This window comes from Nocardia sp. NPDC056541, from assembly GCF_042794235.1.
Taxonomy (GTDB): domain Bacteria; phylum Actinomycetota; class Actinomycetes; order Mycobacteriales; family Mycobacteriaceae; genus Nocardia.
Map to the genome: position 1 here is coordinate 57,104 of NZ_JBHTUD010000020.1, position 55,928 is coordinate 113,031.

Consider the following 55,928-nt stretch of genomic DNA (forward strand, 5'->3'; position numbering starts at 1 on the left):
GGCGGACTCCTGCCGGGGTGTGGGCCGAGCGTGCCGGCGCCGGGGGCGCACCGGCGACGGTGACCAATGAGACCGCGTTCCTCGTCGACTTCCTGCCCGTCATCCGGCGGAGCCTGTCGCGCAGCGGGTTCACCGTCGACCACGTGCAGTACTACGCCGATGTGCTGCGCCCGTTGATCGCCCGCCGCGAGCAGCTGGGCCGGTTCGTGCTGCGCCGCGATCCACGCGACATCTCCCGGATCTGGGCGCTGCACCCCGAGACCGGCGAGTACCTGGAGGTCCCGTACCGGACGTGGTCGCGCCCGGCGATCAGCGTGTGGGAACACAGCGCCGCGGTGGCCCGCCTGCGCGAGCAGGGACGTGCCGAGATCGACGAGAACGCACTGTTCTCCATGGTGGAGCAGATGCGGGAGATCACCGACACCGCCGCCGCGGCCAGCCGCAAGGCACGGCGAACCACCGCCCGCCACACCGAGGTCCGGGCCCGCCGACCCGCCCGACCGGAACCGCCACCGACCCCACACGTAGCCGTCGTACCGGCGCCGGTCGCGCCGTTCGAGGTGATCGAGCAATGGTGATCGGCGAACCGGTCGACCTGTCGCACCTGCATCCCTTGGCGCACCGGATCGCGCTGCTTCCGGCCGCTGAACGAGTGCGCTATGTGCGTGCGGATCGTTGGATCGGCTACACCCGCGCCACCGAGGCCCTGGCCCAGCTCGAGGTACTGCTGACGATGCCGTCCAAGCAGCGCATGCCGAACCTGCTGTTGATCGGGCCGACCAACAACGGCAAGTCGATGATCATCGAGAAGTTCCGCCGCGACCACCCGCCGATCTCGCACACCGACCGCGAGGAGATCCCGGTCCTGGCGGTGCAGATGCCCTCGGAGCCCAGTGTGCTGCGCTTCTACGTGGCGTTGCTGGCGGCGTTAGGGGCGCCGGTGCGGACCCGTGCGCGGCGTCTGGCCGATGTCGAGGAGCTGGTGGTGCGGTTGTGCCGAGCGTGTGGCGTGCGGATGCTGGTGATCGACGAACTGCACAACATCCTCGGCGGGCGCGCCAACAGCCAGCGCGAATTCCTCAACCTGCTGCGGTTTCTGGGCAACACCCTGCGCATTCCGTTGGTCGGGGTCGGGATCCGTGACGCCTACCTGGCGATCCGCTCCGACGACCAGCTCGAGAACCGGTTCGCCCCGCTGGCGCTGCCGCGCTGGGAGATCGGTGACGAAGCCGCCGCGTTGTTGGCCAGCTTCGCCGCGGCGTTGCCGCTGCGGCGCCACTCGGCGATCTCCGACCACGAGATGGTCAGCTACCTGCTGACCCGCTGCGAGGGCACGATCGGGGAACTGTCGACGCTGCTCGCCAACGCCGCAATCGTGGCGATCGAGACCGGTGAGGAGGCGATCAACCAGCGCACTCTGCTGCTGGCCGGATACGCGGGCCCGACCGAACGCCGGCGAAGCTTCGAACGCGAACTCACATGAGCGCGCCGACGCGCTGGCCGGTGCACCCGCCGCCGGGCGAGCTGGAGTCGTTGTCGTCGTGGGTGGCGCGCATCGCCGAGTTGTACAGGATGCCGGTGGGCGAGCTGGTCGGCCCGAATCTCAATGTGCTCAGCGATATCCCGGACCGACTCGACGAGGACGTACCACCGGAGCTGCTGGCAGCGCTGGCCGGGGCCACTGCGGTCCCGGTCGCGAGGTTGAAGGCGATGACACTTCCCGGGTGGGTGCCGTGGCTGTTCGACAGCTTCCCGATGCCCGCCCGCGAGGGCGAAGACACCTTCTACAGCTACGTGCGCCAGGACTCTGTGATGCTGGCCCCAGGGAGAAGCCCGTCGGTACAAGGTGGCCCGGTGGCGGGTGTGGCGCGGGCCGTGGATTCCGGAAACACCGCTGGATCGGTCGTGCCCGCTGTGCACGGCAGGCCCGCAACCGCAACGGTGCTGGGTGTGGTCGCTGCCGCTGACCATCGGCTGCACCATCCACCGGCGCCGGTTGCTCTACCGCGCCGAGTTGCTCACCGCCGAGCTCGCCGGAGCCGATGTCGCCGGTACCCCGATCGCCGAACCTGTTGCCACCCTGGAGAACTACACCCACCAAGCCCTGACCACCGGTAAGGTCGAGTTGCCCGGCCGCCGGGTGCACGCCGCGGTGTGGTTTCGGCTGCTGCGCACCCTGCTCGATGAACTGAGCCTGCCCACATCCGGCCTGAGCGTGGGGTCGGCCCGCACCCTCACCCAGATGTGGCAGACCGCCGGGCTGACCCCACGCGCCGGGCTCCGCATCTGGACGCCCTATGAAAAACTGCCCTGGCCGCGTCAGGAGGACCTGCTCACCGCGGCCGCCGTCGCGATGGACCTCGCCGCCGGGCGCCACCTTCGGCCGCGCGGCACCCTCGCGCCGGCCCTGTCCCTTCCGGGCGTCGAACCGGTCTACCCCGGCGACGACCCTCGCCGCGCACACGACGGCTCGGCCGCCCGGATCCTCGATCCTCGCGGCCTGGACCGCCGCACCGATTACAGCGCGCTGTTCGACGAGCTCGCCCGCACGGTGCGCACCGACCCTGACACCGCCCGCCGGGTGCTGGCTTTCCTCGTGCGCACCGACCCGAACCCGGCCAACCTCGACCGCGAACGCGACATCCTGATCCGCGACACCGGCATGCCGCCGGAGTTCGTGCGGACCCGCGCCGAAACCGAGGCGCTGCTGGTCCTGTATGGACACGACCCCTGTGAGGTCGCGCGCCAGCTCACCGAATTCACTGACGAACCGCCGCGGCACGCAACAGATGACCTGGCGGCGAGTCTGTTCACTCCCGACGATCTGGCACAACTGCGCGCTCGGCTGGATCGTTGAGCAATCCGCCACGGCGCGTGTGCTGTCCGGGAAAGAAGTGCCGGGCTGGATGAGACGATCGTAGAAGCGGTGCGCGGCGTGCTGATTGCCCATAACTGGCTTGTCGCAGCGTAGGAGTTAGGCCTCCAACACCAGGAACAGGAAGGCCAGGAACCTGGGGTCCTCGCGGTCCTGGAAGAACTCGGGGAACCGCTCCACCGCTTCCGGGGCAGGTGCCGGTTCCTCGAGGCGGGTGATACGGAATCCGCTGTCGGAGAATGTCTGGAACATGGTTGACAAGGACCGATCCCAGAATGTGAGGTCTGCGGTCTGCCCGGCCATATCGGTCACCTTGCGTTGGCGCGTGGCGAAGTAGTTGGTGGTCTCGCCGGCCTGAAGTTGCGTGAACCACATGACCAGCGGGTGCTCCACCGAGAGGATTAGGCGGCCTCCGGGCTTGAGCACGCGGCGCATCTCCGCCAGCGGGGAGCGCCAGTCTTCGAGGTAGTGCAGCGCGAGGGAACAGACAACGTCGTCGAAGGTGCTGTCGCCGAAGGGAAGAGGGGCAGCCAGGTCCCCGACGTGTAGCTCTGCGGCGCCCCCGACTCTGTCTGTGGCGATGTCGATCAGGGCTTGGCTGCCGTCGATTCCGACCGCAGTCGCTCCGCCTTCGATGAGGTCGACGAGCGTGGGACCCGAGCCGCACCCGGCGTCCAGCACATGCTTACCCGTCACGTCGCCGAGCAGGTTCCGGATCGCGGGCCGGTTGTAGTACTCGTTGAGGAGGCTCGTCGCGTTCTCCTCGGCGTAGGCCTTGGCGATCGGGTCGTATGCGGCCGCGCCGCCGGAGTCAGTTCGCTGCGTTGTTGTCCCCACGTGCCCGACGCTAACACGGCAGTAGCGGATGGGCCTGAACGCTCCCTGTCCACGTGCAGAATCTGAGTTCTTTTGCGCGCCAGACCATCACCCCCGCTCAACACTACGACGGGGGCGCCAGTCGGGTCGCCGCCGCGTCCGGTTCGGCAAGGCTCAGCATCGGGTGTTTCATAGGTGATCACCTATGAAACAGCGGTGGGCTCAGTCGATATCCAGCACGTTCTATGTTTCATAGGTTGTTGCAAATATCCAACACATTGAAACGCACCTATGAAACACTGTGCGGGTGAGTGGCAACGATTTTCTCCGCGTGGAGGCCCACGACTGCCCGATGTCGAGTTGCGCCGCCCCGGCCGGATCGCCGTGCCGGACCGGTAAGGGCAAAGTCGCCATCGGCTATCACACCGCACGCTTCCGCCTCGTGCCCTCGCTCGCCAAGACCCTCACCGTGACGACCCCGGCGCTGCGCAAGCCCGGATCGGTGTGGACCGAACTGCCCCGCCCGCCCGCGGCCGCCGCCGATTCGAGCGCGCACGTACGCATCGGCTACGCTCGCGCCTCCACCGTGCGCCAGTCCCTCGACACCCAGCTCGACTCCCTGCGCGCCGCCGGCATCGGCCGGATCTACTCCGAAAAGATCTCCACCCGCGCCCAGACCCGCCCCGAACTCGACCGCGCCGTCGCCCTGGCGCGCGAGATCCGCGCCTCCGGCGCCGCGGTCACTCTGGTCGTGCACGAACACAAACGCCTCGGCCGCGGCATCGAACTCGCCGCCCTGGCCGAACAACTCAAGGCAGCCGACATCGGACTGGAATTCCTCACCGGCGAACTACAGGGCTCCCACGACCCGTCCGGGGTGGTATTCACCGTGCTGGCCGCCCTTTCGGGAATGGAACGCGAGTACATCCGCGACCGCACCCTCGAAGGCCACGAATCCGCCCGGGCCCGCGGCAAATCCATCGGCGGCGCCGCCGTGGCCGACGAAGCCATGCTCTCGATGGCGCTACACCTGCGCGAAAAGAACCACAGCCTGCGCGACATCGCTGCGCGGCTGGTCATCACCAAAGGCAAGAAGAAGGGCCAGCACCCCTCACCGGCCACCGTCCTGCGGCTGCTGCGCGATCACGACCAGCAGACCGCGGCACGCGATGCTGTCGGCGGGCCCGGCTAGCCTGCCGGTCGTGACGCTACGACCCGGCCGCTTCGGCCACCTGAGCTGAACCCGCCCGCGCGGGGTGGTATCTCAGGCGGTGCGGACGCGCACATGATGATCGTGACCCCGACCAGACAGGTTCGCCGCGCCGATCACGTCGCAGCGATCGGGCCGGAAACCGTCCAAGACCATGCCACAGCAGGGATCCGCCGACGAACACCCCGCCGTAGGCGGCCAGGATGCGGCCTTGGGCGGGCTTGCTGTCACGGCCAGTTCAATCGTGAGGTCATCCACAACAACGTTGTTCGAGCCGCTCGGCCTTGAAACGCCCGCAGGTTTGGTGATCGTGGCGGCGCCGGTAGGCAGGATTGCGCGCTCCAGTAGCCGGCCAGGGCGCACAGCAGCGAATCGATCGCGACCGGATCGGTATCCCGTGTTACCGGGTGCGCGGCAAGAATCGGGTCTGGATCGATCCCTGCTGCCGCGATCCAGGGAGCCAGAAACCCAAGGTCCACCCACGCCGCGCCACAGCAGGGCCACGCCCAGTCCACCACCGTCACCGATCCGTCGACGGTCACCAGCAGGTTGTCAGGGCGGAGATCGGTATGTAACAACGTCTCCCCGTCGGCCCACTCGACCCACCGGCCTTCCAACGCCGCCAGCGCATCCAGATTTCGTAGAGCCCACGGGTCCAGGTCCTGCGGTGCCCCCAGCTCGGCGAAGCTGGTCCAGCGCCGCAACTCGGGCCCATACATTTCGGCCACGTTGGGCGTTGCTGGTCTCGGGCTCGGTGTCAGTGCTTGCGCCATCCGATCCAGCAGTTCCAACACGGAGGCCAGTTCCTCGGGCCGGTCCAGGTGTGGGTGGTGGCCCGCGACGAACTCGAATACGACGACGAACCATCCTGATTGTTCGACGGTGAACAGCACGGCAGGTGTCGGGACTTGGGCTGAGAGCCCCCGCGCAGCAGCGGCTTCTGTGCGGTATGGGCCAGCGAGTCCGTCATCGACGCGGATCGCCTTGGCGAACGCCCGCCGACCGTCGGCCAGCACCAGAACCGCGGCCATTCCGTGGCTGAACCCGCCGCGCTGGTTGAGCGCCGACACCACCGGTGCACCAAGGCCAGCGGCAACTTGCTCCCGTACCGATACCGGGAGATCGGGCCATTCGTCGCGTTGTGCGACGCCGTCGAAGACGATCACCCGCGTATTCTGCGGCGCCGATCCATTCGCATCAAGGCGATTTCGGCTGGCTTCGGGGGCGGGAGAGAGGAATTCGGCGAGGATCCGGTTGAGCGGGCCGGCACCACGGCCAGTGAGACCGGAAGTGGTTGCTCTCGTTCGGTTTTCGCGTGTCGATAGGGTGGCCGGTGTGGCGGAGACTGAGCAAGCGGAGGCGATTGCGGCGTTGCCGCGTAAGCGGATGGGCGCAGGGATGTTGTTCGTCGACGAGCAGGATCGGGTGTTGCTGGTCGAACCCACCTACAAGCAGCACTGGGAGATACCCGGTGGAGTGGTCGAGACCGGCGAATCACCCCGCGCCGCTGCCTGCCGGGAGGTGGCCGAGGAACTCGGACTTCATGTCTCGCCCGGACGGTTGTTGGTGGTCGACTGGGTCCCGCCCGGGTTGTATCCCGACGACGGCTTGATGCTGATCTACGACGGCGGTTCGCTGAGTGTGGAGCAGACCTCGGCGATCACTGTGCAGGCCGAGGAGATCCGGAGCTGGCGGTGGTGCGACCAAGCCGAAACCACATCGAGGTTGGTTCCGGTGATGGCCCGTCGCGTCGCCGCCGCAGTGACCGCGCACCAACGACACTCGACGGTGTACCTCGAAGACGGAGCCGTTGTCTAAGTAGCTGGAACTACGACCACGGGTACCGACGTCGGTTCGACCTGGAGGTGCCGTTCCGCAAAACGCAGCGGATACGGCCCCGCTCGCGCCCGCACCAGCCAGTGACGGGTGCCTAGCGCCTGCGCGAAAACGAGCACGGCTGAACAGCACTTCGAGCAACGCTGAACGCGACTCCGAACATTGACATCACAGCCAGGACGGGTCTGCCGATGCGGTGTCGAGAAAACGTGTTGCAAAGTCGGAGTGTTCAACAATCCGTGTCAGCCCTTTCTCGTACAGTTCCGGGCATGGCCACCAAGTCGAACGCCCTCGATCTCCCGGAACCGCTTGTCCTCGATGGGGATGCGCTCGATCCGATCGGCGGCGGGGGAGCGCTCGTCGGGTACGGCCGGGTCTCGACCGCCGGCCAGCTGCTCGACCGTCAGCTCGCCGCGCTCGCCGCGGCCGGGTGCCAGAAGATCTTCACCGACAAGAAGTCGGGCAAGGACACCGAGCGCGCCGAGCTGTGGAAGTGCCTGGAGTACATGCGCGTCGGCGACACCCTCGTCGTGCCGTCACTGGATCGCCTCGGCCGCTCCCTGCAAGATCTGATCGCGATCGTCGCCGGACTCCGCAAGCGCGACATCGGGTTCCGGTCGCTGCACGAAGCGATCGACACCACCACCCCCGGCGGGCGTCTGGTGTTCCACGTCTTCGCCGCCCTGGCCGAGTTCATCCGCGAACTCATCGTGCAGGGCACCAACGAAGGTCTGGCCGCCGCCCGCGCCCGCGGCCAGCGTCTCGGACGTCCACCGGCGATGACCGAGGAACAGATCCGCCAGGCCCGCGCGATCTTGACCCGGCCCGAGGAAACCGTCTCTTCGGTCGCCCGACTGCTCGGCGTCTCGCGCTCGACGATCTACAAGTACGTCCCCGAACTTGCCGCCACCGAGCAGGCGAGCCTCGACTCGGCATAGGTCACGGCCGGACCGGCGAAGCCCTCGGCGAGTGAGCATTTGCTGAGGTCAAACGGGATCGAGCCGGTAAACGACGGGGCCCTCCAGGACTAGCCCCTCGGGGCGTTTCTGGAGAGCCACCCTTGAAGTGCAGCTCGTATCTCATCGTTCGTTGGTGTGCGGCCGCTGACGATCGGCGCCGGGTGCTCCTCATAGCCGCCGAGACTGGTTCTCAAGAAGATCCACGAGCCATCGGCACGCACACCGATATTCGCGTAACCGAATCCGGGGTCGTACCTTCCTCCCGGTGAGAAGGACAGGTTGACCCGCCAGAAGCGGACGTAGCTGTTGAACAGTGTGTCCTTGCGTCCTTCCTGTTCGATACCGAGCTCTTTGGCAGCCCGCGCGAACTCCCGGATGTTGCGGTTCAGCACTTCGGTGTACGCCGCGACGCGTTTTCGACGTTCGCTTTCCTTGCTAAGCGTTTCGGCATCCCATTGCTGCTGCTGCCGCCGAACCTCGTCTGCCATGCCCACGAGACAAAGCGTAATCCCTTACCGCTCTTCGCAACCGGTCATCGGTCGGCGCAGCCGAAGTGCTACGCCGACCAACTCCGTCGAGGTTGCTACCTGCGGGACAAGAAGATTTTGAGGGTCACTGCCACAAATCCACCAGCGGCGCCCAGCACCACCCCTGCCGCTGGTCCGACAATGACCACCAGGGCGACAGTGGTGGTGAGAATCGCTACCAACGCCACCACATCGGTGACACCGGCTCGCCTTGATTCTCTATCGACGCTCTGCCGGTTTTCGGTATGGGCGTGTACATTCACGGTCTGTCTCCTTGTTCGCGGGGAGGTGAAACACCCTCGCGTGGAGACCGGGCCGCATGCGTCCAACATTCCGGTTCCGGTCTCACGTGGGGGATGGCCCCACACATTACGGTGCGCTGCTGTGATGGGAAACGCATGCGGCAGTGCGGTATGGCGCATTGACAACGTCAGCCATCCATGCGAGAGACCCGTATCCAGCGGCCGGGTTTGTCAAGGCTTCACCTACGCCTCTGTCATCGAACCTCGTCGTGCCATCAAGTTCTCGCGCTTAGCTTGAGAATCTCCTTTTCCAGGTGGGCTCTGACGTCAGCCTCCGTGAAAATGTTGGCATTGCGCCAACTTCGCAGCAGTACGTCCGCACGTCGAAGCGGTTTTTGCCCGGATACCGTGCTGCACCAATACCAGGTGCGGTTCGAGCGCACTCCGATGTACAACGAAGACGCGCTTCGCAGAACCCAGACAGAGTGGATGAACTGACGTCGTCTTCGCGGCAGACCAAGCGCTTTGCATGAGGCCACAACCTCCGGCACGAGAGTGTCTAGGTGTTGGCAGTAGGTGTCGAACGCTAACCGGTTGGACTCCTCTTGGGTGCGCTGAGCGGCTTGTGCAGCAACCTGTTGAGCACGCAGCTTGTCCGACATGTTCATTCCGGCATCGTTCCATGCGTAAGCGGTACGCGCGCTGAGTATGCGCAAGCGCGACATCGGGTTCCGGTCGCTGCACGAAGCGATCGACACCACCACCCCGGGCGGGCGTCTGGTGTTCCACGTCTTCGCCGCCCTGGCCGAATTCATCCGCGAACTCATCGTCCAAGGCACCAACGAGGGCTTGGCTACCACTGCCAGTGCTGCGAACCCGGCCAGCACCCCAGCCGCTATCCATCGGGGGCGGTGTGAGCGCGCAGTGGAGGAGACGTTTGTCGTGTCGAACTGTGCATACATGGCGTTCTCGGTTCCTTCGGTGGATCTCGGAGGTCGGGTGGCCCCGGTAGTCGCGGGAATCGACTCCGGGGCCGCCTCGGCGCGAGACAAAACCTGGGTGAGCTGCGTCTGGTCTCACCAGGCCGTCGCGCCAAGGTCATTCGGGTGGTCGGAAGGTGTGCTGTGCGGGGGTCAGGGCTGTAGGAAAAGGCGCTCGTTAGGGAGGCGGGGCAATCCGGCACAGTGGCCGAGATAGACGGCGACAGTGCCGGGGCGGCGGGCGGCCACATCACAGACGAACACCAGCGCGGCCGTCAGGCACGCGGCGAAATACACGCGCACACCGGCCAATTCGACCGAAAGGCGAATATCTGGTTCGTCAGGACGAGGTGACCGGCCGCCGTTATTCATCGGGGGGTCTGCCTCAAGATCGATAACGCGCACCCGATCACCACCGCCCCCGAGGGGCGAAAAGCGCTGGTGGCCGGAGACACCCACGTGCGAACCACCAGCGGGTCCACCACCGGAGAGGGCAACGCGATGTCGCCATCGCGGATCACCACCACACGCGCCTTCCACAAGCGAGCCACCTCGTCGGGGTCACCGATCGGCCGAATATCGGACCTGACAAGAAATGTCCACATTTCCGCGCGCGGGTGACCGACGATCGACAACGGCGCGACACCGCGAAGATCGAGACTGGTCTTGACCCGCTGACCGAGCTCGGTCGGCATCATCACCGCCCCGACAAACCCAGCCCGCATCGTGATCCGTCCCGTTGCCGGATCGACCACGGTCGGCAGCGAGCACATACTCCGGTAGAACTGGCAGCGTGAGTGGGGGGATTCGGTCCATGCTCTAGGTGTGCTGGTCTGGGTCATCGCGACTCCCCAGTCGGCGCGGTCACGGCCGCCGTGTCGGCGGCTTCGGTCGTGGTTACAGCGGGCTCAGCCGTGAGAAACCCGGCCAGCTCCATCGCCTCGAGCGCTCTGACAAGCTCGGCGCGCGATTGGTTGTGGGTGGCCTCGGCCGCAGCGACAGTGTTGGCGGAAGCGATCGGGCTGGCGCCCGAGGACTGGGCACGCCTCACCGCGGGCTGGGTGTTCAGCTCGTCCGAATGTGTCATGCGCGGGCCTTCCTGGTGACGCTTCCAAAACAACGAGGTGCACGCGTTCGGCGGTTTCGCCACGGATTTTCCGAAGCGGGTTCTGGTTTCAATCGTTGCCCGTCAACAGCATTGGCAGGAACCGCACAGTGGTGGCGTAGCGTGGGCGTACCGTAGGCATTTCCCAGTTCAGGAGCTGGAAGTAGGGGGCCGCATGATACGAGGGCGGGAATGGACCGGCTTCGAAGCTGCCGCGCTGCAAGAGACGATGAGACAGCCGATCCGCCAGTTCGCCGCGATGCTCGGCGTCGAGACCACCACGATCAACAACTGGCGGTCGGGCCTGAGCGCGGTCAAACCCCGCTCCGAAAAGCAGGAGATCCTCGACACCACCTACACGAAACGTACAACGCGAGACGACCGCGAACGATTCGAGCAGATCGTCGCCGAAGGCGAAACCGCTTGGAGAGCGCGACACTCGAAGGAAGCGCGACGCCATGGTGTCGCGGAGGAATTCCGACGATCACCGCGAAGTAGCTCTCCCGCGACCACAGCTATACCACCGGTCCGCGGTGAGGTGGAAGCGTCCTTCGAACGACCTTCCCTGATCATTGAACGTATGCGGCTGTTACGGGCCAAAGGTGTCGACGACGGCGTGCTCGATGTGATCGAGGTGGCATTCGGAGACATCCTCGCCCGATACGAAGCGGAAGGACCGACGCTTCTCGCGCCCGAGGTTCTCGCTCTTCGTCGGCAAGTCGACGTTTTGCTCGACCAGTGCAGGCAACCGATGCATCTGGCGCGGTTGTATCGCTTCGCGGGCCAGATGTCGGGCGCGCTGGCATACATGGCTGTCAACCTAGGACGTTTTCAGCACGCGAGGATGTACGGCGAGGAAGCTCTCGGCCTCGCAGAGTTCACGCGAGACGTGGAGCTGATCGCGTGGGTCAAAGGGACACAGAGCTTCTGCTCCTACTATCAGGGCGACTATGCGCGCGCCGTCGACGCTGCGCAAGAAGGATTGCGGGTTGCCGGTTCGAGCGGACAAGCGATCCGGCTGTACGCCAACGGTCTCGCGCGTGCCTTGGGCAAGCTCGGCGATTCTGTCGGCGTGCACAAAGCGATCGAGGCGGCGATGAACCTCAGCGACAACACGGGCACGTCGCATGGGTTGACGCCGGCACTGTCGTTCGAGTCTTACAGCGTCCCAAGGCTGATGGCCAACGCAGCGACAGCGCACTTGTCTGCGGGAGACCACAGCAAGACCCTCGAATACGGTCAGTCGGTGGCCGAGTTGGTGGACACGTCGGACTCAGTATGGAGTCAAGCCCTCGTTCGGCTCGACGTCGCAACAGCTCTGGTCAAGCAGAAGGGCCCCGACACCGAACACGCGATGTCACTGGCACGGCAAGCGCTGGCAACCTCTCACGGCCAACCGATCCGCTCGGTCTGGCAGCGTGCTCACGAACTCGCCGACGTCGTCGATACAATCGATCGTCGCGTCGTTGGTACCTACCTGAGCGAGCTCGAGGACTGGACATCCTCGGCGAGCGTTGTCTCCGAGGGCGCTCGCCCTATCGAAGGGCGATAGTGGCAACGTCGTCCCATTCGTAGGAATCCTGGGATCGCCAAAGGCGGACGAGCTTGACCTGTGTGACCGCGATCGGGACGGGAACGATGTCGCGTAACTGTGAGACTCGCTCGAGGATGGGCGCGATCTCCTGACGCCGATTGCTGTAGGCGATCCCTATGTGGGGGCGGAAGTCGGAGAGGGGTTTTGACGCGGTGCCCGCAGCGGCGTTCACAGGGAGAGAACGCAGAATCGTGGCGAGCTGCCAGATCGAGGACCAGGGCGTCACCGAGAAGCGGACCGCTCCCGAGGAACCGGCCAGAGGCCCGACCTCGATCTCGAAGCTGTCGACGCGTTCAAGCGCTTCGGCGGCACTGGAGGTGACTACCTCGATGGCGGCGTCGCTGATCGAATCGGCGGCACCAACCCGGCACAGCGTCATGTGAAGCGACGATAGCGAGACCGGATGTAGGCCGAATGAACTCAAGCTTTGCTGGCATTGTCGAGCCGATGAAATCAGCTCGACGTCCTCGAACGTCAAATACCAGTAGTACGCGGAGAACCCGCCGGGCCACGGTTTGACGGTGAAATGATCCTCCATGTGGGTCAGCGCTGAAAAAGCTGACCAGTCATTGCTCCTGATCGCATCGGCGTCGGTCAGCGCCGTCGGTGGCTCTGGAGGAAAAGGCCCGTGTTTCAAGACTCTCCATCGTAGTTGCCGGATTGCCGGTAAAGTTTGCTCGGACCAAACTAGGTCCCTGCATGGACTATGCCCAATTCGGATGCCCCAAGGTACGGGCCGGGACCGAACTGACCGCAGAGCGGGGCCCTATTCCTGCGACACTGTGGGGCTTTCGACCCACTGGGCGTATTCCTCGGTCGTCCAGGGAACCGGGGTCGCGCTGATCTCGGGCCGACTCCACGGATGCAGCTCCGCGATGCGCTCGGCGAGACGGTCCCGACCGGCCGCGGCGACACGGAAGGTCAACCTCCACTCCGGGCCGGTGCCGACTTTCCCGAGATGCCAAAACACGCTGTCCTGCTTGACGATCTCGGACCCAGCGGCAAGACGTTCTCCGACCACGCTTTCCGCGATCGAGTGCGCGTCCTGTTCGGTCGGCAATGTCGTCGTCATCGCCCACACGCGAGATTCGGAAGCCATGACAACGAGGCTAGCGATCTGCGTCAGCTTCTGTCATGACTCGGGGTTTGGTGTTCTCAGCACGCGATCGCGGGTGTGCTGTAGAGGCCGTGGACTATGAGGGCTACGGAGCACGCTCTGTAGTCGTTACTGGGTCGAGGTCCGGCGTGCGGCGGCATCGCGTCGTGCTCACACGATCGCTCTGGATGCTTTCATGCGAGCTGAAAGCATTGCGCCAAAACATTTTCGGAACATGGACGCCGTGCTGCTCGATCAACGGAATCGCGACGCGGCCGGTGCCAGCGCTGCTCACCACACAGGCGGCCTTGCCCTCCAGAACCGTTTGCCGCCACTCATTTTCGAGCTTCATGCCCAGACTCGGCCGACCGCACTCAGAGGTCCACCTCGAGGACGGGGGAGTGGGATCGTGACGAGCACGTGGTGAACATGCCGTCGGCGCGTTCGGCGTCGGTGAGGACGTCGTCGCGATGGTCGGGTTCGCCGGCCAGTACCCGCACGACGCATTCCCCACAGATGCCCTGCTGGCACGAGAAGGGCGCGTCGACACCGTTGTCCAACAGGACATCCAGCACGCTGTGGTCGTCGCCGACGAGGTATTCGGCGCCGGTGGAGGCCAGGCGGACGGTGAATCCGGCCTCTTGCGACTCGGTCGGCGCGGTGAGGGCGGTGCCGAATCGTTCGGTGTGCAGTGCTGTGCGCGGCCAGCCGAGGGCTTCGGCTTTGCCTACGACGTAGTCCATGAAGCCGTCCGGCCCGCAGACGTAGACCGCGGTGTCCGGTCTCGGATCGCCCAGATCGCGGGTGATGTCGAGCAGTAGGCTCGGGTCTTCGTCGTCGAAATGGAACCGGACGCGGGGATTCGCGGACAGCTCGTCGAGAAAGGCCGCGCGAGAGCGGGTTCGAGCACTGTAGTGCAGAACGTAGTCGGCCTCGGTCTGCTCGAGGTGAGTCAGCATGGCCAGCAGCGGTGTGATTCCGATGCCGCCCGCGATCAGTACATGGCTGTTCGTGTCGGCGAGCGGAAAGTGGTTGCGCGGGGGAGAGATCCGCACCGGTTCGCCCACTGTGAGCGCGTGCATCGCCCGCGACCCGCCCCGCGAGTTCGCGACGTTCAACACCGCCAGGCGGTATCGGCCCGGCTCGGGCGGTCCGCACAGTGAATACTGGCGGACCAGGCCCGAACCCAGGTGCACGTCGACGTGGGATCCCGCTGTGTAGGAGGGGAACTCGGTGCCGTCGACCGGGGTGAGTTCGAACACCGCGATCTCGGGAGTCGCCAGGGTGCGGGCATGGACCACCGCATCGATCCAGGTCACGGGGTATCCCGGTCAGACACCGGCCGCAGGCACCGCTGCCACGGTCTCGTCCGCGGCGGCCGTGGCGAGGGTGAACAGACCAGCCTGGGTGTGCCGCACCGGCTCCTCGATCAGACTCACCCCCTGCGGATCACGGCCCGCCTCCACGTCGTCGATCATCGTCCGCAGCAACCGGCGCAGCAGCACCACACCACGGTCCGTCGTCGCCAAGGTCTCCTCCGAATGCAGTGCGATCGGACCCTGCGAGGTCATCACCTCGCCGTCACCGGGGAAGCGCTGACGTTCTTGATCGGTCAGCTCCCAGGAGTTCTTGCCGTCCTGGGTGATGCCGAACAGGAACCGTTGCACGCGTGCGGGATCGCTCGCGCGGATGGAGAAGAACGCGCGATGGCGGGTGTCATCGATCGGGACCGCCCAGATCACCATGTCGGCCTTGGTATCCGGGGTCAGTTCGACCCAGTCCGGCAGCACCGTGGCATTGGGCAGGTGCAACTCGGCGCCCCAGACCCGCTCGGTCCGCACCCCGTCGCGCTCCTTGTCCAGGAACCGGACACCGTACTTCGCCCCGAAGTCGGTGCGGTCGTAGCTGACCCGGCCCGGCAGGGTGTACGGGTCGAAGAAGTCCTCGGGGAAGCCGGTGGTGCCGGTGCCGAGGAACTGGTAGCCGCTGTGCTGGGAGTGCAGCCAGTTGATGTGCACCGGGTCGATCGTGTTCTCGTAGATCAGCAGCCAGTGGAAATCCTGCTCGGCGCCGGTGACCGAAAGTCCGGGGAACGGCCATTCGGCGAAGTACTGCTCACCCTCGGCGAGGTCCTCGAGCACGTCGTAGCGTGGCAGCACGGGCTTGCGGTCGGGCGGGCCCATGTAGACGAACACCAGCCCGTAGCGTTCCTCGACCGGGTACCACGGCTGACGCGCGGCATCGCGGCGCTTGCCACGATCGGGTTCGCAGGCCTGCTCCAGGCAACGCCCCTGCACATCGTATTTCCAGCCGTGATAGCCACAGCGCAGCCCGTCGTCCTCGATCCGGCCGAAGAACAGACTGGCCCCACGGTGTGCGCAACGCTCGAAAACCACCCCCGCGCGGCCGCTTCCGTCCCGGAAGACGACCAGATCCTCGCCGAGGACGCGGGTGCGATGGGGTGCTTCGGCGGTGAGGGTGGCTGAGGTGGCGATCGGGTGCCAGTACCGCCGCAGCGCCTCGCCCATCGGTGTGCCGGGGCCGACCTCGGTCAGGCGTGCGTCGTAGGACGGGGCCTTGCGGCCGTACCCGGTACCGGTGTCCACCGTGGTTCGTTCGGTCATATCGGTCTCCTCCGCGTGCGAAAGACGTGGTGCTGCCCCGTTATCGGAGCGCCTGGATGATCGGGGCGAAGGCCTCCATCTCGGGTTCGAGCACGGTGTAGTAGGTCAGGCCGAGGGTCTTGCGCCGTTCACGCAGGGTGTCGGCGTTCTCCTCGGGGGTGCCGAACAGCAGCGACGGCAGCTCGGCGAGCTCGTCGGGCGTGAGGTCGAGCCGGTTCTGCCAGACATCGGTCACGCCGTCGGTGGCGCCCTTGGGCAGCACCTTGTGGATGGGAATGTTGAACTCCACCTGGTCGATCCGGTCGCCGAGCAGCCCGCGCACGTAGTCGATCCGGTCGGTGACCTCGGTGATGCCGCCCAGCTTCAGCCCGTCGCCGTCGCGGACCTCGGTGGTGCCGGTGAAGGCGATGATGTCGGCGTGGGCGGCCGCCAGTCGCAGGACCCGTGCCCCGCGACCGGCGATCAGGATCGGCGGGCCGCCGGGCTGTTCGAACCGGGCGTACTGGTCGAGCTCGGATTTGGGCTTGCGGAACTCGGCGACCGTGCGCTCGAGCTGAGAAACCCGTTCGCCCGCAGTGGGAAACGGGATTCCGGCCGCGTCGAACTGCGCGCGGTCGTAGCCGGCGCCCAGCCCGAGTTCCACCCGGCCGCCGGAGTACCGGTCGACCGTGGCGAGGTCGCGGGCCAGCACCGTCGGATGGTAGAAGGCGGTGTTGAACACCAGCGTGCCGATGCGGATCCGCTCGGTCGCCTCGGCGGCCAGCAGCAGGGTCGGGATCGGGGCGGGCATGCCGAGGTGGTCCGACACCGAGATGACGTCGTAGCCCAGTTCCTCGGCCTTGCGTACCTTGGCGATCCATTCGGCCCTGGTGGACGGGGTGAACAGGCAGAGACCGAAGCGGAACGGTCGGTCGTACAGGGAAGTCATGACGCTCCTCGCGAGCTCATTCGGTGGCGATGTTGTCGGCGATCTTGGCCAGGACCGCGTTCGCGGCGAGGAATTCCTCCTCGGTGATGCCACGCAGCGATTCGTCGGCGTGGGCGTTCACCAGAGCTTCGGCGCGCTCGTGCGCCGTCTCGCCCGCGGCGGTGAGTCGCAGCGTCGCGCCGGAGATCTCGACCCAGCCGCGGCCGACGAAGTCGTCGACGATCGGCTGGTAGGTCTGGGCGCCGTCGGAGACCAGGAACGGCTCGAACGCCGCGTCGAGTTCGGCGACGCTGCCCAGACCGATCTGCAGGGCGTGCAGGATCTGCCAGTCCCGGCGGGTGAGCTTCTGCTCGCGCAGCAGCGCGCCGGTGGCGACGTCGAACTGCTGGTGCAGGTGCAGCAGCCAGTACCCGATGCGCTTGGTCGTGTTCTTCTGGAGCATGACGAGCCTCTCTGTTGTCGAACGTCGGCTACTGCTGCCAGCCGCGCGAGTACGGGATGACCCAGTACAGGTCGAGGGCGATCCGGGCGAACCGCCACCGGCCGCCCTCACGGACGTACTCGTCGGTGAACTTGCCTGCCACGAAAGAACTTTCGGTGTCGAAGACGACCTTCTCCTCGAAGAACGACACTCCGGTGGCCCGATCGCCGAGGATCTCCACGTCGTGCCCGTGCAGGAACTGCTTGACCAGCACCTGACCCGCCGGGCTGTTGTCTTCGATGAGCTGCGGCAGCCCGGCGAAGTACGCCTGGATGGCGGCTCGACCGTCGGCTTGGCCCAGATGGCGGTAGTCGAGATAGGCGTCGGCACTGAACAGTTCGCCGACCTGGTCCCATCTGCCCTCGTTGATGTAGCGGGGTAGGTCGTGGCGCAAGGTGTTGAGCGCGCGGACGGCCTCGAGCGTCTCGAGTCGTTCGGTGAGCTGCTCGACCTGTTCGACCAGGTCCAGGACTTCTGACATCGCTGTGACACCTCTCGTTCCGTACACGTACCGGAGCGGACTCCGGGAAAACCGCGACCACCGTGTTTCTCCGGCCGGGCTGGAATCACCATTGCACGCGATATTCAGAGGTCACAAGATCGCGTCGGAAACCCTGCGGTTCGACCGTAGGTTTCGACTGTCACGCCCGCAGGGTTCGAATATCGCCTGGACGGTCGCGCAAGTGTTGTGGGGACATCGGTGACATTTCGATCATGGCGTCGGAAATCGACAGACTGAATTGTTTCCCAAGTCGCCGGAACAGATTGTCACCGATGTCTCCGAACAATTCGTCGAACCATTGCGGGTGAAGTCCTGTGTACGCGAGATCGGGCCGGACTCGTCGCCGAGTCCGGCCCGATCCCCGGCGGTGGGTAACCGTGATATTCAGCCCGGGCCGTGGCCCGCGGCGACCCGGCCCGCGACATGCCGGACATCCCGGTGCGAGATGAGCCATTCACCCTCGTACTGCTCGAACTCGTCCTGAACCAGCCCGATGACCACCCAGTCAGCCGGTCGGCCCACATCGGTGGCGGCGGTGCTGGAGAACCAGTGCCACACGGTCGCATAGGCGGTGAGCAGGGGTTTGTCGCCGTTCCACTCGATGGTGGCCTGCCCGATGACATGGGCGACCAGGGAGCGTTGCGACTTGGGCACCCGGCTCATGTGATCGGTGAACTCGTCACGACCGTGGAACAGCACCGGCGGGCCGGGCATGATCCGGTACTCGATCAGCGCGTCGGGGGTGAAGCACTCGCTGAACCGTTCGCTCTCCTGTGTGTCGGCGATCCGGAAGAATTTGTAGAACGTTCGGAAGATCGCCCGCTCCGCTTCGATCGTGGCGAGCAGATTGTCATGTACAGCGGTCACGTCGGTCCTTTCTCTGCCGGGCGACAACCCATCGCGCGGCGCGCCGTTCGGTAATCGACACGATGCGAAGCTAGCACGGTGCCCCATACCGCCCGATGGCGTACCGCACTATTCGGTGCCACGATGTATTCCGAGCGAGGTGATCCGAATTGTTGACCGGGTATTTCAAGGTGTGAAATGTTTCGTCGTGTCGCCCGCCGTGAGTCCCACGTGAATCCGGGCAGTAGACAGAGGAATTCTTGCGTGAGCAGTGTTGTGCGTTCGAAGTCGATTCGCTGTGCCGTGGCATCGGCGGCGGTGGTCACCCTGTTCACCGGTGCCTGTGGCACCGGTGGTGAGCAAGGCGGCGATGCCGGTCCACCGAGATCCGGCGGCACGCTGAAGTTCTCGGTCGCCTCCGACGCGGGCTGTGTCGATCCGCAGCAGGTGGGCAGCAGCGACACCCTGTATTCGCTGCGCGAGACGGTCGATTCGCTGACCGACCAGGATCCCACCACCGGCAAGCCGGTGCCGTGGCTGGCACAGAGCTGGGAGGTGAGCCCTGACGCCAGGTCGTTCACCTTCCGGCTGCGGCCCGACGTCACCTTCAGCGACGGCACCCCGCTGAACGCGCAGGTGGTGAAGGCGAACTTCGACGCGATCCCGAAGCTGGGCGCGCTCGCCATCCTGTCCAAGGGCTATATCACCGGCTACGTCGGCACCGAGGTCGTCGACGAGCACACCGCCAAGATCACCTTCGAACAGCCCAACGCGCAGTTCCTGCAGGCGACCTCGACCGCCGCGCTCGGCCTGATCTCGACGGCCGATGCCGCGAAGACGCCCCAGCAGCGCTGCAGCGACGGTGTGATCGGCTCCGGTCCCTTCGTGCTGTCGAAATACGTGCCCAACCAGTCGATCACGATCAGCAAGCGGGTCGGCTACGGGTGGGGCTCGCCGTTGTGGACCAAGCAGGGCGAGGCCTACCTCGACTCCATCGAGTTCACCGTCATCCCCGAATCGGGGGTTCGCGCCGGCAGTGTGCAGTCCGGCCAGCTCGATGTCGCCACCGGTCTCGGCCGCGCCGACGAAGCGGGGTTGAAGGCGTCGGGCATTTCCCTGCTGACGCGATCGCACCCGGGCGCGGTGTTCAACCTCGGCCTCAACAACTCCCGGCCGATCCTGCGGGATGTGCAGGTGCGCAAGGCGATCCAGTCCGCGGTCGACCGGCGTCAGATCGTGGAGGCGGTCTTCGCCAGCGGGACCGTGCCCGCTACAGGCATCCTCTCGCACACGACTCCCGGCTACACCGATCTGTCGGCGGATCTGGCCCTGGATGTCGCCCGGTCCAAGTCGCTGCTCGACGCGGCCGGCTGGCAGGTGGGCGGTGACGGTATCCGGCGCAAGGACAACACCCGGCTGAGCTTGACCGTGGTGTGGTTCAACAACTCCCAGAACACCCGCGCGGCGCTGGAACTGGTGCAGCAGCAGCTCAAGGTGGTCGGGGTGGAGTTGCAGCTGCAGGAGCTGCAGGTCACCCAGTTCCCGGCGCTGCTCGGTTCCGGTGACTTCGACGGACTGTGGGGCGGCGACCTGAGCCGGGCCGATCCCGATTGCCTGCGCACGCTGTACTCGACCCAGCAGGTCAACGCCTACCGGCTGCCGCCGAGCGAGCTCGACGGGCTGCTCACCGCCCAGGCGGCCGAGGCCGATCCGGCCAAGCGCGCGCCCCTCGTGGAGCAGGCCCAGCAGCTGGTCGTGCGCAATGCGTATGTGATCCCGGTGGTGGAACTCGAGACCGTGCTCGCGGCGGCACCGACCGTGCACGGCCTGACCTTCGAGTCGTCGAGCCGGACCCGGCTGCACGACACCTGGCGGAGCTGAACCGGCATGGGACGGTACGTGTTACGCCGTCTCGCCCAGGCGGTCGGGGTGCTGTGGGCGGCGTACACGGTGTCGTTCTTCGTGCTCGAATTCCTGCCCGGCGACCCGGTGTCGGCGATGGCGGGCGGCGGACTGAACTCCTCGCCGGTGGACCCGGCCGAGCTCGCCGCACTGCGGGCACAGTACGGCTTCGACAAGCCCATCGTGGTGCAGTACCTCGACTATCTGGGCCGGGCGCTGGTCGGCGACTTCGGTGATTCGGTGGCCACGGGCCGGTCGGTGACCGGCACGATCGCCGCGGCGCTACCGCCGACGCTGCAGCTCACGGCAGCGGCGCTGGCGCTCGCCGTGCTGTTCGGCGGCGGGCTCGCCGTGGCGGCCACCTACACCTCGCGGCGCTGGCTGCGGCAGGTTTTGCTGTCGCTGCCGCCGCTGGCGATCTCGATTCCGTCCTTCTGGGCGGGCCTGATGCTGGTGCAGCTGCTGTCGTTTCGGATCCGGCTGTTCCCCGCGTTCGGCAACGCCGGGCTGGCCGGGTTGGTACTGCCCGCGATCACGCTGGCCATCCCGACCGGCGCGCTGATCGCGCAGGTACTGGCGAAGAGCCTGCTGACCACCCTGGACGCGCCGTTCGTGCAAACCGCTCGGGCCAAGGGCGCCAGCCGAATCCGGGTCCATCTGCGGCACGCGCTGCGTAGCGCGTCGCTGCCCGCGCTCACCATCGTCGGACTGCTCGTCGGACAGCTGGTGGCCAGCGCGGTGGTGATCGAGACGGTGTTCTCGCGCAACGGACTCGGGCGAGTCATGGCGGGCGCGGTGAGCGTGCAGGACATTCCGCTCGTGCAGGGCGTTGTGGTGTTCGGCGCGTTCGTCTTCGTCGTGGTGAACCTCATCGTCGACCTGATCTACCCGGTGCTCGACCCACGGATCGTGGTCGCGCGCCCGAGGAGTTGCGCGTGACCGACACCGTGCTGACCGAGGCGGCCGTCCTCCGAACCGTCGTCGACGAGTTCGACGACGACGAGTACCGCACGGGTTTCGACTGGCGCAGACTGCCGCGGTTCCTGCTGTACCGGCCGGGTCTGGTGCTCTCGGTGGTGACGCTCGTGCTGGTGGTGCTGGCCGCGGTGTGGCCGACGCTGTTCACCGCCCGCGATCCGCTGCTCGGCGTCCCGTCGGAGATCTTCGCGCCGCCCAGCGGACAGCACTGGTTCGGCACCGACGAACTCGGCCGCGACATGTTCACCCGCGTCGTGCACGGCACCGCGCTGTCGTTGCAGGCGACGGTGATCGCGGTGGCTGTCGCGTTCGTCGTCGGGGGCGCGATGGGCCTGATCGCCGGGTTCGTCGGCCGCTGGGTCGACGACGTGCTGATGCGCTTCGCCGATGTGCTGCTGTCGATTCCGTCGCTGTTCCTGTCGTTGGCGCTGGTGACCGCGCTCGGCTACGGCACCGTGAAGGTGGCGATCGCGGTGGGCGTGGCCAGCGTGGCCGGCTTCGCCCGGGTGATGCGCGCGGAGGTGCTGCGATTACGGCAGGCGGTGTTCGTCGAGGCCGCGTGGTCGTCGGGGGCGCGCTGGTACACGGTGCTCGGCCGGCACGTCCTGCCGAACGCCATCGGCCCGGTGGTCGTGCTGGCCACCTTGGATCTCGGAACCGCCGTGCTGGCGGTGTCGTCGTTGAGCTTTCTCGGTTACGGCGCGGTGCCACCGGCGCCGGAGTGGGGCTCGCTCATCTCGAGCGGCCGGAACTATCTCGCCAACGCGTGGTGGATCTCGACGATGTCGGGCCTCATGGTGGCGTTCGTCGTGCTCGCGACCAACCGGATCGCGCGGGCACTCGATGGAGAGTGGGCGAATCGACGATGACCGGGAATCTGCTGGAAGTGCGTGGCCTGTCGATCTCCTACCGCACCAGCACCGGGCGGGTGCGCGCGGTAGGGGCGGTCGACCTGGACATCGCGCCGGGCGAGATCGTCGCGCTGGTCGGTGAATCCGGCTCGGGCAAGAGCTCGACCGCGCATGCCATCACCGGGTTGCTACCGGCCGCGGGGCACATCGACGCGGGACGGATCCAGTTCGGCAGCAGGGACCTGGCCAGAGCGGGAGACAGGGAGTTGCGCGCGATTCGTGGGGCGCAGATCGGCTTGATCCCGCAGGACCCGGGTGTCTCGCTGAATCCGGTGCAGCGCATCGGCACACAGGTCGCCGAGGTCCTGCTCATCCACGGCCTGGCGACCCGGCGCTCGGCGCCGGAGGCAGTGGTGGACCTGCTCGAGCGGGCCGGGATGCCCGACGCCAAGACCCGTGCCGGACAGTATCCGCACGAACTCTCCGGCGGCATGCGCCAGCGGGCGCTCATCGCGATCGCCATCGCCGCGAACCCGGCGCTGATCATCGCCGACGAGCCGACCAGCGCGCTGGACGTCACCGTGCAGCGACGCATCCTCGACCACATCACGAGCCTGACCGAAACCCTGGGCACCGCAGTGCTTCTGGTGACCCATGACCTCGGCGTCGCCGCCGACCGGGCCCAGCGGATCGCGGTGATGTCGCGGGGCCGGATCGTGGAGAGCGGGCCGACCCGCGAGATACTCGACAACCCGCGCGATCCGTACACCCAGCAGCTGTTGCGCAGCGTGCCCGGACGTGCCGGTGTCCGGGCCCGGCCATGTCGGCCGGGCACCGAACCGTTGCTCGCGGTCGAGAACTTGGTGAAGGAGTTCCCGCTGCCACGCGCGAAGATCCGCGCGAAGATCGTCCGTGCCGTCGACGGTGTGAGCTTCTCGCTGCACCGAGGGGAGACCCTGGCACTGGTGGGGGAGTCGGGGTCGGGCAAGTCCACCACGGCCAGAATGATTCTGCGCCTTGCCCCACCGACGTCGGGGCGCGTCGTGTTCGACGGCGACGATGTGACGGCCAGCAAAGGCGCGCGATTGCGGGAGCTGCGGCGCCGCGCCCAGGTGATCTATCAGAATCCGTACGAGTCACTGGATCCGCGGTTCTCGATCCAGGATGTGATCAGCGAGCCGCTGCGGGTCTTCGGCGTCGGTGACCGCGCCTCGCGAGCGGCGCGGGCGCGCGAATTGCTCGACCGGGTCGCGCTTCCCGCGTCGACGCTGGGACGCAGGCCCGCGGAACTGTCCGGCGGACAGCGTCAGCGGGTCGCGATCGCCAGGGCGCTGGCCCTGTCGCCGGAGCTGGTGGTCTGTGACGAACCGGTCTCGGCGCTGGACGTCTCGGTGCAGGCGCAGATCCTCGACCTGTTCGCCGAGCTGCAAGCCGACACCGGCGTGGCCTACCTGTTCATCTCGCACGATCTGGCGGTGGTGCGCCAGATCGCCCATCGGGTCGCTGTCATGCGACAGGGCCGCATTGTCGAGATCGGCACCACCGAGCAGCTTTTCGACGAACCGGCCCACGAATACACCCGTCAGCTGCTGGCCGCCATCCCCGGCACCGACCTCGTCGACGGGAGCTCAGGTACCTGACAGCAGGCTCACCACGGGCGCCAGCTCGCGCGCTGCGTCGTCGTCGAGAACGATGTAGGAGATTCCGAACTCGTCGCGAAGACGGCGCAGCTGGTCGGCCGCCTGCGCGGGCGATCCGGTGAGCAGGTTCGGGGCGTCATCGGGGATCGGCGGACCGATGGTGCTCGTCGGGGTGCTGAAGCGCAGTGCCCGTTCGATGTCGGAAAGCCGTGGGCCCGCCGCACTCTCGAGCCACTCGACCTGACGGGTGAGCTGTTCGCGGGAGAAGGTGCTGAACGCGACGGTGTCGGCTTCGGCCGCGGCGAGTTCGGTCGCCCGACGCCCGCCCGCGGCGAGCAGTAGCGGCACCTTCCGCGGCGGTGGGGGAACCAGGGTCGTTCCGGTGTTCGCGTAGTGGGCGCCGGTCACCTCGACCCGCTCACCACGAAACAGTGCGTTGACGATGCCCACCGACTCGGCGAGGCGCTCGAACCGAATCCGGTCGGACTCGGCCGCGATCCCGAGTTCGCCGTAGCCGATGGCGGTTTGACCGGCGCCGAGCCCGAGCTGGAAGCGGCCACCCGACACCAGGTCCAGGGTGGCGGCTTCACGGGCGACAACGAACGGATTGCGGAAGTCGTTGGCCAGCACCCACGTTCCGACCCCGAGCGTGGTCGTCGCCGCGGCGGCGTAGGCGAGCGCGGTCAGTGGCGCGGGCACCGGTGCGGGCAGGTCGGGCAGCAGCAACGCCGAGATCCCGGTGTCCTCGGCCCATCGCGCGGTCGAGGTCCATGCCTTCGGGTCGGCGGGGGAAACGGTGACGAGGCCGAATCGAAAAGGTTGGTGGCTCACGAGTTCTCCGGTGTCCCATAGGCGCGCAGGAAGGTGTCGACGGCCGCGGTGGCGACCGCGTGCATCTCGGCGGTGGAGACCTTGCGGGTGCCCAGGCGGGTGCGGCCCTCCATCGGGCCGGTGATCAGCACGAGGAACTGTTCGGCGGCGATCGCCGGATCGCTCGCGCGCAGGTGACCCGACAGCGACAAGCGCGCCAGCCGATCCGCGAGCGCGTCGCCGAGCTGATCAGAGGTCCGGCTCACCACGACGTCCATCAGGTCGGGAAACTGCGCGACCTGACCGTAGGTGAGCCAGCGCAGCGACCGGGACTGCTCGGTACAGCAGGACCGGATCAGTCGGTACGCCACATCTTCCAGGGTGGCGCGCAGATCCTCACCAGGATTGCGCAAGCGTTCGACCACCGCCAGATTCTCGGCCAGCACCGCATCGCTCACGGCGGCCAGCGTGTGCCGGAACAGCGTTTCCTTGTCGTTGAGGTGGTTGTAGATGGTCGGTTTGGCGACACCGGCGACCTCGGCGATCTCCTGCACGCCCGCCTGCGCGTACCCGCGGCGAGCGAAGACGACGAACGCCGCGTCCAGGATCGCCTGCCGCTTGTCGATCCGTCCACGCGAGGCCGACTGTCCGGTCGGCGGTGTTGCTACAGCCATCCATGAACCATAGCGCAATCGCGGACGAAGTTGCCTGACGGGTTCATTCTTATATACCGAGTTGCGAGGTGTATGCGAGGACATTAAAGTGAACCAGCAAGTTCAATTGCTCTGTTCCACGTCGGGAGATATCTATGATGCAAACCCCCGGAGACAGGCTCGATCCGCTTGCCCGCCAGCATGTTCGCCGAGGCGGAACCCGCCCGCCGAACGAACGCGGCGCGGTGATCGGTCTCGAGGCCGAGCCGTGGCTGGAGATCCTGCAGGCACCCGACCGAAACGGGTTGACGGTGACCGAGGTGTGCCGGCGATACAACATCTCGCGCAAGAGCTACTACAGCTATCTCGCGCGCTACCGGGAACACGGCGTGGCGGGGTTGGCGCCGCGGTCGCGCCGCCCGAAGAGTTTCCCCGCCCGCACGTCGGCCGACATCGAGGCCGTCGTGGTGCGGGTCCGGCTGGACCGCCCGCAGTGGGGCGCACGCAGAATCCGGACGCACCTGCTGCGAGCCGGATCGGCCCGTGTCCCGGCCGTGTCGACAGTGCACGCGATCCTGCGCCGGCACGGTTTGGTCGGCGACGGGTCGGACCACGTGGCGCCGAACACAGCATCGACGGCGTCTGTGCCGGAGCCATCGACGACCACACACCGGACACCTAGCCACGCAGGGAGCTACACCTGATGAGCACATCGACTTCCACCCGAGACGACGCGACCGAAGCGCTGTACCCGCGGCGCTGGGCCGCGATGGTCGTGCTCGTCCTGGGATTCACCCTGGACCTGCTCAACGTCACCATCGTCAACGTCGGCCTCCCGGCGATCCAGGCCGACCTCGGGGGAACTCCGTCCCAGGTCGGCTGGATCGCGACGGCCTATCTGCTCGCTTTCGCGGCAGCGCTGATCACCGCGGCCCGACTGGGCGACCTGTGGGGTCGCAAACGGGTCTTCCTCGTCGGTTTGGCGCTGTTCGCTCTCTCCGGAGCTTGGTCGGCACTCGCGAACAGCCCCACCGAACTGATCGCCAGTCGCGCTGCCCAAGGCGCGGCCGCGGCGATCCTGGCGCCGCAAGTTCTGTCCAGCCTGTTCGTCCTGTTCCGCGGTCCCGAACGCGCCACTGTCCTGGGCATATTCGGTGTGGTCGCGGGACTCGCGCAGGCCGGCGGGCTGCTGCTCGGTGGCGTCCTGGTCACCGCGGACGTCGCCGGTCTCGGTTGGCGCGCGATCTTCTGGGTCAGCGTCCCGGCGGCCGTCATCCTGCTCGGCCTCGGCGCCTGGCTGGTCCCGGAGAACCGTGCCGAAGGTGCGCTGCGGCCACGATGGCTCGCCGCGGTCGGCCTGACCGTCGGATTGGTCGCCATCGTGTTCCCGCTGTTGGAAGGCCGCACCTATGACTGGGCGCCGTGGATCTGGCTGTTGCTGGCCGCGGGCATCGCCGCGGTGGCGCTCGTCGCCATCGTCGAGAATCGCGATGCCGTCGGCCGGGCCGGCGCGCTCTTGCCACTGGAACTGCTCCGCGCGCGCATCAGCAGTGTCGCCCTCGTTGTTCAGCTGGTCGCCTTCGCCGCCTTCAGCGGATTCCTGCTCGTGTTCGTTCTCTGGCTCCAAGAGGGTCAGGGCTACACCGCGCTGCGCGCAGGCGTCGTCACCGTCGCGTTCTCGGTCGGCGGACTGGCGGTCGCCCCGTTGGTGGGACGGCTCACCATGCAGTTCGGCCGCTACGCCGTCGTCGCCGGTACCCTTTTCGGCGCCGTCGGCACCTTGGCGGTGCTGGGCGCGGCACTGACCGCGACCACCGATGTGAATCCATGGCTGCTCGCGCCGGGGCTGTTCGTCGTCGGTGTCGGCATCAACCTGGTCCAGCCGCCGTTGACGACCTTGTTCCTGTCGACGGTGCCGACGCGATACGCGGGGTCGGCCTCGGGGATCTGGACCACCGGCCAGCAGTTCGGTGGCGCAGTGGGTGTCGCGTCCCTGAGCGCGATCTTCTTCGGGGTCGCCGCCAGTGACGGCTACCGCAGCGCTCTGACGGCGTGCGCCCTGACGATCATCGCGGCGCTGGTGGTGAGTGCGGCGCTCTGCTTCGCGTTGCCTTCACCGGAGCCGGCACCAGAAGCAGCCGCCTGAGACCTGCGGAAGACAACGTGTCTACTCGGCGCCGTGTTCGCCGAGTAGCTCCGCACGGCGTTCGTGGACGGTAGCCCGCAGCGCCTCGACGACCGCCGCGACTTCGGGGCGCCGCAGGGTTTCGCGCCGGGCGACGAGCCAGTAGGTGAGCTGGACGCGGACCTCGTCGGGCAGGACCCGGACGAGGTCGGCGTGGCGGTCGGCCATGAAGCAGGGGAGTAGCCCGATCCCCGCGGCGGCCCTGGTGGCTTCCACGTGGACGAAGACATTGGTCGAGGAGACGGATCGGCGCAGGGTGGGGGCGAAAGCGAGGGCCAGGTCGAGGTCGTCGACCTGGAGGATGGATTCGATGAAGTAGACCAGCGGGTGGCGGGTGAGTTCGGCGACGGTGGTCGGGACGCCGTGTTCGGCGAGGTAGTCGCGGGAAGCGTAGAGGCGAAGGCAGTAGTCGCCGAGTTCGATCGCTTCGGCGCGGTGGACCTGCGGTGTACCGACCACCACTTCGATATCGAGGCCGGTTCGCTGGGTGGATGCTCGCCGGGTCGCGGCGATGATGTCGACGGTGACGCCCGGATGTCTGCGCTGCACGCGCACCGCGGACGGTGGCGCGAGGTAGGCGCTGAAACCGTCGGTGGCCGAAATCCGCACCACGCCTTCGAGTGTGCGTTCGCCCGCGCTCGAGCCGAGGGATCGGACGGCGGCCTCGACGGCTTCGGCCGCTGTCAGTGCCTCGCGGCCCAGGTCGGTGAGCTCCCAGCCGCCGGTGACCCGGGTCAGCACCCGTCCGCCCATGGCATGTTCGAGGGCGGCGATGCGACGCGAGATCGTCGTGTGGTTGATGCCGAGCTCCTCGGCGGCGGTGATATAGCGCCCCGACCGGCCGACCGCGAGGAGCACGAGCAAATCATCAGCGCTCGGCCTGCGTCCCGAGGTCGACGAAGAATGACTCACATGTGCAGTTTCGCAGATTGCTGCTGCGAAACTGGCCATTGTCACCGAGATGGATCTGCACGAATACTCTCCTCACGGCTTGTGGGCCACATCACATCGACGGCGTGATGTGACCTGGAACATCGAAGGAGTAGTGCGATGAGCGTGCGGAACGCGATACGACCGACCGGCGACGACCCGGACGAAGCCCCCAGCGGACTGCGGCGGGTCGTGGCCGCCTCGATGGCGGGCACCGTCGTCGAATGGTACGAATTCTTCCTCTACGGCACCGCCGCGACCCTGGTGTTCAGCAAGGTGTTCTTCTCCAAGGACACCAGCGACCTCGACGCGATCCTGGCCGCCTTCGTCACCTACGCCGTCGGTTTCGCGGCGCGCCCGCTCGGCGGCATCGTCTTCGGCTACTTCGGTGACCGATACGGCCGCAAGCAGTTGTTGCAGGTGAGTTTGGTGCTCGTCGGTGCGGCGACCTTCCTGATGGGCTGTCTGCCGACCTTCGCCCAGATCGGCTATTGGGCACCGGCGATGCTGGTAGTCCTGCGCTTCGTCCAGGGCTTCGCGATCGGCGGCGAATGGGGCGGCGCGGTGCTGCTGGTGGCCGAACACAGCCCGAGTCGCAGTCGCGGCTTCTGGTCGAGCTGGCCGCAGGCCGGCGTGCCCGCGGGCAATCTGCTCGCCACGATCGTGCTGCTGGTGCTGACCTCGACCCTGTCGGACGCGGCGTTTTTGAGCTGGGGCTGGCGCGTGGCGTTCTGGCTGTCGGCGGTGGTCGTGCTGGTCGGCTACTACGTGCGCACCAAGGTGACCGACGCCCCGATCTTCGTGGCCGCGCAGCAGTCGATGGACCAGGCCAAGGCCGCCTCGTTCAGCCCGTTCGAGGTGCTGCGCAAGTACCCGCGCGGTGTGTTCACCGCGATGGGTCTGCGCTTCGGCGAGAACATCATGTACTACCTGGTCGTCACGTTCTCGATCACCTATCTCAAGGTTCACGTGCACGCCGACACCACGACGATTCTGTGGTGGCTGCTCATCGCCCACGCCGTGCACATGGTGGTGATTCCGGTAGCTGGTCGCCTCGGTGACCGTGTCGGGCGCCGCCCGGTCTACCTGGCCGGCGCGGTCGCCGCGGCCACCTGGGGCTTCTTCGCCTTCCCGATGATGGACAGCGGCAACAGCGTGATCATCCTGTCCGCCATCATCATCGGGCTGGTGTTCCACGGATTCATGTACGCCGGTCAGCCGGCGATCATGGCCGAGATGTTCCCGACCCGGATGCGCTACTCCGGTGTGTCGCTGGGCTACCAGGTCACCTCGATCGTGGCGGGTTCGCTGGCGCCGATCATCGCGGTCAAGCTGCTCGACGAGTTCGGTTCGTCGGTCCCGATCGCCTGGTACCTGGCGTTCGCGGCGGCGGTCACCGTGATCGCGGTGGTGTGCGCGAAGGAGACGCGAGGCATCGACCTCGAATCTGTCGACCTCGCCGACGCTTCCGCCACGAAAGGTGTTGCCGCATGACCGATCTCACCGGACGCAGAGCTCTGGTCACCGGTGGGGCGAGCGGTATCGGCACCGCGTGCGCGCGGGAGCTGGCCGCGCGCGGCGCCGAGGTCACCGTCGCCGACATCGACGGAGTCGCCGCGAAGGCGGTGGCGCACGAAATCGGCGGGCACGCGTGGAACGTCGATTTGCTCGAGGTCGAGGCGCTGGCCGAGTTGCGGCTCGAGACCGACATTCTCGTGAACAACGCGGGCGTGCAAAGCGTGAGCCCCATCGAGGATTTTGCGCCCCACCGGTTCCGCGCCATGCAGACACTGATGGTCGAAGCGCCGTTCCTGCTCATCCGCGCTGCCCTCCCGCACATGTACGCGCGGGGTTTCGGCCGGATCGTGAACATCTCCTCGGTGCACGGGATCCGCGCCTCCCAGTTCAAGGTCGCGTATGTGACGGCCAAACACGGGCTGGAGGGGTTGTCGAAAGTGACCGCGCTCGAAGGCGGCCCGCACGGGGTCACCAGCAACTGTGTGAGCCCCGGATATGTGCGAACCCCGCTGGTGGACAAGCAGATCGCCGAGCAGGCCGCCGCGCACGGGATCCCGGCGCAGGAGGTGCTCGAGAAGGTGCTGCTCACCGAGAGCGCGATCAAACGGCTGATCGAGCCGCACGAGGTCGCGGCGCTGGTCGGTTGGCTCGCCTCCGACACCGCGGGCATGGTCACCGGCTCGTCCTATGTCATGGACGGCGGGTGGAGCGCCCGATGACCGCAGTGGCAGCAGCACCGCAGTGGGTGCCGGACGACAACGACATCGCCGGAGCTCGGATCACCGATTTCGCGCGATTCGTGGCCGAGCGGCACACCGTCGCGGTGCCCGACTACCACGCGTTGTGGCAGTGGTCGGTCGACGATCTGGACGGATTCTGGGGTTCGGTATGGGACTACTTCGAACTCGGCGACCGCCCCGGTCCGGTGCTGGCCTCTTCGGAAATGCCAGGGGCGCGATGGTTTCCCGAGGTTCGGCTGAACTATGTCGACCAGGTGATCCGGCAGGCCCGCCCCGATCGTCGCGCGATCGTGTCGGTGGCGGAGGACGGGTCGGTCAGCGAGTTGTCATGGGACGATCTGCTCGACCAGGTGGCGGCGTTCGCGCAGACGCTGCGCGGCTTGGGTGTTCGGGCAGGGGACCGAGTCGCCGGTTACCTGCCCGACATCCCCGAGGCGGTGATCGCCTTCCTGGCGACCGCGAGCATCGGTGCTGTGTGGAGTGCGTGCGGGCAGGACTACTCGGCGATGGCGGCGCTGGACCGGCTCGGACAGCTCGAGCCGGTGGTGCTGGTGACATGTACGGGTTACCGCTACGCAGGCAAGCAGCACCGGCGATCCGACGAGATCATTGAACTGCGCGCCGGTCTGCCCACGGTGGTAGCGACCATCGTGGTGTCGCAGGAGCGGCTGTCCGGCACGCTGAACTGGGCGGATGTCACCTCCGGCGGCGATCGATCCACGCTCTCGACGGCAGAGGTGGGTTTCGACCATCCGCTCTGGGTGCTCTACTCCTCGGGCACGACAGGTCTGCCCAAGGGCATCGTCCACGGTCACGGCGGGGTGCTCCTCGAGCACCTGAAAGCGATGGCGCTGCAGTCGGATATCGGAGCCGACGACACCTTTCTCTGGTACACCAGCCCGAGCTGGATGATGTGGAACTTCCAGGTCGCCGGCCTGCTGGTCGGCGCGACCATCGTCTGCTACGCGGGTAGCCCTGGCTATCCGGCCCCGGATGCGCTGTGGGACATCGCCGCTCGAGTACGCGCGACAGTTCTCGGCACCAGTCCCGGCTATGTGCTGGCCTGCGCGAAGGCAGGTGTGGTGCCGCGGCGTGAACACGACCTGACGGCCTTGCGCCTGATCGGTGTCACCGGGTCGGCGCTGCCTCCGTCGTCGTCGATCTGGTTGTGCGACAACGTCGGTGCGCACATTCCGGTCGCGTCGATCAGTGGCGGCACCGACGTGGTCTCGGCCTTCGCGGGCGGGGCGCGAACCGTCCCGGTCCGGCCCGGAGAGCTGTCCGCCCCCTACCTGGGGGTGGCCCTGGAAGCCTGGGACGAACAGGGCAACCCGGTGCACGGCGAAGTCGGCGAACTCGTCATCACCGAGCCCATGCCCTCCATGCCCGTCGGATTCTGGAAGGATCCGGACGGAACTCGGTATCGCGCAGCCTATTTCGATACCTTTCCCGATGTATGGCGCCACGGCGACTGGATCACCCGTACCGAACACGGCAGCGTGATCGTGCACGGCCGGTCCGACTCCACTCTCAACCGCCACGGGATCCGCATGGGCAGCGCCGACATCTACCAAGCGGTGGAACAGCTCCCGGAAATCGCCGACTCCCTGGTCATCGGCGCGGAGCAACCCGACGGCGGCTACTGGATGCCCCTGTTCGTCGTGCTCGCCGACGGCATCACCCTGACCGACGACCTGACTGCCGGGATCCGCGCGATCATCCGCACGCGGACTTCCCCGCGCCACGTCCCGGACGACATCATCATCGCCCCCGGCATCCCCCGAACCCGCACCGGCAAGAAGCTGGAAGTCCCCATCAAGAAGCTCCTGCAGGGCGCCGATCCCACGACCGTCGTGGATCCCAGCGCCGTCGACGACCCCGCACTGCTCGCTTGGTACGCCCGATTCGCCCGAACATAGCTTGCTGGTGACACGCGCTGAGACCATGGTGTCGATCGGCGTGCGGCGTCACGATCTACGCAACATTCGCCGAGAAGAACGCTTGTTGTGGACGCTTGGTCATGTTGTAATCCAGATGTTTGCTGATGAATGTCGGCGGCGCTGGTTGCTTGTGCCCGAGCGACCGCCGAGACCGTTCGGAAGGGTGGGGGACGCGATGGTGCGACGCACGGAGGACAGGTCGGAGACGATCGCGGGGGACCGCGGCGATCTTCCCGTGGTCGAGTTCGCGGACAGTCCGCTGACCTCGGACCGGGTCGAACGGCTGAGTTCGGCGGCCCGCCATCGGATCGCGGCCTTCGTGCACACCACCCTCGCCGATCTGGACGAACTACCCGAGCCCTGGGTCCCACCCATCGAGGTGACCCTGCGGTTGACCGACCGCGAGCACTGAGCACCCCTTGCCGAACGGCGCGCTCGCACCGAAGCGGACGCGGTGCGAGCGTGCTGATCTCGATCGATATGTCAGCGGAAGAGGGCGGTGAGATCGACGGTGGCTGCCATGGCCGCAGCGCCCGCGTCGTTGAGGTGCATGCCGTCGCCACTGTCGAACTCGGGGCGGATGTAGTCGCGACGGTGCGGGTCGGCCACGGCGCGATCGACGTCGAAGATCGAATCGAAAACGTCGGTGGTGCGCAGCCATTCGTTGACGGCGTGGCGAGTCGGTTGGGTTTCCAGCAGCGGCATGCCGGGGTAGACGCAGCCTGCGTAGGGGCCGATGGTGGCGGCGTGGATGCGCAGTCCGGCGGCGTGGGCGCGCGCGGCCAGGTCGGTGAAACCGGCGATCAATTCCTCGGTGGTCGCGGAAGGCTGGCCGCCCATCGCGCCGAGGATGAGGTCGTTGATACCGAAATTGATGAGGATGTCGGTGACACCGGGGACCTGCAACGCGTCGGAGTCGAAACGGCGTGCACCGGATTCGCCGATCTCCTCGGCGGTGAGACGATTGCCGGCGATGCCGTTGTTGACCACCCATCCCGTGGTGAGGCGGGCGTTGAGAACGTCGACGGAGCGGTGATTGGCGCTCAGTGTGGTGCCGACGCCTTCGAACCAGGAATCGCCGAACGCGACGGCGACCGCCGTCGGATCGGTGACGAGCACGTCGATCCCGGTGACGAAGAAACGCAACGGAACCTCGTGGGCACCGGTGAGTTCCACGTCCGCAGTGTGGTCGCCGGTGACGATGTAGGCGATCTCACCGGGTTGGTGGGAGAAGGTGGCCAGGCCGGTCGACGCCGGGATGTACAGGCTGAGCAGCAGGTCTTCGCCCGCGGCGACCGCCAGATCGATCGGATCGCTCACGAGGTCGGCGCCCGCGTCGATGGTGACGTCCGCCGCGCCACCGAACGTGACCTCGCGATCCGTGCCGATCGCCGAACCGGTCTTGCGCTGGGCGAGCCGGGTGGCACCGATCCGCAGCGGGGCGGCGCCGTAGCGGTTGGTCAACCGCACGCGCACCGCGTCGCCGCCGCCTGCCATGTGCAGGACGTGGCGCACGGTCTCGTCGCTGAACTCCCGTGATTCGGCGAGCTTGATCTGCTCGTTCGGGTCGATGACACCGGTCCGGAAACCGGCTACCCACGTGCTGTTCTGCATGATCTCTCCGATATTTGCTGTGCGGAATAATGCTTACGCATAGGTTTACTCGTAGGTATTCCTCATGTCAACTATCCGCATGGCAAATATCAGCTATGCTGGCGTTATGTCCGTGCGCGAGCTGTTCGACGACCCCCGCTTCACCATCTCCGGCCTGCTCTTCGAGGCGCACAACGGCCTCATCGCCAAACTCGAGCCGACCTGGAAAGCGCACGGCCTGTCGGGTCTCGACCTCAATGCCCTCCTGCGACTGAGTCGCTCCCCGGGCCGCCGCCTGCGGATGTCGGACCTGGCCACGCAAACCGAGCTCTCGACCAGTGGGGTCACCCGTCTGGTCGACCGGCTGGCCACCGCGGGTCTGGTCGAACGCCAACTCGACCCGGCTGATCGGCGCAGCGCCTACGCGGCCTTGACCGATGCGGGCATCCGCCGCCTCGAAGAGGTCCTTCCGGACTATCTCGCTGCCCTCGAGCAATGGCTCACCGGTCAGCTGACCCCGACTCAACTCGACGGCTTGATCACCGGCTTGCGCGTGATCCGCGATGCCACCAACCCAGCCGCCACCGCCCTGTCCGACCGGTCCTGAGCGTGGTTAATCGCGGTGATCTGGATTGCTGACCGGGGTAACCATCAAGGTGCTGACGTGGTTTCGAGGTCGAATCGGAGCCCTGAGCGCAGGGCTGCCGTGGCGGACATCCCGAACATGCGATGAAAGGTCTCGCTGAAATGCGAGGGTGTGGCGAATCCCGCGTCCGTCGCGGATCGGGTCAGGTCGTGGCCGGCGGCGACAGCTCTCATCGCGTGGATGACGCGGGCCCACTGTTGATAGCGGCGGAACGTGGTCCCGTACTGCTGGACGAACAACCGGAGAAAGTGCGATGTCGACAGACCGAGGGTCGCGGCGATCGGTTCGGCCCGAAACGCGTGATCCGGATGCCGACGGATCGCGGCCGCCACGCGTTCGATGCGCGGATCGATGTCGGCCGGGGGACCGCCGACTGCGATCGCCAGGATTCGGCCGGGGTCCGCATCAGGTAGCCGGCATTGTTCGACCAGTTCGCGCTCGCGCAGGTGGGCGAATCCGTACGGCCCCTCGGTGGTCGTCATCTGGCCTGCGATGGCCGAAGCGGGCGACCACAGGAGCAGGATCCATCTACCGAGCGTATTCACCCGGTGCACCGCCCGGGCAGGGCTGTACGCGCTGCGAGTGAGTATTTCGCCGTGGGTGGCGGTCTCGAGGGCGAACGGCCCGTCGAGCCCGACGCTGAGCACCGCGACAGAGGTGGAATGTAGGTCGACACCGAGTTCGGGTCCGATGTACCCGGCATAACCCGGCCTGATCCAGGCCATCGGTGAGCGGGTCGGACCACACGATTTCACAGGCGCACCGTCGGTCACACTTGCCAGAGTATCGGTGCGCCGACCGGAACCGCGACGGCTGATTCTTCCAGGGCTCGAAAGCCGGATGGGCGCCGGTGACAAGCAGGCGGGTCGGCTTCAGGGGAGTGAATGGTACCGGAAATACGGTGCCGACCCGCCTGCAGTCCATTCGTCACCGGCGTCGGCACGGATGGGGTTCGCGAGCTGGACAGCGAAGTCCTGCACCGCAACTCGCACAGACGAGCACCGCGGACCCGGGGAGCACCGGGTCCGCGGTGAGGCTCAGGGCAGGGGAACCCAGGTGCCGAAGAACCAGAAGCCGTGCTGCGGCGCGTCGTTGTGATGCTCCGGCTGTTGCTGCGGCCGGTGCTCCTGACCCTGCCCGGGCCGCTGCTGGTCGTGCCCACCCGGATCTGCGCTCGCCACGCCCGCCGTGGCACCCAGCACCCCGAGGGCGAGAGTGCCCGCCACCGCGGTCTTGGCCACTGTCGACTTCATTCTCATGAGCGTTCCTCCTGATCTTCGATCTCACCGCCGAGATCGTCGGCCGGCCGAAGTGCTCGGCCGATAGCTGAATCTTCGCGGCGCAACCGTCGAGCCCGGTGGGACCCGGCTGGGAGTCGGCTGTGTATCGGATTCGGCGACCGCGCGCGAGCACCCCGCCCCGGCGCCGCCCCCTCGATGCAGTCGGCGTTGCTACAGTTCACCAGCCGTGGTGTTCGGGAAACCGGTGTAGAACCGGTGCGGCCCTCGCCACTGTGATCGGGAGTTGTGAATCGATCCGGACGACATCTGTCATCCGGAGCCACTGGGGCCCTGCCCTGGGAAGGTGGATTCACCGCGCACTATCCCGTCAGCCAGGAGACCGGCCACGGCTACGCAGTACCCCATTCCACGAGGACCTGGAAGGCCGTCTCTTGACCCGCTCTGTTTTCGCGCGCCTACGTTCCGGCGCGTTGCTCGCCTGCACGATTGTTGTCACCGGCTGTGGTGTGCAACCCCTCTCCGACGCGGACGGCGCAGCTGCTGTCACCCGCGTGAACTGTGGGATAGACGTCGCCGTCGATGGCCCACCGCAGCGGATCTACGCGGCGTATCAGCCGTCGATCGAGATCGCGCACGCGCTCGGTGTCACCGATCGGCTGGTGGGGACAGCATTCCTGGACTCCGCCGTGCTTCCGGAGTACGTCGGCGCGCAGGCACGCTCGCCATACGTCGAGAAGCTGCCCAGTCGCGACGAACTGCTCGCCCAGCGACCCGACTTCGTCATGTCGGGTTTCAACGGGGTGTTCGCGTCCTCGGCGCAGAACAGCGTCGGCACCAGGGCGAGCCTGCACGATTTGGGTGTGCGCACCTGGGTGCTGAGTCCGCTGTGCCCGAGTGCCGACGGGCTCGCCGATGAGGCGATCGACCCCGATACCGTGCGCTTCGACAACGTGTACGCCGACCTGCGCGACCTCGGTGCCCTGTGGGGCACCTCCGAGCGCGCCGAAGAAGTTGTCACGCAGCTGAGTTCACGCATCGACGCGGTCCGTGCCAAAGTCGGTAACGCCGGGAAGCCGCGGGTCGCGGTCGTCACCCCCAAAGACGACGGCTCCTACACCGTGGCCGGCGGCATCGATTTCATCACCCAGATCATCGAGGCCGCCGGTGGCGTGAATGCCTTCGCCGATCTCACCGCGAAGCGCAACGTGCCCGTCGGCGCGGAAGAGCTCATCGCCCGTGACCCCGACATCATCCTGACCAGCCTGTGCTGCAAGGCGACCTACACGCGCGCCGACGGTCAGCCCCAGGTCGACAAGATCGTCGGAAACCCGGCGTTCGCGAATCTGGCGGCCGTGCGGAACGCGACTGTGCACCCGTTCCTGTTCGCCGACCGGGCGGCAGGGGTGCGGATCGCGCACTCGACCGAACTGGTCGCCACCCTGATCCATCCCGAGCTGTTCCGGCGGTGACGCGCACCGCTCGCGGCGCCGGTCCGATCGTGGCCGGCGCCGCGCTGGTGGCTGTCTGCGTCGCGTCCATCCTGATCGGCTCGCACCCGCTCACCCTCGACCAGGCCGTGGTCGCGTTCACCGATTTCCAGGGGACCGACACCGACCGGGTCGTGCGCTACATCAGGCTGCCCAGAACTGTCGCGGGACTCCTCGCCGGTGTCGCGTTGGCGCTGGCGGGGGCGGTGATGCAGGGGCTCACCCGCAACCCGCTGGCCGGGCCCGGCCTGCTCGGCGTCAACGCCGGTGCGTCTCTGGCGATCGTGATCGCGATGGGTGCGTTCGGCCTCACCGCGACGGGCGGATTCATCTGGTTCGGCTTCCTCGGTGCGGCGGTCGCCGCGGCGTTCGTCTACACGCTGGGATCGTTGGGGTTCGGTGGCGCGACACCGGTGAAACTGGCGCTCGCGGGCGCTGCTTGCACCGCGTTGTGTGGGTCGATCACCACGGCGATCACCCTGCTGGACCGCACCCTGTTCGACAATTTCCGTTTCTGGGTGGTCGGTTCGCTGGCTCGCGCCGACATCGAATCCGTGTGGCAGACAGCACCGTTCATCGCTGTCGGGCTGTTGCTGGCGGTAGTGGTGGCCCGGCCGCTGAACGCTGTCGCCATCGGTGACGACATGGCGCGCACGCTCGGCACGCGGCTGGTCGCGACGCGCGCGACCGGCGCGTTGAGCGTGGTGCTGCTCGCGGGCTCGGCGGTGGCCATCGCCGGACCGATCGCCTTCATCGGTCTGGTGATCCCGCACATCGCCCGATTCTTCGCCGGACACGACTACCGGTGGATCCTGCTGTGGTGCGCGCTGCTGGGCCCGACGCTGCTGTTGGTGGCCGACATCCTCGGACGGATGCTGGCGCGGCCACAGGAAATCCAGGTCGGCATCATCACCGCCTTCGCGGGCTCGCCGTTCTTTCTCTATCTCGTGCGCAATCGAAAGGTGGCCACACTGTGACGGGCACCGAGCGCGGCGTACTGCCCAGCGGGACGCTGCTGCTGCGAACACCGGACCGGCGCATCGTCTTTCGCGTCGGGACACGGTCCACGATCGTCACCGTGCTGGTGACGGTGGCCGCGCTGGCGGTGGCGGCGTGGTCACTCACGATCGGCTACTACCCGCTCACGGTCGCTGACGTGGTGCGGGTCCTCGGTGGCGGTGGCACGCTCATCGAGTACGACGTGGTGGTGGCCGATCGGTTGCCGCGCGTGCTCACCGGGCTGTGTGTCGGCGCGGCCTTCGCGATCTCGGGGGCGATCCTGCAACGAATCGCGACCAACCCGCTGGTGAGTCCCGAGATCATCGGGATCAACGCGGGCGCCTCGCTCGGCGCGCTGGTGGTGAGTGTGTTGCTCGGTGGCGCCGGGCCGGGGCTGGTCGGCGGCGCGATGATCGGTGCCGGGGTGGCCATGGCGCTGATCGTGGCCGTGGCCACCAAGGACGGGCTCGACGGCTATCGACTCGTGCTCGTCGGTATCGGCGTCACAGCGATGCTGTCCTCGGCTATCGCGTTCATCTTGACCATCGCCGACAACTACCAGGCGCACACGGCCGCCATGTGGCTCACCGGCAGCTTGGCCAACCGCGAGTGGACCCACGTCGGGTTCGCCGCGGCGGCGCTGGTGGTGGTCGTGCCGCCGCTGATCGTTCTCGCTCGCTCGTTGCCGCTGCTGGAAATGGGCGACGAACTGGCGAATTCGCTGGCCGGGCGGCGCGGCCCACACCGCATCACGCTCATCGTCGTCGCAGCCGCCGCCGCGACCCTGGCGACGGCCGCGGCCGGGCCGATCAGTTTTGTCGCCCTGGTGGCGCCGCAGATCGCGCGGCGGCTGCTGGCCGAACGCGGTGCGGGCCTGGCGCCCGCGGCTGCCACCGGGGCATTGCTGGTGGTCGCCGCCGACCTGGCCGCCCGGCGGCTGTTCCCGGCGGAACTGCCTGTCGGGGTGGTGACCGCCATCCTCGGCGCTCCCGTTCTCGTCTACCTCCTCGCCCGTGCAACCCGGATCGGACATGCTGGATGACCGCACACCTGACCACCGAGGGACTCACCCTCGGCTACGGCGATACCGCGATCGTCACCGACGCCACCGTCGACTTCCCGACCGGTGCGATCACTGTCATCGTCGGCCGCAACGGCTGCGGCAAATCGACCCTGCTGCGGGGACTGGCCCGGCTGATCGCGCCCACGGCGGGCGCGGTTCTGCTCGACGGCGCCGATATCGCACCGCAGCCCGCGCGCACGGTCGCCCGTCGGCTCGGCATGTTGCCGCAACAGCCCGTTGCCCCCGACAGCATCACCGTGGGCGAACTCGTCGGCCGTGGCCGTCATCCGCACCAACGCTGGTTTCGTCAGTGGTCGGCGCAGGACGACGAGGCCGTGCGCAAAGCGCTGGTGGCCACCGACACTCTCGCGTTGATCGACCGATCGGTGGATCAACTCTCGGGCGGTCAGAAGCAACGGGTGTGGATCGCGCTCGCGCTGGCGCAGGACCCCGAAGTGATGCTGCTCGACGAACCGACGACCTTTCTCGACCTGGCGCACCAACTCGACGTGCTCGACGTCCTGCGAAATCTGTTGCCGCGCACGATCATCGTCGTCCTGCACGACCTCAACCTCGCCGCCCGCTACGCCGACCATCTCGTCGCCGTGCAGGACGGCCGGGTGGTCGCTCAGGGTTCACCCGCCGAGGTCGTGCGCCCCGAGCTGGTGTCGGAAGTCTTCGGCATCGACTGCACGGTGATCGAGGACCCGATGACGGGCACACCGCTGGTGATTCCGGCCCCGCGAACGGTGCGCACCGCATGACGCGCCGGTATGTCCTCATCGCCCGGCCGACTCCGTCGGGCGTCGACCTGCCGTCCGTCCGAGCTCTGGCCGAGGCCTGCGGTGTCGGTTACGCGCTACTCGACCAGGAGGAGCCGACCATCCACACCGCCCTGGATACCGCCGCCCGCGACCGATCGCCGGTCACCCTGATCCCGCTCGCCGTGCCACGTGACCGCTACCTCGAGACCTGGATCGCGCGAGCGGTGGCGAACTGGAAGGAAACGCGCGGGAGCGAACTCGACGTGCGAATCACCGACGGCATCGACACCGCCGCCGGATTCGCCGATGTGGTGCGTGCCAGGATGTCCGAGGACGGCGCACCGGTGACGGCGAGCCCGCGGGCCTTCCGCAGCCCGGCCTGGTCCGAAATCCCCGACCACACCTCGCACATCCTGGTCTGCCGAGGCCCCCGCTGCACCGTGTACGGCGCGGGCGAGCTGCACCGGACTCTGCGCCGCGACCACCCCGGCGCCCTGATCACGCCGACCGGCTGCCTCAACCCGTGCAATCTGGGCCCGCTCTACATCACCTACCCGGACGGTGAATGGCATACCGACGCCATCCGCGGGGGTGACTCCGTCAGCGCTGCGCACGATAGCCTGACGGAATGATCGAGGACGAACCGACCACGATCCACCCCGACCGGGCTGCGCGGCAGCGGGCCGTCGCATGCTGATCGAGAAGCAGCGCTGGGCCGGGATCCGCAGCGGGGCGGTGACGGTGCTGTTTCGCCGATGGCGTCACCGGCAGGCCACCGAGGGCAAGGTCTACCGCACCGGCGCGGGGCGCATCGCCGTCGACCAGCTGTCGACGGTCACCGCCGATCAGATCAGCATCGAGGACGCGCGCGCCGCCGGATACGACGCACCCGCCGAGGTGATCGCCGATCTCCGCGGCGGCCCGCAGGACCCGATCTATCTGCTCCGGATCCGCCGTCTCACCGACGAAGACCCGCGCGACGCGCTGGCCGCCGACGACCGGATCGACGATGCCGCGGCCTTGGTCGCCCGCCTCGCCCGCATGGACCGGACCGATCCCGAGGGCCCGTGGACCCACGACACGCTCCGAATCATCCAGCGCCGCCCCGCGACCCGGGCCCCTGACCTGGCCGAGGAACTCGGGCGTGACCCGCACCGCTTCAAACTCAACGTACGCAAGCTGAAGAACCTCGGCCTGACCATCAGCCTGGGCACCGGCTATCGGATCTCACCCCGCGGCGTGGCCTTACTCGCGGCCCTGGATTCGGCGCAGACCGGCGATTGAACCTCGGCGCCGCCTTGCCTATCAGGCGGGCGGCGCCTGCGGTCGACGCCGAGGTCGGGGCCCGAGATACCCGGCATGACCCGGCCGGATCCAGACCACCGGCTACCGTGCCGGACCACACGATTTCGAAAGCGCCCTATCGGTCACACCTGCCACGGTATCGGTGCGCCGCTTCGAACGACAGCGGCCGACCACGAGAGGACAGAAATCGTGAAGATCCCACTGGCAATGCTGGTAGGCGTCGCCGTCCTGACCGTCAGCGCATGCGCGATGCGGCCGGCGGCCGGCGAAACAGACACTGCGCAACCAGGTTCCGGACTCGATCCGGCTGCGCTGCAATCCGCGCTCGATGCGGTCCGCGACGCGGGAATGACCGGTGTGTACATGGAGGTACGTGACGGCGACCGGGTGTGGAGTGGCACGGCGGGGGTCGCCGACGCCACCTCCGGCGAAGCCATCGGCCCCGACATGGTCCACCGAGTAGGCAGCATCACCAAGACGTTCATCGCGGCCGCGATCATGCAGCAGGTCGAGCAGGGGCGGATCGGGCTCGACACACCGATCGGTGACTACCTGCCGCACTTGGTCCCTGGTGAGCGTGGCGCGCAGATCACGGTGCGGATGCTGCTCAACAACACCAGCGGTCTGGCCGAGCACCTGCCGTACTCCTTTCCCTCCCTCGCAGCCTTTTTCGGCGGGACGCAGCTGTCATCGGAGAGCTTGGACAAGCATCAGTTCACCCAGTTCGACCCGGTCGAGCTGATCGGAATGGGCGTCAGCGCGCCGCCCGCCACCCGGGCGCCCGGAGCGACCCCCGGCGTGTACTCCAACACCAACTACTTCCTGCTGGGCGAACTGCTGGAGCAGGTGACCGGAACTGCATTCGAGACCTATGTCGCCGAGAAGGTGATCGGACGCGCCGGGCTCGAGCACACCGCGTTTCCGGACGGGCCGACTCTGACGGTTGCGCACCCGCGAATGTACGAGCGGCTGTTCGGAATGATCGATCCGCCGCGCGACTACAGCGTCTACAACATGTCGTGGGCCATGCCCGGCGCCGGACTCGTCTCGACCATGGCGGACCTGAATCGGTTCTACCGCATGCTGCTCGGTGGGCACATCGTCAGCCGCGAGTCGTTGGCGCAGATGCAGCGTACGGTGCCCGTCATCGCACTCGACGGTACGCGGATCGAGTACGGTCTCGGCCTGCACCGGGTGCGAACTCCCGGCGGACAGACATTCTGGGGCCACGACGGCAGTGTCTTCGGTGCCCAAGCGCTGTCTCTGACCAGCGCCGACGGCACCCGCCAGATGTCGGTCGCGACAAACCTCGTGCGGTGGAACGAGATCGGCCCCGACGGAAAGCCGAAGCCACACCCTATCGACGACGCCCTCGCCACCCTCTACCGAATCGCGATGGGCGGCGAGTGATCCGTCGGCGCCAACGGCCCGGATCGGGTGCCCCGACTCGGTGCCGAAGTCTCGCACCGCAACTCGCGCGTCACTGATCGTTCGAGTGCAACGTTCCGGGCTCGGCGAACGATGCGATGCTCATGCAGGGGATGACGCAGGTCGATGAGCAGCAGCAAACAGCCGGGTTCGGTGCGTTCACCGTGGTGGATGTCGAGACCTCCGGGCTACGGCCGCACCAGCACCGGGTGCTGTCCGTCGCGGCGGTGACGCTGGACGGCACCGGCCGGGTGACGCGAGAGTTCCACAGCCTGATAGATCCGGGTTGTGATCCGGGTCCCGTGCACATTCACGGGCTCACTGCCGAGGTGCTGCAGGGCTCGCCCGAGTTCGGTCAGGTGCGCGACCAACTGACGGCCATGCTGGACGGCCGGGTGATGGTGGCGCACAACGCGCTGTTCGACTACGGGTTCCTGCTGCAGGAGTTCGCCCGGGCAGGCGGAGCTCTGCCGGTGCAGCGCCGATTGTGCACGTTGGCACTTGCCCGCCGCATCGCGCTGCCGACACCCGACTACAGGTTGGGCACGCTGGCGACGTATTACGGTGTGCCGCAGCAGAAGGCGCACGATGCGCTCGACGACACCCGTGTTCTCGCGAATGTTCTTCGCGCGTTGGTCGCCGACGCGGCCCATCTCGGCATCGCACCCCCTCTGCTCGACTGCGCACCTGATTCGGCCAGGCCGACGCAGTCCAGGTGGCCGGTCGAACGTCGCGGCCCGAAGCAGCCGTGTGACTTCGCCTATCCCGGGAAGCTGGCGGTGGCCGGCCCCCTGCGCCAGGGGATGAAGGTAGCGCTGACCGGCGAGACCCGGATCGAACGGGAAGAGCTCGTCGCCCGTGCCGAGGCTGCGGGGCTCGACGTCACGAGCACGGTGAGCAACCGAACCAGTGTGCTGGTCACCAACAATGCCCGTGCGGAAACGGGCAAGGCGCGCAAGGCGTTCGAGTTCGGAACGCCGGTGATCGATGAGGCTCGGTTCGCCGCGCTGCTCGAGTCGGTAGAACCGGGGCACCGGAAAGGGGCGGCGGTACCTGCGGTTGCGGCGCCACGTCGGTCGACGGCACCTGCACGGGCGATATCGGGTCCGCTGGCCGGTCGGCGGATATTGGTGCTGGGCGGAACCCACGGCGAGGCTGCGGCGGCGCGCTCGCGGATCGTCGAGCTCGGTGGTTCGGCCGCGGTCAATCTCTCCGCGACGGTGACAGATCTGCTCCTTCTCGCAGGTGGGGAATCCGACCGGCGCGCGCGAAAGGCCGACGAACTCGCACTGGCGGTCCACGGACCAGACCTGCTCGAGCAGGGTGCGATCGCGCCCGCGGCGATCCCTGCGGCATCGACCGCACCTGGTCGTGCCGAAATCCGGCCCGCGGAGCCGACGGTGTTGTCGCGAGGTCAGGTGATCGACGTGCCGATCGCCGAGGGCGGCAATACGTGGACTCTGCGGGCAACGTGGAGCCAGCTCAATGCGTCGACCGTGGATCTCGTCGCGTTCCTGCTCGGCAGCGATGAGCGAGTCGACGACTCCGACGACTTCCTGTTCTACAACCAGCCAGAATCGCAGGGCGCCAAGCTTTCCGAGGACGGGCCGAACGAGCAGTCGATCACCCTGGTCCTCGATGACCTGCCCGAGCACTGCACTCGCATCGTCCTCGCCGCTTCGCTCGACGGTGCCGGTCTCACCTTCGGCGACGTCGGCGCCATCGAGCTGGAGTTCGCCGCAGGCACGGAATCGAGCACCGCGATACGTTCCACGCTCGATGCCGCAACCGTGGAACGCACCCTGCTGCTCGCCGAGCTGTATCTGCGCGGTGAAGATTGGCGGCTGCGCGCGGTCGGCCAGGGGTACGAGACCGATCTCGCCGAACTGGCCAGGCGGTACGGGGTCGACGTCGACGAATGACGCCGCACGAGGTGGCGGCCGGTCGGGGTCGATGCCGGCCTCGCTGACAAGCACGACATCGCAGCGCTCGCCGGCATCCGGTCGGGGATGCCCGGCGAGCGTCGGTAGCCTGACCGTTCGAGATCAGCTACCGAAGCTTTCGGCGACCATGTTCTCGGTGAGGCCGTAGTCGGCGAGGGAATAGTGGTGGGTGGGTTTGCGGGCGCCGGTGCGGCTTTCGTTGTCGAGGGCGGTGATGGCGGTTCGAGCTTCGGGCGTGAGGGCGGCACCGGTACGGGCGTACACACGGTCGACGACGCCAAGGGGGTCGGTGCGGAGATCGTCGAAGTCGATGTCGATGAAGGTGGCTTCGGGGTGTCGGGTGCGGGCGGCGGTGAATTCGTGGAGGCCGCGCGACCACAGGTCGAGCTGGGTGCGGCCGATGGTTTCGCCGGTGAAGGTGGTTGACCAGCCTCGGGTGGCGTGTTCGTTGAGGCTGCAGACCGAGGGGATGATGGTGGCGGGGTCGCGGTGGGTCTGGATGACGATGGCGTCGGGGTAGGTCGCCAGGAGGGCATCGAGGCAGAAGAGATGGCTGGGATTCTTGAGGACCCAGCGGCGGGTGTCGTTCATGCCGATCAGCTGCAGGTTGCGGCGGTGGCGGGCGTAGGCGGGCGTCCAGTCCTGGCCGGACAGCCATTGCGAGTAGCCCGGCACGTAGGCGAGGCATTCGTAGGAATGCGACATGCCCGACTGGCGCAGTAGCTGCCAGCATTCCTCCACGTCGGAGGCGCTCATGTAGTGCAGGCCCATGAACTCGGGGTTCTGCACCTGATGCTGTCGCAAGCCCGCGTCGATCTGCTGGTAGGCGGGATTGTCGCCCCAGGTCTCGCGCGGTGGTCGCGGCTGCGGGAAGTCGGTCAGCCACATCTCCAGCCCCTGGTTGGCCGGATCGGCGGCCAGCAGCCGGTGCAGCGCGGTGGTGCCGGTGCGAGGGAGACCCGTGACGAAAATCGGCCGCGTGACCGGGGTATCGACATAGCCGGGATTCGCCGCCCACGCCGCTTCGCTCAGCGCGCGGGCGACCAGCGTGCCGCGCAGGAAGAAGCGCGACATCTTGGAGCCGAGCTCGGTGAGCCCGGCCTCGTCGCGATACGAGTCGAGCAGAACCTGCAACGCCTCGGTGTAGTCGTCGGCCCCGAAATCGGTGAGACCGGTGAGTTTGGTGGCTGAGGCGTGCAGGTCGGCCACGGTGCCGACATCGGTGCGCACAGTCATCTTCTACAAGCTCCTAGTTGTGGTATTCGCCGCAGTTGACGTCGAGGGTCTGACCGGTGATCGCCGACGACCAGTCGGAGGCGAGAAACACCACGGCACGGGCGATCTCGTCGGGTTCGGGCAACCGCTTCAGATCGGATTTCGACGCGGTCTGCTCGTAGACCTGCTCGACGGTGATGCCGTACTTCTCGGCGACCTGACCGAAATACCACTTCAGCTGATCGGTCCAGATGTAGCCGGGCAGCACGCTGTTGACCCGCACGCCCTTGTCGCCGAGTTCGGTGGCCAGGGTCTGCGACATGGCCAGCAGCGCGGCCTTGGTGAGTTTGTAGCTGCCGTAGCGCGGCTCCGAGTGGCGCACCACCATCGAATTGATCATCACCACAGCGCCTTTGGCCTCGGCGAGCGCGGGCGCGAACGCCTGCGTCATCCGCAAGCCGCCGAGCACCGTCATATCCAGGCTCGACCGGATGTGGTCGAAATCGGTGCGGTCGAGGGGCTTCATCGACGGCACCGAGAACGCGTTGTTCACGAGCGCGTCGACCCGGCCGAAGGTGTCGACCGTGCGCGCCACGAGATTCTGGACCGCCGCCTCGTCGGTGATGTCGGTGGGCACGCTCAGCGTGGCGCCCCCCGCGGCCTCGATTTCGGCGGCTACCTCGAGCAGTCGGGATTCGGTGCGCGCCGCGAGCACGACCGTCGCCCCTGCCGCGGCCGCCTCCAGACAGATCGACCGGCCCAGACCCGGTCCGACCCCGGAAACGACGACGACCTTGCCGTCCAACAGTGCCCCGCTCATCCCAGCATCCTTTCGGCGAAAGCCCGCTGCCGGGCCGAGATCCGGTCGCGCCAGCCGGCGGCATCGATCCGGTTGTGTTCGAAATACGGAAGGTGTTGTGCGACTGCGTCGATCGGTACGACCTCGACCGTCGGCCCGTCGGCCTCGGTCATCGGCCGATCGGTGCGCTGCCACCGGAACTGCAGGATTCCGCGCGTGCGGCCGGTGGTCTCGATCCAATTCGCGATGCCCGGATCCTGCTTGCTCACCACCATCCGGATCAGACCGTCCGAATCCACCTGGGCCTGAGTGTGATTGAGGCTGGTCTGGTGGTTGACGTAGTCCAGGGAGATGTACCAGAGACTGCCCAGCTGGAATCCCTGATACGGCGCATCGGATTTCGGGACGGTGATCACCAGCGCCTGATCGTCGGCGAGATCGAAATGCCCCACCGAGGAGTACTGGGTGCTCAGTCCACCGGGCGTCAGCCGGGGCGCGGTGAGGGTGTTCACCGGCAGATCGAGGTAGAACCACTTCGGGAAGTTGAACCAGGTGTGCACGCGGGTGAGCAGCATCTTCGCCGCCGCGCCGTACCGTTTGCGCAGACGGGCCAGATCCGGTTCGACCGGTGCGGTGCCGATGGTGTCGACCCGCTCGATCCGGATCGAGCCCTTGCGCTCGGTCCAGTCGCTGTAGACCTCGCGCACGGCCAGCATGGACGCGCCTTCCCCGAGTGGGAAGTAGTCCGGCCCGGCGTCGGCCTTCGGCGGTCCGAAGCGCAGCGAGAAGCTGCCGTCGGCGGCGATCGGAATGCGCCGGTCGTCGAAGGCGTCGGCGCCACCGGGCACGTCGGTCGCGGTGTAGTCGCCTTTGAGTACCTGGAAACTCAGATCGACGGTGCTGCCGCGCACCCCGCTCACGAGGTACTCGGCGGTCGGCTCGATGGTCGCGTGGTAGTAGAGGGTGTCCGGGTTGTCCAGGCCCATCTTGGCGTACGGGCCGGTCGAGGACACGAAATAGGGATGCGAAGTGCCGTGGGCGCCCGAAAGGCGCAGGCAGGCAGCGACGCTGGCGGCGAGATAGTCGTAGCCCTCGGCGAGGTCCTGATCGCTGCGGACGAATTCCGCCCCGGCGATGAGCGTTTCGGCCTGGGCCACCGCGGCGAGGAACGGCGCGGTGAGTGGTTCCGGTGGCGCGCTGCTACCGGATTCGGTGGCGGTACTGGAGTGGGTCAACGGTCTGTGATTCCTAGCTCTCGGAGGATGTGGGCGGCGATCTCGGCAGGTGAGCCGAGCTCGGGAGTGATGACCAGGTCAGCATGGTCGGGTCGTTCGTAGGGGGAGCCGATTCCGGTGAAGCCGGGCAGTTCGCCCGCACGGGCCTTCGCGTAGAGGCCCTTGGAGTCGCGGCGCTCGCATTCCGCGAGCGGGGTGTCGACGAAGACTTCGTGGAACGGCAGTTCGCGGTCGGCGTGGACGGTCCGTGCGGCGGTGCGCTGTGCGGCGAACGGGCTGATCACCGACACGATCGCCACTGCACCCGAATCGGCGAACAGCGCGGCGACTTCGGCGACCCGGCGGACGTTCTCGTCCCGGTCGGCGGGGGAGAAGCCGAGGCCGGCGTTGAGACCGTGCCGCAGATTGTCACCGTCGAGCAGGTAGGCGGGCCGGCCTGCCGCGACCAACAGTCGCTCGAGCTCGACCGCCAGGGTGGACTTCCCCGACCCGGACAGGCCGGTCAACCACACCGTCGCGCCCGCATGGCCGCGCTCGGCGCGACTGACTGCCGACCGATGCCAGACCACGGCCGGGGCCGAGCGTTCGGTGCCGGCGTTCGCGGAATCGGCCCCGGATTCGCGGCCGGTCACCATTCCCGCGGCGACCGTTTGATCGGTCACCGGATCGATCAGGATGAAGCTGCCCGTGCGCCGATTCTCCCGATACGGGTCCGACAGCAGCGGACGACGGCTGCGCAACCGGATGCGCGCGATGTCGTTGAGCGACAACGTGGTGACGTCCTCGACCCGGTGCAGCGTGTTCACATCGAGTCGGTAGTCGATAGCCGTGACTTCGGCGGACGAGGTCTGCGCCGCGGTGCGCACCAAGTACTGGGCACCCTCGCGCAACTGAGCACTCTCGGAGAACCAGCACACCATCGCGTCCAGGTCGGTGCCGATGTGTGGACGGTTACCCGGCCGGGCGAGCAGGTCCCCGCGCCCGACATCGATGTCGTCGTCCAGCGTCAGCGAGACCGCCATGCCGGTGAACGCCTCGTCGACCTTCGTGCCACCCGGGCCCCAGATCTCCTTGACGTGGGAGGACCGCCCGCCGGGCAGCACCACCACTTCGTCGCCGGGTTTGAAGATGCCGCCCGCGATGCTACCCGCGTAGCTGCGGTGGTCGAGTCCTTCCTGCGCCCGGATGACGTACTGGATCGGCAGCCGGGCATCGATGAGGTTGCGGTCCGAGGCGATGTGCACGTCCTCGAGGTGGCGCAGCAACGGCGGTCCCGGATACCAGTCCATGTGCTCCGAGCCGTCGACCACGTTGTCGCCGAGCAGCGCCGACACCGGCACGAAGCTCAGATCGCCCACCGTCAACTTGGCGGCGAACGCGGCGAACTCGGTGCGGATCTCCTCGAAACGCTCCTGCGACCAGTCGACCAGGTCCATCTTGTTCACGCACACCACCAGGTGCGGCACGCCGAGCAGCGTCGCGAGGAACGCGTGTCTGCGGGTCTGTTCGGAAACGCCGGTGCGGGCGTCGACCAGGATCAGCGCGAGGTCCGCGGTGGACGCGCCGGTCACCATGTTGCGGGTGTACTGCACGTGCCCGGGGGTATCGGCGATGACGAACTTGCGGCGTGGTGTCGTCACGTAGCGATAGGCGACGTCGATGGTGATGCCCTGCTCGCGTTCGGCGCGCAGGCCATCGGTGACCAGCGCGAGATCGGCCGCCGCGCCGCCGCGTTCGGTGCTGACTCGTTCGATGGCGGCGAGTTGATCGTCGAACAGGGACTTGGAGTCGTAGAGCAGCCGGCCGATGAGGGTGGATTTGCCGTCGTCGACGCTGCCCGCGGTCGCCAGTCGTAACAGGTTGCGGCGCATCAGAAGTAGCCCTCTCGCTTGCGGTCTTCCATGCCGGTCTCGGAGATCCGGTCGTCGGCACGGGTGGCGCCGCGTTCGGTGAGCCGGGTGGCGGCGGTCTCGGCGATCACCTTCGCCGCGGTGTCGGCGCCGCTCTCGACGCAACCGGTACAGGTGGCGTCGCCGACCGTGCGGAATCGGACGGTCGCCTCGAACGTGCGCTCACCGGCCTTCGGTGTGATGAATCGGCCGGCCGACAACAGCATGCCGTCGCGTTCGATGACCTGACGCCGGTGCGCGTAGTACAGCGACGGCAGCTCGACGGCCTCGCGGTCGATGTACTCCCAGATGTCGAGCTCGGTCCAGTTCGACAGCGGGAACACCCGGATGTGCTCGCCGGGCTGATGGCGGCCGTTGTAGAGGTTCCACACCTCGGGTCGCTGTGCTCGCGGGTCCCATTCGCCGAAGCTGTTGCGGAAGCTGAACACTCGCTCCTTGGCGCGCGCCTTCTCCTCGTCACGGCGTGCGCCGCCGAATGCCGCGTCGAATCGGTGCTCACCGATCGCGCGCAGCAACGTGGTGGTCTGCAGCGGGTTGCGGGTGCCGCCGGGGCGTTCCACCGCGCGACCCGTGTCGATGTCGTCCTGGACCCGAGCGATCTCGAGGCGCGCGCCGGTGCGTTCGGCGGTGCGGTCGCGGAACTCGATCACCTCGTCGAAGTTGTGGCCGGTGTCCACGTGCAGCAGCGGAAAAGGCAGCGGCGCGGGCCAGAATGCGCGTCGCGCCAAGTGCAGCAGCACGGCGGAATCCTTGCCGCCGGAAAAGAGCAGGGCCGGTCGCGCGAGTGTGGCCGCGACCTCCCGGAAGATGTGCACCGACTCGGCCTCCAAGGCCGCCAGATGCGATAACTCGTACCCCGCCTGCACTGTTCACCCACTTCGTTCGCGCGGTTCGCCGGGGAACTTTCCCCGACGGGTTGCGATGTCGAATATTCGACGCTATTGTTCGGTATTGTGACACCGACGATAAGCCGGGCCGAGCGCGCCGGTCAAGAGGTGACCCCGGATTCGATGGGTGATGCCGAGATTCCTGGCGCCGCGTCGCCGCCGACACAGCGCGTGGTGAAGGTGCTCGAGCTGCTGTCACGACATGCCACCGACCGTTTGTCGCTGGCTCGGATAGTGCGCGAAGCGGGGCTGTCACGCGCCACCGCGCACGCCGTACTCACCCAGCTCACCGCCGATGGCTGGACCGTGCGCGACGACGACGGCTGCTACGGCATCGGGCTGCGGCTGCTGACCGTCGCCCGGCGTGCCGAAGCGGCGTTTCCGCTGCGTCGTACCGCGGTGCCGCACCTGCGAGACCTGTCCGAGAAGGTGGGTGTACCGGTGTTTCTCGCCGAGCGCGCCGGGGACAGCATTGTGGTCACCGAGGTCGTCGGGCATCCCTCGGCCGGTTGGATCCGTCCGGGCAGGCGCCTGCCGCTCGCGCCTCCCGTCTGCCGCGAATTCATCGCCTGGGCGCCCGAACCCGTCCAGCAGGCCTGGCTGGCCACCGCCGACCCGACCCACCGCGACCGCCTCGCGCGCGTCCTCGCCGAGATCCGCACCCGCGGCTACTCGGTCGAACGGCTGGTCGACGATTCGACACCGATGCTGGAAGTGCTGGCGGGCCTGCGTGATTCACCGATCACGGCCGCACTGCGCGCCCAGCTCGGTTCCGTCATCACCGAACTGATCACCATCGATTACCTGCCCGACGAACTCGGCCCCGAGAACGCCGTCGTCACGCTGTCCGCCCCGATTCGCGACCGCGCCGGTGCGGTCGTCGCCGCGGTCGTGAGCTGCCCCGACAGTCGGTTGTCCGCCCTCGCCTTGAGTGAGCTCGGCGCGGCGACGGTGAGCGCCGCCGACCGAATCACCTCCGGCGGGCTGACGGACTGATCCCGCGGTCGGTGTCCAGTGACACCCGAGTAACCCCGAACGGCCGTGAACGCACGATTTCGAGTTCTCGGCGACGGTGGTTCGCCACTACTCTGAGTGGGGATCTGACCGGACGCGACCCGCTCGATGGTCGTGGAGGCAGATGGCGAGGAAGGACGGGCCGTGGCAAACGACAGTGATCGGTGGTGGGAGGCGCCCGGAATGTCAGGCCCCACCCCTGACCCGGCCGCACAACCCCCCGCCGACCCCACCATCCTGCGCTCGCCCGGCAACCCGGCCGAGCAGTCGACTCCCCGACCGCAAGACGGCCCGCAACCCACCGCCACCCCGCAGCCGGGAGCGAATCACCTTGGAAGCGGACAGCATCCGATAGCGCCCCCCACCGTGTTCGGACAGCAATTCGCACCACCGGGGACGGGCGAGCAGCCGTACGGGCAGCAACACGGGACCGGGCAGCAGTGGCAGCAGCCCGGAGTGGGACAGCCGGGGAGCGGGCAGCACCCGTTCGCGCCGCCGACAGTGGTCGGACAACCGTGGACCGGGCAGCAGGCCTACGGGCAGCAACCCGGGGCGGGCCACGATCCGTATGCGGCCCAGCCGGGGAGCGGACAGCAGGCGTATGGGCAGCAACCCGGGGCGGGTCACAACCCGTATGCGGCGCAGTCCGGTGGCGGACAGTCTTATGCGTCTCAGCCCGGAATCGGTCAGCAGCCGTACGGGTCCCAGTTCGGACCGGGTCAGTTCGCCCAGCAGCCGCCGTACGGCCAGCAGCCGTACGGCCAGCAGCCGTACGGCTATGCGCCACAGCAGTATTCGCCTCCACCGCGGCGCAATGGCGGTTCGGGCGCGATCATCGCGGCGATCGCGGTGGTCGTCGTGCTGGTGATCGGGGTCGCCGTCGCCGTCGGGTTCGCTGCCAGCTCCTCGGACGAGTCCACCACCTCGGCGAGCACGTCCACCACCACGACGAAATCAGGACCACTGTCGGGCACCAGTACCGCACCGCTCGCGCCGGGCTCGAAGGGCGTGCTCATCGCCTCCTATCGCGTCGCCTACGACGTGCCGTCGGCCTGGACCCTCCACTCCGAGAGCGACACCATGTCGTTCTCCAATGCGACGGGCGCGATCGACGGTCGCGGTCAGGCGACCGAGGGCGCCAACTATTGCCCCGGCTCGGTGTATCGCGCCATGGCCGCGGTGACCTCGACCACCGAGACCGATGCGGCGGCCGCGGCGAAGAGTGTCGCGAAAATAGCCGCGGCAGGGGGATATTCGGACCCGACCGGCGGAAAGATCAGCGCGCCGACGTCGTTGAAGACCCAGAGCGGAATCAGCGGCCAATTCGTCGAGACCTCGGGCCCGTGGACCCCGCAGATCCCGGGCTGCACCGCGAATGCCTACTCCGTCTACACCTTCGGCTTTCGCAATGCCGCGAATACAACTCTCGTCCTGACCATCCTCGTCGACCGCGGCACCACCGGCGAACTCACCGCCGAACAGGCCAAGAAGATGATCGACAGCCTGCGCCTGGTCTAGCGGCGTCGGCACCACCCCGGTCGCTGTTCGTAGACTCGACTCATGACGGCAGCCGCATCGAATTCGACCGATCTCCCGGCGAGTCTGGTGGAGATGACCGCTGAGCACGTGCGCGCGCAGGTTCTCAGCGGCGCGTTGGCGCCGGGGGAGCGGGTAGGCGAGGAAGCCCTGTGCGCGCGGCTCGGGATCAGTCGGGCGCCGGTGCGGGAGGCGCTGCGGCGCCTGGCGGAGCAGGGCCTCGTCGAGCATCTGCCGCGGCGTGGGTATCGGGTCGTGGTGTGGTCGGCGCGCGACATCGTCGAGTTGTTCGAGGTGCGGCGGGCGCTGGAACAGCACGCGGTGACCGTCGCCCTGCCGAGTACGGACCTGCGGCTGGGGCGGGTGCGTGCGGCGCTCGCGGAACTGACCGCGGCGGACCGGCGCAAAGACTGGGTCGCCCGCGACGACGCCCACCGCCGCTTCCACGCCGAAATCGTCGCGCTGGCGGGCAATCGGCAACTGGACCTCGTGTACGAGCAGATCCTGGTGAAACTACAGCTCGCGATGGCACGCAATCTCCGTGAGGAAACCGAGGTGGGCGCCCGGCGCGAAGGTGTGCGCCGACATGAGGAACTGCTCGCCGCGCTGGAGACCAACGACCCGCTGCGGGCCGAGACCGCGCTCCGCAGGCACGGCGAGCAAACATACCTGAAACTCGGTATCTGCTAACACATCCGATACAGACCGAGTCTCCCGTCGTCACACTTTCTGTCGACAATCGACAACATGACAGGCTCTACGGTCACGGAAATCCTCGCCCAGCACCAGGGCGGCAACGGCTCCCCGACCAGAACCGCGGCGCGAGTGGCCGACGCGATCGCCGCGCGCGGCGACGACGGCACCTGGATCACCCCGGTACCCCGTGACGAATTGCTCGCTGCCGCAGCGGCTGTCGAGCGCATGCCTGGCGCACGCACGCTGCCGCTGTACGGTGTTCCCTTCGGGGTGAAGGACAGTATCGACGTCGCCGGCTATCCGACAACGCTGGCCTGCCCCGACTACGCCTACCTCGCCACCCGCACCGCACCCGCCGTGCAGCGCCTGCTCGACGCGGGCGCGCTGTTCGTCGGCAAGACCAATCTCGACCAGTTCGCCACCGGCCTCAACGGCACCCGAACCCCGTACCCGGTGCCGCGCAGCGTCTTCGGCGGCGATCTGATCTCCGGCGGTTCGAGTTCTGGATCGGCGCTCGCGGTGGCACTCGGCCAGGTGCCGTTCTGTGTGGCGACTGATACGGCGGGTTCGGGCCGCGTGCCCGCCGCACTCAACGGCATCGTCGGCTGGAAGCCGTCGCGCGGCCTGATCAGCACCGTCGGGCTGGTGCCCGCGTGTAAGTCGCTGGACTGCCTCACCCTCATGGCGACCACTGTCGAGGACCTGGACCTGGTCGCCGAGGTGATCATGGCGGTCGATCACGACGATCCGTGGACCCGCGCCAGGGGAGGGCGATTCCCCAGTGGCCCGATCCGGCTCGGTCTACCGGCACCGCAGGAGCTCGAGTTCTTCGGCGACGACGCCATGCGCGCGGCACACCTCGGTGCGCGAGACAGGTTGCCGGGTATGGGGTTCAGCTGCGTCGACACGACACTCGCACCGTTCCTCGCCGCGGGCGCGCTGCTCTACCAGGGTCCGTGGGTCGCGGAACGTCTGGTCGAATTCGAGGAGTTCCTGACCGATCGGCCCGACTCGATCCTGCCCGTGATCCGGGAAATCCTCGACAGCGGACGCCGATTCAGCGCCGTGGACGTGTTCCGCGCACAGCAGCGGTTGCAGGAACTGCGCGCCGAGGTCGCCCGGATATGGGACGAGGTCGACGCGGTAGTGGTGCCGACCATCGGCACCACTTTCACTGTCCCCGAGGTGCTGGCCGACCCCATCGCGACCAACACCGTGCTCGGCCACTACACCCATTTCGGCAATCTCCTCGATCTGACCGCGATCGCGGTTCCGGCCGGCACCACCCGCGACGGCAGGCCGGTCTCGCTCATGGTGTTCGGCCCGGCACTCGCCGACGACCTCGTTCTCGCCGCCGCCGCACGGCTGCTGGACGAACCGCGCACCACCGCACTGCCCC

At 67.3% G+C, this 55,928-nt stretch carries 56 protein-coding genes, 2 pseudogenes and 1 riboswitch (2 of these 59 running past the window's edge); of the genes and pseudogenes, 32 read left to right on the forward strand and 26 right to left on the reverse strand.

Translation table 11 applies throughout. From position 1 onward, the window contains the following. The 4 genes and pseudogenes from ACFQ9R_RS28750 to ACFQ9R_RS28765 form a co-directional block, all read left to right on the forward strand. Window positions 1-578 (forward strand): annotated as a pseudogene (locus tag ACFQ9R_RS28750) (Mu transposase C-terminal domain-containing protein) (it extends 1,086 nt beyond the left edge of the window). Continuing rightward, a complete protein-coding gene (locus ACFQ9R_RS28755) occupies window positions 572-1,483 on the forward strand; it encodes a TniB family NTP-binding protein (protein WP_378994877.1) in 912 nt (303 codons plus the stop codon). Before ACFQ9R_RS28750 ends, ACFQ9R_RS28755 begins: the two are co-directional and overlap by 7 nt. Further along, window positions 1,480-1,713 (forward strand): annotated as a pseudogene (locus ACFQ9R_RS28760) (TniQ family protein); the annotation flags it as partial. The gene ACFQ9R_RS28755 and the pseudogene ACFQ9R_RS28760, both read left to right, overlap by 4 nt. Before the next feature lie 148 nt (window positions 1,714-1,861). Next, entirely contained in the window at window positions 1,862-2,857 is a 996-nt protein-coding gene (locus tag ACFQ9R_RS28765) for a hypothetical protein (RefSeq protein WP_378994996.1), read from the forward strand. 117 nt (window positions 2,858-2,974) lie between these two features. Here ACFQ9R_RS28765 and ACFQ9R_RS28770 read toward each other — a convergent pair whose 3' ends face one another. Then, the gene (locus ACFQ9R_RS28770; RefSeq protein WP_378994879.1) at window positions 2,975-3,712 is read right to left on the reverse strand and encodes a class I SAM-dependent methyltransferase; all 738 of its coding nucleotides are present in this window, start codon (window positions 3,710-3,712) and stop codon (window positions 2,975-2,977) included. A gap of 286 nt (window positions 3,713-3,998) precedes the next feature. Here ACFQ9R_RS28770 and ACFQ9R_RS28775 point away from each other — a divergent pair, with 286 nt between their 5' ends. Beyond that, window positions 3,999-4,883, forward strand: a complete 885-nt coding sequence (locus ACFQ9R_RS28775; RefSeq protein ID WP_378994881.1) for a recombinase family protein — start codon at window positions 3,999-4,001, stop codon at window positions 4,881-4,883. A 245-nt stretch (window positions 4,884-5,128) separates the two neighbouring features. Here ACFQ9R_RS28775 and ACFQ9R_RS28780 read toward each other — a convergent pair whose 3' ends face one another. Continuing rightward, a complete protein-coding gene (locus tag ACFQ9R_RS28780) occupies window positions 5,129-6,067 on the reverse strand; it encodes a phosphotransferase enzyme family protein (protein ID WP_378994884.1) in 939 nt (312 codons plus the stop codon). Window positions 6,068-6,236: 169 nt separating this feature from the next. Here ACFQ9R_RS28780 and ACFQ9R_RS28785 point away from each other — a divergent pair, with 169 nt between their 5' ends. Both ACFQ9R_RS28785 and ACFQ9R_RS28790 read left to right on the forward strand, forming a co-directional pair. Continuing rightward, entirely contained in the window at window positions 6,237-6,719 is a 483-nt protein-coding gene (locus ACFQ9R_RS28785) for an NUDIX domain-containing protein (protein WP_378994886.1), read from the forward strand. Window positions 6,720-7,006: 287 nt separating this feature from the next. Beyond that, complete coding sequence (locus ACFQ9R_RS28790; RefSeq protein WP_378994888.1) at window positions 7,007-7,675, forward strand: recombinase family protein; 669 nt, start codon at window positions 7,007-7,009, stop codon at window positions 7,673-7,675. An 89-nt stretch (window positions 7,676-7,764) separates the two neighbouring features. On the opposite strand, the gene ACFQ9R_RS28795 is transcribed toward ACFQ9R_RS28790, so the two are convergent. Beyond that, complete coding sequence (locus tag ACFQ9R_RS28795) at window positions 7,765-8,190, reverse strand: hypothetical protein (RefSeq protein WP_378994891.1); 426 nt, start codon at window positions 8,188-8,190, stop codon at window positions 7,765-7,767. A gap of 89 nt (window positions 8,191-8,279) precedes the next feature. Then, window positions 8,280-8,486 carry a hypothetical protein gene (locus ACFQ9R_RS28800; RefSeq protein ID WP_378994893.1) on the reverse strand — a complete coding sequence of 69 codons (207 nt, stop codon included), beginning with the start codon at window positions 8,484-8,486 and terminating at the stop codon, window positions 8,280-8,282. 687 nt (window positions 8,487-9,173) lie between these two features. On the opposite strand from ACFQ9R_RS28800, the gene ACFQ9R_RS28805 reads away from it, so the two are divergent. Next, the gene (locus tag ACFQ9R_RS28805) at window positions 9,174-9,662 is read left to right on the forward strand and encodes a recombinase family protein (protein WP_378994895.1); all 489 of its coding nucleotides are present in this window, start codon (window positions 9,174-9,176) and stop codon (window positions 9,660-9,662) included. A gap of 151 nt (window positions 9,663-9,813) precedes the next feature. Here the strand turns inward: ACFQ9R_RS28805 and ACFQ9R_RS28810 are convergent, their stop codons facing one another. Beyond that, window positions 9,814-10,287 (reverse strand): DNA-directed RNA polymerase subunit beta, encoded by a 474-nt coding sequence (locus ACFQ9R_RS28810; RefSeq protein ID WP_378994897.1) that lies wholly within the window; start codon window positions 10,285-10,287, stop codon window positions 9,814-9,816. After that, entirely contained in the window at window positions 10,284-10,532 is a 249-nt protein-coding gene (locus ACFQ9R_RS28815) for a hypothetical protein (protein WP_378994899.1), read from the reverse strand. Before ACFQ9R_RS28815 ends, ACFQ9R_RS28810 begins: the two co-directional genes overlap by 4 nt. Before the next feature lie 37 nt (window positions 10,533-10,569). Between ACFQ9R_RS28815 and ACFQ9R_RS28820 the strand changes: the two genes are divergently transcribed. Then, the gene (locus tag ACFQ9R_RS28820) at window positions 10,570-12,102 is read left to right on the forward strand and encodes a hypothetical protein (RefSeq protein ID WP_378994901.1); all 1,533 of its coding nucleotides are present in this window, start codon (window positions 10,570-10,572) and stop codon (window positions 12,100-12,102) included. On the opposite strand, the gene ACFQ9R_RS28825 is transcribed toward ACFQ9R_RS28820, so the two are convergent. From ACFQ9R_RS28825 to ACFQ9R_RS28865, 9 genes are all read right to left on the reverse strand, one after another. Further along, window positions 12,086-12,781, reverse strand: coding sequence for a 2'-5' RNA ligase family protein (locus ACFQ9R_RS28825; RefSeq protein ID WP_378994903.1), 696 nt, complete (start codon window positions 12,779-12,781; stop codon window positions 12,086-12,088). The two genes, ACFQ9R_RS28820 and ACFQ9R_RS28825, sit on opposite strands and share 17 nt — an antisense overlap. 129 nt (window positions 12,782-12,910) lie before the next feature. Next, on the reverse strand, window positions 12,911-13,243 hold the full coding sequence (cutA, locus tag ACFQ9R_RS28830; RefSeq protein WP_378994905.1) for a divalent-cation tolerance protein CutA: 333 nt from the start codon (window positions 13,241-13,243) through the stop codon (window positions 12,911-12,913). A 103-nt stretch (window positions 13,244-13,346) separates the two neighbouring features. Next, window positions 13,347-13,592: a hypothetical protein gene (locus tag ACFQ9R_RS28835; RefSeq protein WP_378994907.1), complete on the reverse strand. Its 246-nt coding sequence runs from the start codon at window positions 13,590-13,592 to the stop codon at window positions 13,347-13,349. A gap of 22 nt (window positions 13,593-13,614) precedes the next feature. Then, window positions 13,615-14,559 carry a PDR/VanB family oxidoreductase gene (locus ACFQ9R_RS28840; RefSeq protein WP_378994909.1) on the reverse strand — a complete coding sequence of 315 codons (945 nt, stop codon included), beginning with the start codon at window positions 14,557-14,559 and terminating at the stop codon, window positions 13,615-13,617. Window positions 14,560-14,571: 12 nt separating this feature from the next. Continuing rightward, window positions 14,572-15,864 (reverse strand): Rieske 2Fe-2S domain-containing protein, encoded by a 1,293-nt coding sequence (locus ACFQ9R_RS28845; RefSeq protein ID WP_378994911.1) that lies wholly within the window; start codon window positions 15,862-15,864, stop codon window positions 14,572-14,574. A 40-nt stretch (window positions 15,865-15,904) separates the two neighbouring features. Continuing rightward, window positions 15,905-16,792, reverse strand: a complete 888-nt coding sequence (locus ACFQ9R_RS28850; RefSeq protein WP_328662537.1) for a TIGR03621 family F420-dependent LLM class oxidoreductase — start codon at window positions 16,790-16,792, stop codon at window positions 15,905-15,907. A 16-nt stretch (window positions 16,793-16,808) separates the two neighbouring features. Next, window positions 16,809-17,234, reverse strand: a complete 426-nt coding sequence (locus ACFQ9R_RS28855; protein ID WP_378994913.1) for a MarR family winged helix-turn-helix transcriptional regulator — start codon at window positions 17,232-17,234, stop codon at window positions 16,809-16,811. A gap of 28 nt (window positions 17,235-17,262) precedes the next feature. After that, window positions 17,263-17,754: a nuclear transport factor 2 family protein gene (locus ACFQ9R_RS28860; protein WP_301907189.1), complete on the reverse strand. Its 492-nt coding sequence runs from the start codon at window positions 17,752-17,754 to the stop codon at window positions 17,263-17,265. Window positions 17,755-18,159: 405 nt separating this feature from the next. Further along, the gene (locus ACFQ9R_RS28865) at window positions 18,160-18,642 is read right to left on the reverse strand and encodes a nuclear transport factor 2 family protein (RefSeq protein ID WP_301907190.1); all 483 of its coding nucleotides are present in this window, start codon (window positions 18,640-18,642) and stop codon (window positions 18,160-18,162) included. Window positions 18,643-18,885: 243 nt separating this feature from the next. On the opposite strand from ACFQ9R_RS28865, the gene ACFQ9R_RS28870 reads away from it, so the two are divergent. The 4 genes from ACFQ9R_RS28870 (at window position 18,886) to ACFQ9R_RS28885 (ending at window position 23,992) form a co-directional block, all read left to right on the forward strand. Continuing rightward, on the forward strand, window positions 18,886-20,502 hold the full coding sequence (locus ACFQ9R_RS28870; RefSeq protein ID WP_378994915.1) for an ABC transporter substrate-binding protein: 1,617 nt from the start codon (window positions 18,886-18,888) through the stop codon (window positions 20,500-20,502). Window positions 20,503-20,508: 6 nt separating this feature from the next. After that, window positions 20,509-21,462, forward strand: coding sequence for an ABC transporter permease (locus ACFQ9R_RS28875; RefSeq protein WP_378994918.1), 954 nt, complete (start codon window positions 20,509-20,511; stop codon window positions 21,460-21,462). 92 nt (window positions 21,463-21,554) lie between these two features. Next, complete coding sequence (locus ACFQ9R_RS28880) at window positions 21,555-22,370, forward strand: ABC transporter permease (protein WP_327153393.1); 816 nt, start codon at window positions 21,555-21,557, stop codon at window positions 22,368-22,370. Beyond that, the gene (locus tag ACFQ9R_RS28885) at window positions 22,367-23,992 is read left to right on the forward strand and encodes a dipeptide ABC transporter ATP-binding protein (RefSeq protein WP_378994922.1); all 1,626 of its coding nucleotides are present in this window, start codon (window positions 22,367-22,369) and stop codon (window positions 23,990-23,992) included. The genes ACFQ9R_RS28880 and ACFQ9R_RS28885 overlap by 4 nt, the downstream gene beginning before the upstream one ends. Here ACFQ9R_RS28885 and ACFQ9R_RS28890 read toward each other — a convergent pair. Beyond that, window positions 23,981-24,823, reverse strand: coding sequence for an LLM class flavin-dependent oxidoreductase (locus ACFQ9R_RS28890; RefSeq protein WP_378994924.1), 843 nt, complete (start codon window positions 24,821-24,823; stop codon window positions 23,981-23,983). The two genes, ACFQ9R_RS28885 and ACFQ9R_RS28890, sit on opposite strands and share 12 nt — an antisense overlap. Further along, window positions 24,820-25,476 (reverse strand): TetR/AcrR family transcriptional regulator, encoded by a 657-nt coding sequence (locus ACFQ9R_RS28895; protein WP_378994926.1) that lies wholly within the window; start codon window positions 25,474-25,476, stop codon window positions 24,820-24,822. Before ACFQ9R_RS28895 ends, ACFQ9R_RS28890 begins: the two co-directional genes overlap by 4 nt. A gap of 134 nt (window positions 25,477-25,610) precedes the next feature. Between ACFQ9R_RS28895 and ACFQ9R_RS28900 the strand changes: the two genes are divergently transcribed. Together ACFQ9R_RS28900 and ACFQ9R_RS28905 are read left to right on the forward strand one after the other, a co-directional pair. Continuing rightward, entirely contained in the window at window positions 25,611-26,159 is a 549-nt protein-coding gene (locus ACFQ9R_RS28900; protein WP_378994928.1) for a helix-turn-helix domain-containing protein, read from the forward strand. After that, window positions 26,159-27,601 carry an MFS transporter gene (locus tag ACFQ9R_RS28905; protein WP_378994930.1) on the forward strand — a complete coding sequence of 481 codons (1,443 nt, stop codon included), beginning with the start codon at window positions 26,159-26,161 and terminating at the stop codon, window positions 27,599-27,601. Before ACFQ9R_RS28900 ends, ACFQ9R_RS28905 begins: the two co-directional genes overlap by 1 nt. A gap of 21 nt (window positions 27,602-27,622) precedes the next feature. On the opposite strand, the gene ACFQ9R_RS28910 is transcribed toward ACFQ9R_RS28905, so the two are convergent. Continuing rightward, on the reverse strand, window positions 27,623-28,591 hold the full coding sequence (locus ACFQ9R_RS28910) for a LysR family transcriptional regulator (protein ID WP_378994932.1): 969 nt from the start codon (window positions 28,589-28,591) through the stop codon (window positions 27,623-27,625). Between the two features lie 99 nt (window positions 28,592-28,690). On the opposite strand from ACFQ9R_RS28910, the gene ACFQ9R_RS28915 reads away from it, so the two are divergent. The 4 genes from ACFQ9R_RS28915 (at window position 28,691) to ACFQ9R_RS28930 (ending at window position 33,180) form a co-directional block, all read left to right on the forward strand. Beyond that, complete coding sequence (locus tag ACFQ9R_RS28915; RefSeq protein WP_378994934.1) at window positions 28,691-30,064, forward strand: MFS transporter; 1,374 nt, start codon at window positions 28,691-28,693, stop codon at window positions 30,062-30,064. Then, complete coding sequence (locus ACFQ9R_RS28920) at window positions 30,061-30,807, forward strand: 3-hydroxybutyrate dehydrogenase (protein WP_378994936.1); 747 nt, start codon at window positions 30,061-30,063, stop codon at window positions 30,805-30,807. Before ACFQ9R_RS28915 ends, ACFQ9R_RS28920 begins: the two co-directional genes overlap by 4 nt. Beyond that, a complete protein-coding gene (locus ACFQ9R_RS28925; RefSeq protein WP_378994938.1) occupies window positions 30,804-32,747 on the forward strand; it encodes an acetoacetate--CoA ligase in 1,944 nt (647 codons plus the stop codon). Before ACFQ9R_RS28920 ends, ACFQ9R_RS28925 begins: the two co-directional genes overlap by 4 nt. 196 nt (window positions 32,748-32,943) lie before the next feature. Continuing rightward, entirely contained in the window at window positions 32,944-33,180 is a 237-nt protein-coding gene (locus ACFQ9R_RS28930) for a hypothetical protein (protein WP_378994940.1), read from the forward strand. 71 nt (window positions 33,181-33,251) lie between these two features. Here the strand turns inward: ACFQ9R_RS28930 and ACFQ9R_RS28935 are convergent, their stop codons facing one another. Beyond that, complete coding sequence (locus ACFQ9R_RS28935; protein WP_378994942.1) at window positions 33,252-34,382, reverse strand: GDSL-type esterase/lipase family protein; 1,131 nt, start codon at window positions 34,380-34,382, stop codon at window positions 33,252-33,254. A 106-nt stretch (window positions 34,383-34,488) separates the two neighbouring features. On the opposite strand from ACFQ9R_RS28935, the gene ACFQ9R_RS28940 reads away from it, so the two are divergent. Continuing rightward, window positions 34,489-34,968 (forward strand): MarR family winged helix-turn-helix transcriptional regulator, encoded by a 480-nt coding sequence (locus ACFQ9R_RS28940; protein ID WP_378994944.1) that lies wholly within the window; start codon window positions 34,489-34,491, stop codon window positions 34,966-34,968. A 44-nt stretch (window positions 34,969-35,012) separates the two neighbouring features. Here the strand turns inward: ACFQ9R_RS28940 and ACFQ9R_RS28945 are convergent, their stop codons facing one another. Both ACFQ9R_RS28945 and ACFQ9R_RS28950 read right to left on the reverse strand, forming a co-directional pair. Continuing rightward, window positions 35,013-35,780 carry a helix-turn-helix domain-containing protein gene (locus ACFQ9R_RS28945; protein WP_378994946.1) on the reverse strand — a complete coding sequence of 256 codons (768 nt, stop codon included), beginning with the start codon at window positions 35,778-35,780 and terminating at the stop codon, window positions 35,013-35,015. Window positions 35,781-36,044: 264 nt separating this feature from the next. Next, window positions 36,045-36,266: a hypothetical protein gene (locus ACFQ9R_RS28950; RefSeq protein WP_378994948.1), complete on the reverse strand. Its 222-nt coding sequence runs from the start codon at window positions 36,264-36,266 to the stop codon at window positions 36,045-36,047. A gap of 192 nt (window positions 36,267-36,458) precedes the next feature. Beyond that, window positions 36,459-36,651: riboswitch (cobalamin riboswitch) on the forward strand. Between the two features lie 28 nt (window positions 36,652-36,679). Between ACFQ9R_RS28950 and ACFQ9R_RS28955 the strand changes: the two genes are divergently transcribed. The 8 genes from ACFQ9R_RS28955 (at window position 36,680) to ACFQ9R_RS28990 (ending at window position 45,216) form a co-directional block, all read left to right on the forward strand. Continuing rightward, the gene (locus ACFQ9R_RS28955) at window positions 36,680-37,717 is read left to right on the forward strand and encodes an ABC transporter substrate-binding protein (protein ID WP_378994950.1); all 1,038 of its coding nucleotides are present in this window, start codon (window positions 36,680-36,682) and stop codon (window positions 37,715-37,717) included. Next, window positions 37,714-38,712: a FecCD family ABC transporter permease gene (locus ACFQ9R_RS28960; protein WP_378994952.1), complete on the forward strand. Its 999-nt coding sequence runs from the start codon at window positions 37,714-37,716 to the stop codon at window positions 38,710-38,712. The genes ACFQ9R_RS28955 and ACFQ9R_RS28960 overlap by 4 nt, the downstream gene beginning before the upstream one ends. Beyond that, window positions 38,709-39,776 carry a FecCD family ABC transporter permease gene (locus tag ACFQ9R_RS28965; RefSeq protein WP_378994955.1) on the forward strand — a complete coding sequence of 356 codons (1,068 nt, stop codon included), beginning with the start codon at window positions 38,709-38,711 and terminating at the stop codon, window positions 39,774-39,776. The genes ACFQ9R_RS28960 and ACFQ9R_RS28965 overlap by 4 nt, the downstream gene beginning before the upstream one ends. Further along, on the forward strand, window positions 39,773-40,561 hold the full coding sequence (locus ACFQ9R_RS28970) for an ABC transporter ATP-binding protein (protein ID WP_378994957.1): 789 nt from the start codon (window positions 39,773-39,775) through the stop codon (window positions 40,559-40,561). Before ACFQ9R_RS28965 ends, ACFQ9R_RS28970 begins: the two co-directional genes overlap by 4 nt. Then, window positions 40,558-41,193: a (2Fe-2S) ferredoxin domain-containing protein gene (locus ACFQ9R_RS28975; RefSeq protein WP_378994959.1), complete on the forward strand. Its 636-nt coding sequence runs from the start codon at window positions 40,558-40,560 to the stop codon at window positions 41,191-41,193. Before ACFQ9R_RS28970 ends, ACFQ9R_RS28975 begins: the two co-directional genes overlap by 4 nt. Before the next feature lie 58 nt (window positions 41,194-41,251). Beyond that, window positions 41,252-41,845, forward strand: coding sequence for a hypothetical protein (locus ACFQ9R_RS28980; protein ID WP_378994961.1), 594 nt, complete (start codon window positions 41,252-41,254; stop codon window positions 41,843-41,845). Window positions 41,846-42,055: 210 nt separating this feature from the next. Next, window positions 42,056-43,276 (forward strand): serine hydrolase domain-containing protein, encoded by a 1,221-nt coding sequence (locus ACFQ9R_RS28985; protein WP_378994963.1) that lies wholly within the window; start codon window positions 42,056-42,058, stop codon window positions 43,274-43,276. Window positions 43,277-43,407: 131 nt separating this feature from the next. After that, window positions 43,408-45,216 carry an exonuclease domain-containing protein gene (locus ACFQ9R_RS28990; RefSeq protein ID WP_378994965.1) on the forward strand — a complete coding sequence of 603 codons (1,809 nt, stop codon included), beginning with the start codon at window positions 43,408-43,410 and terminating at the stop codon, window positions 45,214-45,216. Window positions 45,217-45,339: 123 nt separating this feature from the next. On the opposite strand, the gene ACFQ9R_RS28995 is transcribed toward ACFQ9R_RS28990, so the two are convergent. From ACFQ9R_RS28995 to cysD, 5 genes are read right to left on the reverse strand one after another with little or no spacing between them, the layout of a single operon-like run. Next, window positions 45,340-46,473, reverse strand: coding sequence for a sulfotransferase family protein (locus ACFQ9R_RS28995; protein ID WP_378994968.1), 1,134 nt, complete (start codon window positions 46,471-46,473; stop codon window positions 45,340-45,342). A 13-nt stretch (window positions 46,474-46,486) separates the two neighbouring features. Continuing rightward, window positions 46,487-47,272, reverse strand: coding sequence for an SDR family oxidoreductase (locus tag ACFQ9R_RS29000; RefSeq protein ID WP_378994970.1), 786 nt, complete (start codon window positions 47,270-47,272; stop codon window positions 46,487-46,489). Continuing rightward, window positions 47,269-48,486 (reverse strand): hypothetical protein, encoded by a 1,218-nt coding sequence (locus ACFQ9R_RS29005; protein WP_378994972.1) that lies wholly within the window; start codon window positions 48,484-48,486, stop codon window positions 47,269-47,271. The genes ACFQ9R_RS29000 and ACFQ9R_RS29005 overlap by 4 nt, the downstream gene beginning before the upstream one ends. Beyond that, a complete protein-coding gene (cysC, locus tag ACFQ9R_RS29010; RefSeq protein ID WP_378994974.1) occupies window positions 48,483-50,357 on the reverse strand; it encodes an adenylyl-sulfate kinase in 1,875 nt (624 codons plus the stop codon). Before cysC ends, ACFQ9R_RS29005 begins: the two co-directional genes overlap by 4 nt. Next, window positions 50,357-51,262, reverse strand: coding sequence for a sulfate adenylyltransferase subunit CysD (gene cysD, locus ACFQ9R_RS29015; protein ID WP_378994976.1), 906 nt, complete (start codon window positions 51,260-51,262; stop codon window positions 50,357-50,359). Before cysD ends, cysC begins: the two co-directional genes overlap by 1 nt. A gap of 87 nt (window positions 51,263-51,349) precedes the next feature. On the opposite strand from cysD, the gene ACFQ9R_RS29020 reads away from it, so the two are divergent. From ACFQ9R_RS29020 to ACFQ9R_RS29035, 4 genes are all read left to right on the forward strand, one after another. Then, window positions 51,350-52,279 carry an IclR family transcriptional regulator gene (locus ACFQ9R_RS29020; protein WP_378994978.1) on the forward strand — a complete coding sequence of 310 codons (930 nt, stop codon included), beginning with the start codon at window positions 51,350-51,352 and terminating at the stop codon, window positions 52,277-52,279. Between the two features lie 162 nt (window positions 52,280-52,441). Next, window positions 52,442-53,815, forward strand: a complete 1,374-nt coding sequence (locus ACFQ9R_RS29025) for a hypothetical protein (RefSeq protein ID WP_378994980.1) — start codon at window positions 52,442-52,444, stop codon at window positions 53,813-53,815. A 42-nt stretch (window positions 53,816-53,857) separates the two neighbouring features. Next, the gene (locus ACFQ9R_RS29030) at window positions 53,858-54,523 is read left to right on the forward strand and encodes a GntR family transcriptional regulator (RefSeq protein ID WP_378994982.1); all 666 of its coding nucleotides are present in this window, start codon (window positions 53,858-53,860) and stop codon (window positions 54,521-54,523) included. A gap of 57 nt (window positions 54,524-54,580) precedes the next feature. Next, window positions 54,581-55,928, forward strand: partial view of an allophanate hydrolase gene (locus ACFQ9R_RS29035; RefSeq protein ID WP_378994984.1) — the 5' portion only. It continues 38 nt past the right edge of the window; 1,348 of the gene's 1,386 nt are visible here — the first part of the coding sequence; the start codon lies at window positions 54,581-54,583; its stop codon lies beyond the right edge, outside the window.

Coding starts and splice junctions, on each gene's coding strand:
- ACFQ9R_RS28755 (WP_378994877.1), top strand. CDS start 572: ATGGTGATCGGCGAACCGGTCGACCTGTCGCACCTGCATCCCTTGGCG.
- ACFQ9R_RS28790 (WP_378994888.1), top strand. CDS start 7,007: ATGGCCACCAAGTCGAACGCCCTCGATCTCCCGGAACCGCTTGTCCTC.
- ACFQ9R_RS28805 (WP_378994895.1), top strand. CDS start 9,174: ATGCGCAAGCGCGACATCGGGTTCCGGTCGCTGCACGAAGCGATCGAC.
- ACFQ9R_RS28810 (WP_378994897.1), bottom strand. CDS start 10,287: ATGACCCAGACCAGCACACCTAGAGCATGGACCGAATCCCCCCACTCA.
- ACFQ9R_RS28815 (WP_378994899.1), bottom strand. CDS start 10,532: ATGACACATTCGGACGAGCTGAACACCCAGCCCGCGGTGAGGCGTGCC.
- cutA (WP_378994905.1), bottom strand. CDS start 13,243: ATGGCTTCCGAATCTCGCGTGTGGGCGATGACGACGACATTGCCGACC.
- ACFQ9R_RS28835 (WP_378994907.1), bottom strand. CDS start 13,592: ATGAAGCTCGAAAATGAGTGGCGGCAAACGGTTCTGGAGGGCAAGGCC.
- ACFQ9R_RS28845 (WP_378994911.1), bottom strand. CDS start 15,864: ATGACCGAACGAACCACGGTGGACACCGGTACCGGGTACGGCCGCAAG.
- ACFQ9R_RS28850 (WP_328662537.1), bottom strand. CDS start 16,792: ATGACTTCCCTGTACGACCGACCGTTCCGCTTCGGTCTCTGCCTGTTC.
- ACFQ9R_RS28855 (WP_378994913.1), bottom strand. CDS start 17,234: ATGCTCCAGAAGAACACGACCAAGCGCATCGGGTACTGGCTGCTGCAC.
- ACFQ9R_RS28860 (WP_301907189.1), bottom strand. CDS start 17,754: ATGTCAGAAGTCCTGGACCTGGTCGAACAGGTCGAGCAGCTCACCGAA.
- ACFQ9R_RS28875 (WP_378994918.1), top strand. CDS start 20,509: ATGGGACGGTACGTGTTACGCCGTCTCGCCCAGGCGGTCGGGGTGCTG.
- ACFQ9R_RS28885 (WP_378994922.1), top strand. CDS start 22,367: ATGACCGGGAATCTGCTGGAAGTGCGTGGCCTGTCGATCTCCTACCGC.
- ACFQ9R_RS28895 (WP_378994926.1), bottom strand. CDS start 25,476: ATGGCTGTAGCAACACCGCCGACCGGACAGTCGGCCTCGCGTGGACGG.
- ACFQ9R_RS28900 (WP_378994928.1), top strand. CDS start 25,611: ATGATGCAAACCCCCGGAGACAGGCTCGATCCGCTTGCCCGCCAGCAT.
- ACFQ9R_RS28905 (WP_378994930.1), top strand. CDS start 26,159: ATGAGCACATCGACTTCCACCCGAGACGACGCGACCGAAGCGCTGTAC.
- ACFQ9R_RS28910 (WP_378994932.1), bottom strand. CDS start 28,591: ATGGCCAGTTTCGCAGCAGCAATCTGCGAAACTGCACATGTGAGTCAT.
- ACFQ9R_RS28915 (WP_378994934.1), top strand. CDS start 28,691: ATGAGCGTGCGGAACGCGATACGACCGACCGGCGACGACCCGGACGAA.
- ACFQ9R_RS28920 (WP_378994936.1), top strand. CDS start 30,061: ATGACCGATCTCACCGGACGCAGAGCTCTGGTCACCGGTGGGGCGAGC.
- ACFQ9R_RS28925 (WP_378994938.1), top strand. CDS start 30,804: ATGACCGCAGTGGCAGCAGCACCGCAGTGGGTGCCGGACGACAACGAC.
- ACFQ9R_RS28930 (WP_378994940.1), top strand. CDS start 32,944: ATGGTGCGACGCACGGAGGACAGGTCGGAGACGATCGCGGGGGACCGC.
- ACFQ9R_RS28935 (WP_378994942.1), bottom strand. CDS start 34,382: ATGCAGAACAGCACGTGGGTAGCCGGTTTCCGGACCGGTGTCATCGAC.
- ACFQ9R_RS28940 (WP_378994944.1), top strand. CDS start 34,489: ATGTCCGTGCGCGAGCTGTTCGACGACCCCCGCTTCACCATCTCCGGC.
- ACFQ9R_RS28950 (WP_378994948.1), bottom strand. CDS start 36,266: ATGAGAATGAAGTCGACAGTGGCCAAGACCGCGGTGGCGGGCACTCTC.
- ACFQ9R_RS28970 (WP_378994957.1), top strand. CDS start 39,773: ATGACCGCACACCTGACCACCGAGGGACTCACCCTCGGCTACGGCGAT.
- ACFQ9R_RS28975 (WP_378994959.1), top strand. CDS start 40,558: ATGACGCGCCGGTATGTCCTCATCGCCCGGCCGACTCCGTCGGGCGTC.
- ACFQ9R_RS28980 (WP_378994961.1), top strand. CDS start 41,252: ATGCTGATCGAGAAGCAGCGCTGGGCCGGGATCCGCAGCGGGGCGGTG.
- ACFQ9R_RS28990 (WP_378994965.1), top strand. CDS start 43,408: ATGACGCAGGTCGATGAGCAGCAGCAAACAGCCGGGTTCGGTGCGTTC.
- ACFQ9R_RS28995 (WP_378994968.1), bottom strand. CDS start 46,473: ATGACTGTGCGCACCGATGTCGGCACCGTGGCCGACCTGCACGCCTCA.
- ACFQ9R_RS29000 (WP_378994970.1), bottom strand. CDS start 47,272: ATGAGCGGGGCACTGTTGGACGGCAAGGTCGTCGTCGTTTCCGGGGTC.
- cysC (WP_378994974.1), bottom strand. CDS start 50,357: ATGCGCCGCAACCTGTTACGACTGGCGACCGCGGGCAGCGTCGACGAC.
- ACFQ9R_RS29030 (WP_378994982.1), top strand. CDS start 53,858: ATGACGGCAGCCGCATCGAATTCGACCGATCTCCCGGCGAGTCTGGTG.